The organism is Xanthomonas sp. WHRI 8932A, from assembly GCF_035012785.1.
GTDB lineage: Bacteria > Pseudomonadota > Gammaproteobacteria > Xanthomonadales > Xanthomonadaceae > Xanthomonas.
The window spans coordinates 1-57671 of record NZ_JAYGQQ010000005.1; the positions used below are offsets into that span (position 1 = coordinate 1).

The following is a 57671-nucleotide window of genomic DNA, read 5'->3' on the forward strand; positions in this document are numbered from 1 at the left end:
GCGGGGGAAGGTGCCTGAAGGGCGGATGGGGGCGCTGTGCTCTCACCCCAGCCCTCTCCCGCAAAGCGGGAGAGGAAAACAGTCCCGGCGTGCACGTCAGCATGGCAGGTGGCCGTTACAGATCCAGCGTCAGCGTCAGCCCCAGCGTGCGCGGCGCGGCGATGAAGGCGCTATTGAGTGGCTGAACCCGCCCGAGTCCCTTCCCCCGCCTGCGGGGGAAGGTGCCTGAAGGGCGGATGGGGGCGCTGTGCTCTCACCCCAGCCCTCTCCCGCAAAGCGGGAGAGGAAGACAGTCCCGGCGTGCGCGTCAGCATGGCAGGTGGCCGTTACAGATCCAGCGTCAGCGTCAGCCCCAGCGTGCGCGGCGCGGCGATAAAGGCGCTATCGCTGCCGTCCACGCCTTCCAGATAGCGCTTGTCGGTGAGGTTACTGACATTGAGCGCCAGTTGCAGGCCCTTGAGTTGCGCCGACAGCTGCGACAGCTCCACGCCCAGATTCGCATTGAAGGTGGTCACCCCATTGAGCGCGGCGCGATTGGACGCATCCAGATAGCGCTTGCCCAGATACCGACCGGACACGCCGAAGCGCCATGCTTCCCCACGCCAGTCGGCCGAGACCACCAAGGTGTTGCGCGGCTGGCCGATCACCTGCGCGCCGGGCGTGATATCCAGGGCGGTGTCGCGCGCGGCATCGCCGCTGCCCAGGTAATCGGCCTTGTTGTAGGTGTAGGCGCCATTGAGGCGCCAGCCGTTGTCCCAGCCGTAGCCCAGCGCCGCTTCCACGCCGCGCGCATGCACGCCGCCGAAGTTTTCATACACGCCGTCGGTCTCGCCCAGATAGTCGATGCCGCTGACGAAGTTGGCAGGCACATACACGATGCGATTGTCGAAGCGGATGTCGTACAAGGTCACGCTGCCGGTCAACGGCCAGCGGCTGATGCGCAGGCCAAGCTCGATATTGTCGGCAGTTTCCGGTTGCACGCGGCTGAGTGCGGCCGGGTCGGTTTCGCCCAGCACGCCGGACGGAATCGCGGCAAAATTCTGCGAATACCCGGCGAAGGCTTCCAGCCCCTGCACCGGCGTGGTCCAGGTCAGGCCCGCCGAGAGCAGCGGGTCGGAGTGCGCATCCGACTCCACATGCTGCGCATCGCCGATGCGGCGGTCGCGGGTCTGGTCCAGAAAGAACTGCTTCACACCCACGCGCCAGGCGAAGGCGCCGTAACGCATCACATCTTCGACGTAATACATCTGCTCGTCGGTCTGGTAGTTGTCCTTGAATTGCACCCAGTACGGCTGATGGTCGAAGCTGATGTTGGTGCCGACATTGAGCAGGCGATGCCAGTCGCGGGTGACGCTGCGGTCGTAACGTTCCAGCCACGCGCCGGCACGCACGGTGTTGTCGATCGGGCCCAGGTCGTGGCGCCATTCCACATCGGCCATCGCACCGGCGCGGTGATTGTCGTAATGGCTATGGCGATACGACTGCACCGGTACCGAACCTGCCGGATAGCAGGCCGGATTGGATTCGGCCGGCACCGCCGCACTGCCGGCGCAACCGGCCAGCAGCGTTGCCGCCGCGCCGCCTGGGGTCAGGTAATACAGCTTGCCCAGGTCGCTGCCGGCATACACGGTGTTGCCGCCGCGCGCCTCCGATTCCGGCGCGCCGGCGCCATCGTTGGTGACGTCCACCAGATACGGCGGAATCCAGTCGCCGCGGCCTTGCATGCGATGCGCGTAGCCAGTGAGCGTGGTCTTGAAGCCATTGCCGCCATCGAAGGCGCCGCGCAAATAACCGAAGGTGTTCTTGCGCAGCGCGCGCGAGCCGGAGCGGTAGTTCTGATCCAGATACGGAATGCCGGTGAGCGTGCCGGTCAATAAATCGTGTTCCGGGTCGCGCACGAACTGCTCGGGGGTCACGCTGGTGTATTCGGATTCGTCGGCATCGTCGTAGGACGCGTAGCCGCTGAGCGTCCACTTGTTCAACGCGCTGACGAACTTGCCGGCCAGATGGTCGCGGCTCGTGTGGCCGCTGCCGTCGATCCAGTCGTCGTTGCGCGCCGACGAACCGCTGATCCAGGCACGCGTGTTGCCACCCAGCAGGCCGGTGTCGTAGCGCGCGTAATACTTGCGCGCCTGGTTGTCGCCGATGCCACCGATCACGCGCACACGCTGTTCTTCGAGCGGCTCGCCGGTGAGGTAATTCAGTGTGCCGCCCAGCGCCTCGTTCGAGCGCGACGCGATATCGGCAGTGCCCTGGCTCACTTCCACCGTTTCCAGGTCCGGCATGTCGATAAAACGGTTGGCCTTGGAGCCGCCGCCATACGCCGAGCCACCGTTGGGCACGCCATCGATGGTGGTGCCGATCTGCTGCGTGTCGCGGTTGCTGACAAAGCCACGCATGCTGATCTGCGTGCCCCAATCGGACGAGCCGAATGCATCGGCTTCGGTGACCACCACACCGGGGAGTTCGTTGAGCGCGTCGTTGACGCTGCCCAGCACGAACTGGCGGTCGAGCATTTCCTTGCTCACGGTGGTCTTGGAGTACGTCATTGCCTGCCCGACCACCTGCACCTGATCGAGCGTGGACACCTGCTCGCCGCTGGCAAACACTTCTGAACTCGGCACTGCCGGTGTGGCGCCATCCGGTGCCTGCTGCGCGTAGGCGGGCAGGGCGAATGGAACCAGCAGCAGGGCAAGCGTGGCCGGATGTCGCACGCGCGGGCAGGTGGTCAAATCCATTGCAATCCAACGAGCGGGGGAGGTGGCCGCAGACTGCCGTGCTTGCATTGCGTGATGATGACCGCGCTACAGATGGGCTGCGATCACTGGGTGGATGTGCGCAGCTTCTCTACCCCTAGGCGGAGTGCGATTCAGCGCTATTTGCAGTGCGTAAGCAGCGTGTTCGATTGGTCGGGGCCGGTGTCTTCACCGCGCGCGATCCAACGCTGTTTGGGGAATGCGCAAGCTGCTTGGTCGGTTGGTCGAGGGCGCGATGTCCTCACCGCTTGCGGGACACGCTGTGAATCCATCCATGGACGCTCCGTGGCGGCATCCATGCCGCCACAGGGTCCCGCAAGCGGTGAGGACACCGCGCCAGAACGTGTGCTGCTCGCTTTATTGAAAGCCGCGCACACCGACCCTCTTCACTGGCCCTTGCCCGCCCACCGTCGCGGGACCTTTGGCGGCATGGATGCCGCCAAAGAGCTTACATGGACGTACTTGCAGCGTGTCCTGCGATGGTGGGCTGGCAAGGGCCCTGCAGCAAAGCGCAGATCCACGCGCTGCACTCGACGCATTCAAAGCGTCCAGCCGCACCACAACGGGTGCTCCAGGTCCTGAAGTGGCTGACAAAACATCGCGAGCAACCGGCAGGGCGTGTGGGCATCTCACGCAGACCAGACCTGTGCGAAAGATACATGCCGCTGCGAGCTGTATCCCGCGTATCGCACCAGCGTCGGTAGCTTACGACCGAGACATCGCGTTCTCAGCGCTTCTTGGCGTTTGGCGCTGCTTCGATCTGTTGGGTTTCCGGCATCAATTCCAGTGCCGATGGCGTGGTGCGCAGCATCGGCCGGAACGCGATGGGATGCGTGCGACGACGTGCAAACCGCAGCAAGCGCGACAGCGTGAAACCGGCCAGCGCCAACAACATCACTGCGAAATAGACCGGGAGCGCCGCAGGGCCGAACTTCTGCATCGCCCCGCCCGCCAGCGCCGGGCCGATGGCAGCGCCCACGCCATGCACCAGCAACAGACTGCTGCAGCCCGATAGCAGGTCTTCGCGTGGCAGGTAATCGAGCATGTGCGCCACCGCAAACGGGTACAGCGAAAACGCCAGCCCGCCGTACACGAAAAACAGCATGAACAAGACGGTGGTCTGCGACTGCACCATCGGCACTGCAGCAGCGATGGCGATGGCGGCGGCCAGCACGCTCACCGTGACCAGGCCGATGCGTCGGTCGTGCCCGTCGCTGATGCGCCCGATCGGCCATTGCAGCACGGCACCGCCCACGATTGCGGTGAGCATGAACATCGCCACGCCATCTGCATCCAGTCCGATGCGGTTGGCATACACCGGCAATAAACCCCAGAACGCACCCATCGCCAAGCCCGACAACCCGGCGCCGACGGTGGCGACCGGCGCCAGCGCATACAGCGTTTTCAGGCGCAGGCGTGACACCTGCGGCACCTCCGGCGGAATCAAGCGCGTGGTGACGACCGGCATCACCGCCGCGCAGATCAGGATGGCGGTCAGCGTGAACATGGCCGGTGCTCGCGCGTCGCCGGCGGTCAGCAGAATCTGGCCCAGCGCCAGCGCCGACAGATTGATCGCCATGTATACCGAGAAAACCCGGCTGCGTCGGCGTGCATCCGGCTCGGCGTTGAGCCAGCTTTCGATCACCGTGTATAAGCCCACTAGAGCAGCGCCGGTGACCAGGCGCAACACACCCCAACCCCAGGGGTCGAGCCAGATCGGATGCAACAACACGGCAATGGCCGCCAGCGATGCGTAGAACGCAAATGCGCGGATATGCCCGATGCGTCGAATCAACGGCGGTGCGAAAAACGTGCCGAGAAAAAAGCCGGCGAAGTAACCGGACATGATCAGGCCCAGCGCACGCGCATCGAACCCGGCCTGACCGCCGCGCACGGCAAGCAACGTACCGAGCAGCCCGCTGCCGGTCAGCAGCAGGGCAACGCCCAGCAACAGGGCAGTCAGCCGCAACATGGATGCGGCCCTCGTGGGGGGAAAGGCGCGTCGATCACGCGATCGAGTGTAGCAGCCACGCTGCTGCGACTCGATCGATGTGGCTCGCATAACGCGATCAGGTGGCGATGGCTGAGCAGCTCGCTACCGATGGAATGGGGTTGCGCTATCACCATGTATTGGCGGAGACGCAGGCCGGCTTGCATTTAGAGCAGCGAACAAGACGTAGCGAGCAGTCATCAGGTGCTTGCGAACGGCACGCAGAAACCTGGGTGTACGAGTGCTACATGAGAATTCCGCGGACAGGCCGCGTCCGCCTGACGGTGAGCGAAGGAGTTTTGTTAGCTACTCTGAGTGCCAGGTCCACGCTGGTGAAAGAGCGCCGCCGGAAGTGCAAGATCAAAATGGCGTGGTCAAGCCGCGCTCCATAGATCAGGAGAGCCTTCCAGACCGTAACTGACGAGCAGGCCGAAAGCGTCTTCGTTGACTCAGCGAATCCGCTACTCGTCTCGATGCCGCCGCCAACAGCCAACAGCCAACAGCCAACAGCCAGCCGCCAGCAGCCTCAAGCGTCCAGCCTGCGAGACGCCCCAACGTGCCAAGAGGCCCGACGCACCGCACGTGCATCCGCAATGCGTCGGTCACTGGCCAGCACTCTCCCGCCAGCCCGGCCATGCGCCAGCGCGCGATTCGATCATTGCGCCGACATGCCCGCATCCGTCTAGAATCGGCGCCCTTGCATCGTCTTCAGCGAATTTGTCATGCCCATCTACGCGTTCCAGTGCACCACCTGCGGCCACTCGTTCGACCGCCTGCAGAAGATGGCCGACCCCGATCCGCAGACCTGCCCGTCCTGCGCGGCGGCCACCATCAAGCGCCAGGTCACCGCGCCGTCGTTCCGCTTATCCGGCAGCGGCTGGTACGAGACCGATTTCAAGTCGGCTGGCGAAAAGAAGAAGAACCTTACCGAGAGCAGTAGCGCAGGCGGCGGCGATGCCAAGCCGGCGGCGGCCAGCGACAGCAAGCCCGCAGCCGCACCGGCCGCGCCCGCCGCAAAGCCGGCATCCGGCGCGGCGTGATGGTCGATATGCGCGGCAGCGTCGTCAGCACGATGTCGCGCTTGGCGCCGTGGCTGCTGGCCATCGCGATCAGCGGCTGCGCCAGCGCCGTCCCGCCGCCCAGCACCGCCGTCGTGCCAGTCGACCGCTTTCTTTCCGCGCTTGCGGCGCACTGCGGGCAGGCATTTGCCGGTCGTGTCCTGGTCGACACGCCCGCATCGACAACGCCGAGTCCGTTCGCTGGCAAGGCGCTGGTGATGCATGTGCGCGGTTGCGCCGACCCGCGCCGCGAGCTGCGGGTGCCGTTCCATGTGGGCGACGACCACTCGCGCACCTGGGTGCTGACCCGCACGCAGGCCGGTTTACGCCTCAAACACGACCATCGGCATGCCGATGGCAGCGCGGATGCATTGACCCAGTACGGCGGCGACAGCGGTGGCGCGGGCAGTGCCACGCGTCAGGAATTCCCGGTGGATGCCGAGTCGATTGCCTTGTTCAAGCGATTGGGCGCCACCGCCTCGCTGCACAACGTCTGGGCGATGGAGGTCCAGCCCGGGCGCAGCGTGGTGTATGAGCTGAGTCGCCCGGGCGGGCGGTTGTTTCGGGTGGAGTTCGATCTCACCCGGCCGGTGCCCTTGCCTCCGGCGCCGTGGGGAAGTTGAGAGCCGGCCAAAAGCGGCGGACAAAACGACGGCGCTGACCGCTATGCGGGCGCGGCCGGTGCTCGGCATCCTTATTGCCACGCGCAGACTCTGGCTCCTGTAAGCCGTCCACGCGCACCTGACAACGGCGCGCTACGTTTGGTGGGCCGCTCTAAAAATGGATAGCGACGCTTGATTGCGCGTGACTGAGTCAGCCCGGCCGGCAGCAATAGCGTCCTCGGTCCTGCCACCGCCAATCTGTCGCTCAGATAGTGCGGCCGCTCATCTTGTTGCAAAACCGCAAAGCGCCAACGCAAACAGGCCGGTTCATCACGAACCGGCCTGTTGCGACAAACACAAAGGACGCCAAGCCCGGAAACCTCAGCGCGCGTCGAACCGCGCGCGGCAGCCATCGTTGACCCACACCGCCGAGCGGCGCGGATCGAAGCCCCAGGTGCGACCTTCTTCGCAACGGGTGTTCGACAACTGGCGGGTCAGCACCGGGCGGCCGGCGCGCACGTCCCAGTCGCAGCTGCGCAGGCGGCGGTCGTCGCTGCTGCAGGTCACCGAGTAGTCGCCACGCGGGCGATCGTCACGGCCGCCGTAGCCATCATCGCGATCCCAGCCGCCACCGCCACGGGCCTGCGCAAAGTCGGCGCGGCAGCCGTCATCCACCCAGATCCGGCCGTTTTCCTGGTGCCAGTTACGGCCCTCCACGCAGGGCGTGCCGGAGAGCTGACGCACGATCGTCGCGCGCCGCCAGCCGGTGTTGCAGATCGCCTGGCGCTGGTCGCGGCTTTCGCAACGCACGGTGCCGGCGGCCGCATTGCCGGGGCGGTCGTCGCCGCCATTCCAGCCACCACCGCCCCAGCCACCGCGGGCCTCGACGAAGCGGCCGCGGCAGCCGTTGTCCACCCAGACGCGGCCACGGTCGCTGCCCCAGTTGCGGCCTTCGATGCAGCGGGTGCCGGAGATGTTTTCCACCAGCGCAGCGCGCCCCCGGAACGGGGTGTCGCACTCGCGGCGGCGGTTATCGTTGCTGGAGCAGGTGATGCTGGGGCCATTGAAACCGCGGTCCTGCGCGGCGGCGGGGCGGCTGACCAGGGCGCCGGCGAGGGCGACAAGACTGAAGCCGGAGATCAGCAGGGCGGTGCGCAGCATCGTGACGTCCTTGGTACGGGAGGGGCGTGGCGCCTATTCAGCCGGGCGCTGACTTAAGCGCCGGTGACCGTCGCCGCATTTGCTCCTGCCGCCCGCCGGCCCCAGAATATCCGGCTTTCCGGCGCTGCCTGCGTCGGGTTTTCAGCGGAGCTTTCGATGCGTACCCACTTCTGCGGCCTGGTCGACGAGACCATGATCGGCCAAACCGTCACTCTCGCCGGCTGGACCGACGTGGCCCGCAACCTGGGCGGCGTGTGCTTCATCGACCTGCGCGACCACGAAGGCATCGTGCAGGTGACGGTGGAACCGGAGAACGCCGAGGTGTTCCCGGTGGCCGCCAGCCTGGGCTACGAAGACGTGCTGCAGGTCGAAGGCGTGGTGCGTGCGCGGCATGCGGTCAACGACAAGTTGCGCAGCGGCAAGGTCGAAGTGATCGCCACCCGCATCACCATCCTCAACAAGGCGGCGCCTCTACCGTTCCATGCGCACGAAAATCCGGGCGAAGAAACCCGCCTGAAGTACCGCTATCTGGACCTGCGCCGTCCGGAAATGCAGCGCATGCAGCGCACCCGCATCAAGCTGGTGCAGGCGCTGCGCCGCCATCTGGACGCGCGCGATTTCCTGGATATCGAGACCCCGATCCTGACCAAGGCCACCCCGGAAGGCGCACGCGACTTCCTGGTGCCGGCGCGCATGCATCCGGGCGAGTTCTACGCCTTGCCGCAGAGCCCGCAGCTGTTCAAGCAGATTTTGATGGTGGCCGGCTTCGACCGTTACTACCAGATCGCGCGCTGCTTCCGCGACGAAGCGCTGCGCGCCGATCGCCAGCTGGAATTCACCCAGCTCGATATGGAATTCGCTTTCGTGCGCGAGCGCGATGTACAGGATTTCGTCGAAGACATGATCCGCGCCATCTTCAAGGAAGTGGTGGACGTCGAGTTGGCCGCGCAGTTCCCGCGCATGACCTGGGCCGAGGCGATGCGTCGCTATGGCTCGGACAAGCCGGACCTGCGTATCGCGCTGGAACTGATCGATGTGGCCGAGCTGGTCAAATCCAGCGAATTTCCGGTGTTCACCGCCGCCGCCAACGATGCCGACGGCCGCGTGGCTGCGCTGCGCATTCCCGGTGGCGCAGCGCTGTCGCGCAAGCAGATCGACGACTATGCCGCGCATGCCGCCAAATACGGTGCCAAGGGGCTGGCCTACATCAAGCTGTCGGAGACCGGCGAAGTCAGCTCGCCGATCGCCAAGTTCTTTTCCGAAGAAGCGTTCGCTGCGCTGCTCAAGCACGTGGGTGCAGGCAACGGCGATATCGTGTTCTTCGGTGCCGGCGGCTACAACAAGGTGTCCGACTTCATGGGCGCGCTGCGCCTGAAAGCCGGCAAGGACTTCAAGCTGGTCGCCGATACCTGGGCGCCGCTGTGGGTCACCGATTTCCCAATGTTCGAGTGGGACGACGAAGCACAGCGGTACGTCGCCCTGCATCATCCCTTCACCGCATCGGCGGTGGACGATATCGCCGACCTGCGCGCCAACGCCCGCACTGCGGTGTCGCGCAGTTACGACATGGTGCTCAACGGCAATGAAATCGGCGGCGGCTCGATCCGTATCCACCGCCCGGACATGCAGAGCGCGGTGTTCGAATTGCTCGGCATCGGCGCGGAAGAAGCGCGCGCCAAGTTCGGCTTCCTGCTGGATGCGTTGAACTACGGCGCCCCGCCGCACGGCGGCATCGCCTTCGGTATCGACCGCATCGCCGCGCTGATGGCCGGCACCGAATCGATCCGCGACGTGATCCCGTTCCCCAAGACCACCGGCGCGCAGGATCTGATGACCGACGCCCCATCGCCGATCGCCGCCGAGCAGCTAGCCGAAGTGCACGTGCAGGTGCGCCCCAAGCAGGTCTGACCTGCGCGAGCATATGGCCATGCGGTGTGCGTGGTCATCTGCACAAGGCGCCCAGCGCAGCCAGCGCTGCGTACTTTGGCAGAACCGTCAGCCCCAGGGTCTGAGGCTGTGCATGGGGAACGGCCCCCCAATCGCCGTCGTTCAACCGGCGGCGGTTTGCTTTTAGGTCCGTTCCGAACCGACCGGCGTTGCGCTAGTACATGGCCGCGACTCGCACGTCGTGGTTATCTTTCCGACGCGCTACGGTGCGCAGCCAGCGTCGCGCACTTTGCCAAAACCATCAGCGCCCATGCCGAATCCTGCACACGGGTAATCCCGGCACCGCAGATGCTTGTCCGATTCCCGATTCCCCAAGTTGCAGAACCGCCGCCGCATGCGAGAAGCTGCCACGTCCACCCGGCACGAGAGGCCCGCATGACCCGCATCCGCCGCGCCACGCCGGACGATGCCGAAGCGCTGTCGCTTCTGGCTGCGCAGACGTTTACCGAAACCTTCGGTCATCTGTATCCGGAAGAAGACCTGCGCGGTTTTCTGGAAGAGACCTATGCGGTGGAGCGTGCGCGCATCGTGCTGGCGCATCCGGACTATGCGATCTGGTTGCTGGAGCTGGACAACCTGCTGGTCGGCCACGCCGCCGCCGGCCCATGCGGCTTGCCGCACGACGAGGTGCGCCCCGGCGACCGGGAACTCAAGCGCCTGTATCTATTGAAGGACTACCAGAGCAGCGGCTGGGGCAGCCGGCTGTTCGAAACCGCCTTGGAATGGCTCGAGCGCGACGGCCCACACACCTTGTGGATCGGTGTGTGGTCGGAAAACTTCGGCGCGCAGCGCTTCTACGCCCGCTACGGTTTCGAAAAAATCGGCGAATACGATTTCCCGGTGGGCAAGATCGTCGACCGCGAGTTCATCCTGCGCCGCAAGCCGGTGCTGGCGGCGGACTAAGCGCGACGACCGAAACGACTGCACGCGCATCGGACCAGCGCGGCCGGTGCTGCGGAATCGGCATGGATCGCTCGGGCAGGCCGTTTCCCGTGCGCCATCCGCGCCCGCCTGGCAGCCGCTCGCTACGGTGTATTCGCCGCTCCAGCCAGGCCTGCCTTGCCGTTGCGGCAAGGCAAGGCAAGGCATTCTGTCCTTCTCCGGCGCGACTGCGCTTGCCGCAAGATCGGCGCAGCGAGCCTACGATCGCAATCGCGCAGTCGGTGCTGCAGACCCCATGCGCGTCAGACATTCGCCTGACGCTCACCTTCCCTTCCGGTAACCACGTCCTTGTCCAACGCATCGTCGGCCATCCCCGTCATCCCTCGGCGCAGTCCGCGCAAGCGCGCGGCCGCCACCACCGCCGATGTGCTGCTGGTGCACGGCATCTGGAATACCGCGCACTGGCTGTTGCCGCTCGCGCGCCGGATGCGCGCCGATGGGCTGGCGCCTGCGTTGTTCGGCTATGCCAGCGTGCTCGGCGGGCCGGCCCAGGCGGTGCCACGCTTGATCGAACGCCTGCGCACCAGTCGCGCGCAATTGCTGGTCTGCCACAGCCTGGGTGGGCTGATGGCCCTGCAGGCCTTGTGCGATGCCCCCGACCTACCGGTGCGTCGCGTGGTCTGCCTGGGCTCGCCCCTGTGCGGCAGCGCCGCTGCGCGCGGGCTGGCGCGGCGCGGGGGCGTCTGGGCGATGGGGCGCAGCGCCGCCCTGCTGCAGCAAGGGTTTGCGCGCTGGGACGGGCAGGTCGAGATCGGCCAGGTTGCCGGATGCGTGCCGCGCGGGGTCGGCCGCTGGCTGGCGCCGCTGGCCGAGGGGTCGGACGGCACCGTGGCGCTGGCCGAAACCCGTCTGCCCGGGCTGCGCGACCACTGCGTGGTGCACGCCAGCCACAGCGGGCTGTTGCGCTCGCCCGAGGCCGCCCGGCAGGCGTTGGCCTTCCTGCGCAGCGGCCGCTTTTCGTCTTGAACATCCGCTAGCGGATGTCGCGGCCCCGGTGAGTGCAAGCAATCAGGTAAAATCCGCGCCCTGTCATCCAAGCCAGTCTGGAATCACCCATGGGTAGAGGCCCCTCGATCGAAGGCCGCAAGAACGCCTCCGACGCCAAACGCGGCAAGATGTTCACCAAGATCATCCGCGAGATCAGCGTCGCTGCGCGCGCCGGCGGCGGCGATGTGTCCAACAATCCGCGCCTGCGCACCGCCATGGACAAGGGCCTGTCGGCGAACATGTCCAAGGACGTGATCGAACGCGCCATCAAGAAGTCCACCGGCGAGTTGGAAGGCGTGGAATACGAAGAAGTGCGCTACGAGGGCTACGCGCCCGGCGGCGTGGCGGTGATCGTGGACTGCCTGACCGACAACCGCGTGCGCACCGTGGCCGACGTGCGCCATGCCTTCAGCAAATGCGGCGGCAACATGGGCACCGATGGCTCGGTGGCCTTCATGTTCAAGCGCTTGGGCGTGCTCAGTTTTGCCGCCGGCATCGATGAAGACACCCTCACCGACGCGGCGATCGAAGCCGGCGCCGACGACGTGGTGGTGTACCCGGAAGACGGCGCCATCGACGTGCTGACCGCCCCGGATGCCTTCGCCCAGGTCAAGGACGCCCTGGCCGTGGCCGGCCTGGAACCGGCCCACGCCGAAGTCACCTTCCGCGCCGAAAACGACATCGCTGTCGACGGCGACACCGCGCTGCAGGTCCGCAAGCTGCTCGACTTGCTCGAAGACCTGGATGATGTCCAGGACGTGTATTCGAACGTCGATCAATCGAGTTTCGGCGCGTAGGCGCCGGGAATTGAGAATGGAGAATCGGGAATCGAAACGACTGCATCCTGCGGTGCTCGGCGACGTCGAGCACGCCAGTAGGCCGCTTTACCCATTCCCGATTCCCGACTCCCGATTCCCTGCCCCTCGATGACCCGCATCCTGGGCATCGATCCCGGCTCCCAGCGCACCGGGGTCGGCATCATCGACATCGACGAGGGCGGTCGCAGCCGGCATGTGCATCACGCACCGCTGGTGCTGCTGGGCGAGGGCGACTTTGCGCAGCGGCTCAAGCGCCTGCTGCACGGGTTGGGCGAGTTGATCGAGACCTATCGGCCGGATGAAGTGGCGATCGAAAAGGTCTTCATGGGCAAAAGTGCCGCTTCGGCGCTCAAGCTCGGCCATGCACGTGGCGCGGCAATCTGCGCGGTCGTCATGCGCGATCTGCCGGTGCACGAGTACGCTGCCACTGAAATCAAGCTCGCGTTGGTCGGCAAGGGCAGCGCGGATAAGGTGCAGGTGCAGCACATGGTGGGCATCATGCTCAACCTGAAAGGCAAGCTGCAGGCCGACGCCGCCGATGCACTGGCGGTTGCCATCACCCACGCCCACGTCCGCGCCACCGCGCAGCGTCTGGGCGTCACTACCCAACAGGCCTGGAGCCGGAAGAAATGAGAGCAGGGATTTGGGAGTCGGGATTGGGGATTCGCAAAGGCGGGTCCGCGCGTGCTGTGCCGATGCGGCGGTGCGCGGCCGTGGTTAACGGCAGCGAGGGATCCAGCCAATCCCAAATCCCCAATGCCCAATCCCGGCACCGCAGCGGCGGTGCCGCGTGATCGGCCGTCTGCGCGGGATCCTGGCCTACAAGCAGCCGCCGTGGCTGGTGATCGACGTGGGCGGGGTGGGGTACGAGCTGGAGGCGCCGATGAGCACCTTCTACGATCTGCCCGATGTCGGTCGCGACGTCATCCTGTTCACCCATTACGCGCAAAAGGAAGACAGCGTCGCGCTGTACGGCTTCCTGCGCGAGGGCGAGCGGCGGCTGTTTCGCGACGTGCAAAAAGTCACCGGGATCGGCGCCAAAATTGCGCTGGCGGTGCTCTCCGGGGTCAGCGTGGACGAGTTTGCCCGCTTGGTTACCGGCGGCGACATCACCGCGCTGACGCGCATTCCGGGCATCGGCAAGAAGACCGCCGAGCGCATGGTGGTCGAGCTGCGCGACCGCGCCGCCGACTTCAGCAGCGGCGCGCCGATCACCGGCCAGCTGGGTCCTGATGCGGTGTCCGAAGCCACGGTCGCCTTGCAGCAACTGGGTTACAAGCCGGCCGAGGCTGCACGCATGGCACGCGAGGCCGGGGCAGAAGGCGACGAAGTCGCCACGGTCATTCGCAAGGCACTCCAGGCCGCGCTGCGTTAAGCGAGCTCGGCCTTTCTCATTCTTCACGCCCTTCAGCGATAACCTGCCCACTCAATGTCACAGACCTCCACTCCCGCAGCTGGCCACGGCCACGCGCCTGCCAACAGCCATATGGCCTTGGTCGTCGGCGCCATCGGCGTCGTCTTCGGCGATATCGGCACCAGTCCGCTGTACACCCTCAAGGAGGCGTTTTCGCCGCACTACGGGTTGACCAGCGATCACGACACCGTGCTGGGCGTGCTGTCACTGGCGTTCTGGGCGCTGATGATCACCGTCACGCTCAAGTACGTCACCATCATCATGCGTGCCGACAACGAGGGCGAGGGCGGCATCATGGCGCTGATGGCGCTGACCCAGCGCACCCTCAAACAGGGCTCGCGATCGGCGTACGTGGTCGGCATCCTCGGGATCTTCGGCGCCTCGCTGTTCTTCGGCGACGGCGTGATCACGCCGGCCATCTCGGTGATGGGCGCGGTGGAAGGCCTGGAAATCGCCGCGCCCAGCCTGCATCCCTTCATCGTGCCGATCACCGTGGTGGTGCTGCTGATCGTGTTCATGGTGCAGCGCTTCGGCACCGAAACGGTCGGCAAGGTGTTCGGCCCGATCACTTGTCTGTGGTTTCTGTCGCTGGGCGCGATCGGCATCTGGAACATCGTCGATGCGCCGGAAGTGATGAAAGCCTTCAATCCGTGGTGGGCGATCCGCTTCTTCATGGAGCACGGCTGGCACGGGGTGTTCATCCTCGGCGCGGTGGTGCTGGCGGTGACCGGCGGTGAAGCGCTGTATGCGGACATGGGCCACTTCGGCGCGCGCCCGATCCGGCATGGCTGGTACTTCTTCGTGCTGCCGATGCTGCTGCTCAATTACCTGGGCCAGGGCGCCCTGGTGCTCAATCACCCTGCCGCACTGAAAAACCCGTTCTTCGAAGCGGTGCCCAGCTGGGCGCTGTATCCGATGATCATCCTGGCCACGCTGGCGGCGGTAATCGCCTCGCAGGCGGTGATCACCGGTGCGTATTCGGTGGCCCGCCAGGCCATGCAGCTGGGCTACATCCCGCGCATGCAGATCAAGCACACCTCGCGCACCACCATCGGCCAGATCTACGTGCCCGGCATCAACTGGCTGTTGATGGTGATGGTGATCGCGCTGGTGCTGATCTTCCGCAGCTCCACCAATCTGGCAGTGGCGTACGGCATTTCGGTCTCGATGACGATGCTGATCGACACCTTGCTGCTGGCCCTGGTGGCGCGGTCGTTGTGGCCGCGCTGGCGCAACTGGGTGCTGCCGCTGTGCGTGGTGTTCTTCATCATCGAGCTGGCGTTTGTCATCGCCAACGGCGCCAAGCTGCTGCAGGGTGCGTGGTTCCCGCTGGCGCTGGGCATCGTGGTGTTTACCTTGATGCGCACCTGGCGGCGTGGCCGCGCGCTGCTGCGCGAAGAGATCCGCAAGGACGGCATCCGCATCGACAGCTTCCTGCCGGGCCTGATGCTGGCCCCGCCGGCGCGCGTGCCGGGCATGGCGGTGTTCTTGACCGCCGACCCGATGGTCGTGCCGCATGCGCTGATGCACAACCTCAAGCACAACAAGGTGCTGCACGAACGCAACATCTTCCTCAACGTCGACACCTTGCCGATCCCGTATGCGCCGGTAGACAAGCGCCTGCAGATCGAATCGATCGGCGACGAGTTCTACCGCGTCTACGTGCGCTTCGGCTTCATGGAAACGCCCGACGTGCCGCTGGCGCTGATGCGCTCCTGCGACCAGGGCGGCATCCATTTCGACCCGATGGACACCACCTTCTTCGCCAGCCGCGAAACCATCGTGGCCAGCGCCAACCGCGGCATGCCGATCTGGCGCGACAAGCTGTTTGCGCTGATGCATCGCAACGCCGCCCCGGCCACCGGCTTCTTCCGTATTCCCGGTAACCGCCTGGTCGAGTTGGGCGCGCAAGTGGAGATCTGAGCGTGGCTGGTCTGCAGTGGATGGTCTACGGCCGCTCGCCGAGCCTGGACACCTTCTGGGACGAAGCGCTGAATCTCGGGCGCACACCGGCGAGCGAGGCCGCCATCGCCGCTGCGCAAGCGCGGCTCGAGGTGCATCTGCCGACGTGGCTACGCACGTTGTATGCGCGCTATGACGGCGGCGCGGTGCAGATGGCGCGTGGGCAGTCGCTCGATGAGCCGGACAACTGGCTCACCGCTGAGTGGCTGATTCCGCGTGCACGCCTGCTTGGCAGTGCGGAGCTGTTTTCCTTCGCGCAGGTGCGTGCCCGCGAGGACTACCGCGACGACGCGTTTGCCGATCTGGCCGCCGGTGGCGACGATCGCCGCCTGATCGTCATCGCCGCCGATCATCGCTCACCCAGCCGGGCCTTGTGTCTGGATGATTCCGTGCCCGGCGCCGAGCCCACCCTGGTCTATGTCGATGCCGGCGGGAACCGTCGGTTGATCGTGTTCGAGAACGTGGATGCTCTGCTGTCGCAGCTGGTCGATGTCGTGTACTGGTCGCCTGCATTGCAGGCCAAGCACGATGAGAACGAGCTGGTGCACTGGCAGCCTCAGCCACCGGCATTGCGCACCTTCTGGAAAGGCCCCGGGCATTGGAACGACACCGCAGCGGCCGCAGATGCCGGTGCGCTGGCCGCTGCCGAAGCGCGGCTGGGCGTGCGCTTGCCGGCGTTGTTCAAGCGGCTGTATAGCGTCCAGGACGGCGGCGACACGGGCTGGTGCTGGGTGCCGCGCACGCGCTTTGCTTCCGCGCATTACGTGGATTGGGAATGCGTGCTGGTGGATCGGTATCTATCGCCGCTTGCGCAGATCGGCAGCCTGCTGGACCTGGCCGCGGCCTTCGAAGACCCGGACGACTTCAGTGCGGCGGCGTGCCTGCATGCCGGCCTGGACCAGGTGCTGGTGCTGTCGTGCCACAACATCGATTGCCTGCTGTGCCTGGACTATCGCGCGCGCGGCCCGCAGGGCGAGCCGGAAGTCGTCTATTTCGAGAACTGGGAGGGGCTGGTCCCAACCTGGCGCGCGCCCAGCTTCGATGCGTTCTTCAGCGCGCTGCGGCAGGCCGATCTTGATTTCTAGAGGCTGCGCCGCCCGCGCGCGGCATGCGAAGATGGCGGGATGACCGAACAGCGCATCATCGCCAGCAGCGCCACCCGCGAAGACGATGCCGCCGATGCGAGCATCCGCCCCAAACGCCTGGCCGATTACCTCGGCCAGCAGCCGGTGCGCGAGCAGATGGAGATCTACATCCAGGCCGCCAAGGCGCGCGGCGAGGCGATGGATCATGTGCTGATCTTCGGCCCGCCCGGCCTGGGCAAGACCACGCTCAGCCACGTCATTGCCAATGAGCTGGGCGTCAACCTGCGCTCCACCTCCGGGCCGGTGATCGAAAAGGCCGGCGATCTGGCCGCGCTGCTGACCAACCTGCAGCCGCACGATGTGTTGTTCATCGACGAAATCCATCGGCTGTCGCCCGTGGTGGAAGAAGTGCTGTACCCGGCGATGGAAGATTTCCAGATCGACATCATGATCGGCGACGGCCCGGCCGCACGCTCGATCAAGATCGATCTGCCGCCGTTTACGCTGATCGGCGCCACCACCCGCGCCGGCCTGCTCACCGCGCCGCTGCGCGACCGTTTCGGCATCGTGCAGCGGCTGGAGTTCTATTCGCCGGCAGAGCTCACTCGCATCGTGATCCGCTCGGCCGCGATTCTGGGCATCGACTGCACGCCCGACGGCGCCGCCGAGATCGCGCGTCGCGCACGTGGCACCCCGCGTATCGCCAACCGGCTGCTGCGCCGCGTGCGCGATTTCGCCCAGGTCAAGGCCGCCGGCCATATCGATCTGCCGGTGGCGCAGGCCGCCATGCAGATGCTCAAGGTCGACCCGGAAGGCTTCGACGAGCTCGATCGCCGCATGTTGCGCACCATCGTCGAACATTTCGACGGCGGCCCCGTGGGCGTGGAATCCTTGGCCGCCTCGTTGTCGGAAGAGCGCGGCACGCTGGAAGACGTGATCGAGCCCTACCTGATCCAGCAGGGTTTTCTGATCCGCACCGCGCGCGGCCGCATGGTCACCACCAAGGCCTATCTGCACCTGGGCCTGAAGCCGCCGCGCGACCGCGCACCAGCCATCGGCGAGCCGGGAGACCTGTTCTGATGACGCTCTGCTTGTCGCTTGCTCAGGCCGTCCCGACCAACAATCCGTCCCCATGACCACCGATTCCCGATTCCCGTCTCCCGATTCCCCGCCTGTATTCAGTTGGCCGACACGCGTCTACTGGGAAGATACCGACGCCGGCGGGGTGGTCTACCACGCGCGCTACGTTGCTTTCATGGAACGCGCGCGCACCGAGTGGATGCGCGCGGTCGGTTACGGGCAGGATTTGATGCGCCAGGAGCACGGTCTGGTGTTTGCGGTCCGCTCGATGCAACTGGATTTCCTCAAGCCGGCCCGGCTCGACGATGCGCTGTCTGTGTCGGCGGTATTGCTGAAATGCAAACGGGCCAGCCTGCTGTTTGCGCAGTCGGTCCGTCGCGAAGGCGAGGTGCTGTTGACTGCCGAGGTGCGCATCGCCGCACTCGGCACCAGCGACTTCCGCCCGCGTGGCATGGACGATGCGCTGTATGACGTGTTGAAAGCTTTAGAAACCCCAGAATCAGATTACTGAGGAACCAACGGATGTCGATTGCATTGCTCCTGGCCCTGCAGGACACGGTAGTGGAAGCACTACCGCAGGAAGTCACCGCGGCCGCGGCGCAAACCGCCACGGCGGCGCATAACAGCAGCATCAACTATGTTGATCTGATCCTGCGCGCCAGCATCCCGGTGAAGATCATCGTGCTGTTGCTGTTGATCGGCTCGTTCATCAGTTGGGTGATCATTTTCCGCAAGGCGCGTGCGTTCAAGCAGGCCAACCGCGAGGCGGACGAGTTCGAAAACCGCTTCTGGTCCGGCGCCGATCTTGCCAAGCTCTACGCTTCGGCAACCGACCGCAACCGCACCGTCGGCGGTCTGGAATCGATGTTCGAAAGCGGGTTCCGCGAATTTTCGCGGCTGCGCGATCGCCGTCGCCTGGATGCGCGCGTGCAGCTCGAAGGCGCACAGCGCGCCATGCGGACCGCCTTCACCCGTGAGGTCGATCAGCTGGAGCGCAATCTCGAATTGCTGGCCAACATCGGCTCTACCGCGCCGTACGTCGGCCTGGTCGGCACCGTGTTCGGCATCATGGTGACCATGCACGACATGGTCAGCAGCGGCGAGCAGGCCGGTATCGCGGCCGTGGCGCCGGGTATTTCCGAAGCCTTGTTCGCCACCGCCATCGGCTTGTTCGTGGCGATCCCGGCGGTGTGGGCCTACAACCGCTTCACCACCCGCGTGGAACGGCTGTCGGTGCGCTACGAAACCTTCGCCGACGAGTTCAGCTCCATCCTGCAGCGCCAGGCTGGCGCGGACGAGTAATGCGCCTCTCTCGCAAGCTCTCTGGCCTGCGCGCGCGCGTTGCAGGAACCTGCACCGCGCGGCGGCTGGATACGTCCAGCGCCAATGCGCACGCACTGGTCTGCAGCACCTGGACAGGCGAGCCACTGGCGACAGGTCGCACACGTCTGTGCGAGGGATTAATTAGGAACGTTTCGCGATGATTTCCGGTATTTCCCGCCGTAAGAAGCGCAAGCTCAAATCCGACATCAACGTCGTGCCATACATCGACGTGATGCTGGTGCTGCTGATCATCTTCATGGTGACCGCGCCGCTGTTGACCCTGAGCACCGACGTCAGCCTGCCGAGCTCGCGCGCCAAGGCGCTGGAAAGCAAGCAGGACCCGATCGTGGTGGTGGTTGCCGCCGATGGCCAACTGGCATTGCAGCTGCCCAAGGGCAAGCCGCAGGCCATGGACGTCAATGCGCTGCAGGCGCAGCTGGCCGCCATCGTGGCGCAGGACAAGGACGCACGCGTGGTGGTGGCTGGCGATCGCGCCGCGCCGTATCAAAAGATCATGGACGCCATCGACGTGCTCAAGCAGGCCAAGGTCGAGAAAGTCGGCCTGATCTCCGACTCCGGCGGCACTGCAGGCAGCGATGCACGCTGACGCACTCCCCACCCAGGGCGCGCGCGAGGATGGCTGGCTGCGACCGGTCATGCTGGCCTTGGTCGTGCATATTCTGGTCGCGCTGGTGTTCATCGCCGGCTGGCTGTGGTCGCCCGAACGCTCGGTCGAACCGGCTGCGGGCGACCCCAGCATGGAAGCCTCGCTGGATGTCTCCGCCGCCGAGGCACGCGTCGCGCGTCAGGCGCTGAAGGCCACGCCGGTGGAAGCACCCCCGCCGCCGGCACCGTTGCCCGAGCCCGCGCCGGAAGAAAGTGTGCCGCCGCCGCAGCCGATCCCGGAGCTGCGCCCGCAGGATGCGCCTACGCAGCAGCAGGCACAGGCGCAGGAACGCGTTGCCCAGCCGGACAAGGTCGACCAGGACAAGGTCGATGCGTTGGCCATTTCCGAAGAGAAGGCCAAGCAGGAACAGGAAGCCAAGCGCCGCCAGGAGCAGATCGACCTGACCGAACGTAAGCGTCAGGAAGAGGCCGAGCAGAAACTGCGCCTGGCCAAGCAGCAGGAAGAGGCCGACGCCAAGAAGAAGCAGGCGGCTGCCGAGCAGGCGGCCGACGCCGAGCGCCAGAAGAAGATCGCCGACATCCGCCGCCAGCGCGAGCAGGCCACCAAGGAAGCTACGCTGGCCGAGCAGAAGCTGCGTCAGGTTGCGGCTGCGCGCGCGCAGCAGGCTTCTGCCGCAGCAGCGACCAGTGCGCAGCCAACTGCAGGGCAGGGCGGCACCAGTACCGACCTGTCGGCCAAGTACGCTGCTGCGATCCAGCAGAAGGTGCTTGCCCAGTGGGTGCGCCCGCCATCGGTGCCGCCGGGGCAGAAGTGCACCATCAACATCCGTCAGTTGCCTGGTGGCAGCGTGATGGAAGCCAAGGTCGCGCCGGGTTGCCCGTACGACGAGGCCGGCCAGCGCTCGATCGAGGCTGCCGTGTTGAGCGCACAGCCGCTGCCGTATCGCGGGTTCGAATCGGTGTTCCAGCGCAATCTGACCTTCGTATTCACCGCGCAGGATCAGTAATCGTTGGGTGGATCGCGGTGCGGCAGCTTGCGAGCGCTGCACCGGGGGACGAGGCGTTTGATGACAACCGGGTCAATGCGTTGTCGTCTCATGTCTTGCCGGCGTCGATTGCGGCTTGGTAGCGCCTGACCAGATTCAGGCCTGACGAAGTTGCCTCGCCGCTCGACCGCTCGCTCCATTTTCACGTTGTCTCGTTCATGATTGCGAGTATGTTCACTCGCTGATTGGTATCCCTTGCACACTTTTCCTGCCCGATCCGAGCCGTCCATGAAAAAACCGCTGCGTTGGCTAGCTGCCTTGACCGCCCTGTTGTTGCCGCTGAGCGCACTCGCGCAACAGCAAGGGCTCACCATCGACATCGTGGGCGGTAGCGCCTCGGCGACGCCGATCACTGTCATCCCCATGCCCTACCAAGGCTCCGGCACCGCACCGCAGACCGATGTGTCTGCCGTCGTCGGCGCCGACCTGGATCGTTCCGGCCAGTTCCGCACGTTGCCGGCAGCGCAGATCGTCGAAAAGCCGACCCGCGGCACCGAGGTGCAGTTCCAGACCTGGCGCACCCTCAAGCAGAACTACATCGTCGTCGGCCGCGTGATGGATGCGGGCGAGGGCGCATATCGCGTGGAGTACGAACTGTTCGACGTGGCCAAGGGCGAGCGCATGCTCGGCCTGGCGATGACCGCGCGCGCCAATGCGATGCGTGACGTGTCGCACCAGATGGCCGATGCGATCTACGAAAAAATCACCGGCGTGCGCGGCGCGTTCTGGACCCGTATCGCCTACGTGACCGCCAGCGGCAAGGGTGGCGCCATGCGCTACGCGCTGATGGTGGCCGATTCGGATGGCTACAACCCGCAGACCATCGTGCGCTCGGCCGAGCCGTTGCTGTCGCCGAACTGGAGCCCGGATGGCAAGAAGCTGGCCTACGTGAGCTTCGAGCGTGGCAATTCCTCGATCTACCTGCAGGACATCGCCACCGGCGCACGTGAGCTGGTCTCCAGCTTCCGCGGCATCAATGGCGCACCGTCGTTCTCGCCGGACGGCCGTCGCCTGGCGCTGGCGCTGTCGCGCAGCGGCAATCCGGAGATCTACGTGATGGATCTGGGCAGCAAGCAGCTGACCCAGCTGACTAACCACTTCGGCATCGATACCGAGCCGACCTGGGCGCCGGATGGCAGCAGCATCTATTTCACCTCCGATCGCGGCGGTCGTCCGCAGATCTACCAGGTGGCTGCCAGCGGCGGCAGCGCCAACCGCGTGACCTTCCAGGGCAATTACAACGCGACCGCCAGCGTGTCGTTCGACGGCAAGAAGATTGCCGTGGCGCAGGGCAGTGGCAATAGCTACCGCATCGCCATGATGGATCGCAGCCTGGGTTCGCCCAGCTGGAGCACGCTCTCGCCGGGTTCGCTGGACGAATCGCCGAGCTTTGCGCCCAACGCCAGCATGGTGTTGTACGCCGCACGTGAGGGTGGCCGGGGCGTGCTTTACGCCGTATCCGCCGACGCTCGGGTTCGCCAGCGTCTGGTTCTGGCCGATGGTGATGTGAGAGAACCCGCTTGGGGGCCTTACCGAACCGCGCATTAATGTTAATATTTCGCTGCGTTAAACCACTCATTGGCCCAGAGCCTCCATAGGTATCCCATGAACAAGTCCACCCGCGTCTTGCTTGTCTCCCTGTTGTCCGTTGCCGTGCTGGCTGGTTGCTCGAAGAAGGTGAAGGAAACTCCGCCTCCTGCAACCGATACCACCGCCGGTTCCTCCGTTCCCACCGGCCCGGCCACCTCTGGCCTGTACGGCCCGGGCGACCTGGATACCGATGCTTGCCTGCGCCAGCGCGTTGTCTACTTCGATCTGGATCAGGACTCCCTGAAGCCGGAATTCCAGGCCATCATGGCGTGCCACGCCAAGTACCTGCGCGACCGTCCGTCCTCGCGCATCACCCTGCAGGGCAATGCTGACGAGCGCGGTTCGCGCGAGTACAACATGGGCCTGGGCGAGCGCCGCGGCAACGCAGTGTCGTCGTCGCTGCAGGCTGCCGGTGGTTCGGCCAGCCAGCTGACCGTCGTCAGCTACGGTGAAGAGCGTCCGGTCTGCACCGAAACCAGCGAAAGCTGCTGGTCGCAGAACCGTCGCGTCGAAATCGTGTACACGGCTCAGTAAGAAACGATGCGCTTTCGAGTGACATCTCTGTTCGTCGCGGCGGCCCTTGTGGTCGCCGCGCCGGCATACGCCCAGCGAGCCAGTCTCGCTGATCGTGTGGCGGTGCTTGAGCAGCAGCAGGCCAACAGCCAGGCCAACAACGATCTTCTCAACCAGTTGCAGCAGGCGCGTTCGGACCTGCAGGGCTTGCGAGCGACCGTTGAACAGCTGCAGCACGACAACGAGCAACTCAAGCAACAGTCCAAGGACCAGTATCTGGACCTGGACGGACGTCTGAACCGGTTGGAAGGTGCAGGTGGCGCAACGCCTCCGCTGCCTTCTGCCACCGGCAGCGTCCCCCCAGCCCCGGCTCCGGCCGCGCGGCCTGCAGCGGCGGCTACTTCCGAGAAGCCGCCGTCCGTCCATGGCGACGCAGGCACCCTGGCTGTCAGTAACGATGAGCGCACTGCCTACAACGTTGCGTTCGATGCATTGAAGAACGGCAAATACGACGACGCGTCGCAGCTGTTCCTGAGCTTTCTCGAGCTCTATCCCAATGGTGTCTACACCCCCAATGCGCTGTATTGGCTGGGTGAAAGTTATTACGCCACCCGCAATTTCCAGCTCGCCGAGGCGCAGTTCCGCGATCTCGTCAGCCGCTATCCCACGCATGACAAGGCCGCTGGCGGTCTGTTGAAGCTCGGCCTGTCGCAGTACGGCGAAGGCAAGAACAACGAAGCCCAGCAAACCTTGCAGCAGGTCGTCTCTCAGTACCAGGGCTCGGACGCAGCACGCGTCGCCCAGGAACGCCTGCAGTCCATCCGTCTCGGCCAGCAACTGCGCTGAGCCCGCGCGTCGTCGCCTGTTGGCGCGGCGCATACTTTGCCCATGAACGCCGCCGCCGTCCCCAGCGAGATCGTCCAGTCGCCGTTGCCGCGATTGAAGATCACCGAAATCTTCCTGTCCCTGCAAGGCGAAGCCGAAGCGGCTGGCTGGCCAACCGTGTTTGTGCGCCTGACCGGCTGCCCGTTGCGGTGCAACTACTGCGACACCGCCTACGCCTTCCACGGCGGCCAGTGGCATGACATCGACGCGATCGTGGCCGAGGTCGCCAGTCATGGTGTGCGGCATGTCTGCGTGACCGGCGGTGAGCCGCTGGCGCAAAAGCGCTGCCTGGTACTGCTGCAGAAGCTGTGCGATGCCGGTTTCGATGTGTCGCTGGAAACCTCCGGCGCACTGGATGTTTCCGAGGTCGATGCCCGCGTCTCGCGTGTGGTCGACATCAAGACGCCTGCCTCGGGCGAAGAGCAGCGCAACCGTTGGGACAACCTGGCATTGCTGACCGCACGCGACCAGATCAAGTTCGTGATCTGCAGCCGCGCCGATTACGAATGGTCGCGCGAGATCGTGGTGACGCATGCGCTCGACCGCCGTTGCACGGTGTGGTTTTCGCCCAGCAAGAGCGAAGTCGCGCCGCGCCAGCTCGCCGACTGGATCGTGGCCGACCGCCTGCCGGTCCGCTTCCAGATGCAGCTGCACAAGATTCTCTGGGACGACGAGCCGGGCCGCTAAGAGCGACTAACAGAGCGACTGCGCGCACCGCCATGCGGGCACAGCCGGCGCTCGGCGCGGCATGGACCACGCTTCCATGCCTGCTCTGAGTGCGCCGCCAACCCCCACCTGACGACTGCTCGCTCCGTTTTGTCGGCCGTCCTGAGTACGCCGGTTGCGTTGCAGACGCGTTGGCGCGGGTATGGCGGGAAGGAGGCTGTCTCCACAGCGGCTGCAACATCCGACGTCTCCCGTGCTAGCGCGGCACCAACCAGCATGCGTGCCTTCAGAAGCAATCGCGAGGTGGTGCTTTGAGTCGTATCGGTAGCTGACAGTGGTCCGCACAGACGCCCTGCAATCTGCCTGGAAAACGGCATGCCGAATGGATGCACGCGCATGGTCGTCGTGACGGATAGTGCTGGTCGATCAACGCGATTGCGCTGGAAGTAGGCGAGGCGCGATTGGTCATCGCCAGTGGCGCGCTGTTGACGCACCAGCGCATTCTGACCTCGGCTACCAAGCAGTCTCCAGCGCCTCCGTCATGTCGTCTCGGCGGATGTGTGTGCCGAACAGGCCGCTCACCATCGCGGCCCGGCGCCGACCCTGCTAGCCTTTGCGTCTTCCGTTGTCGATGCCGTCCTGAAATGAGAAAAGCTGTCGTCCTGTTGTCCGGAGGCATGGACTCCGCCGCTGTCATTGCGCTCGCGCAGGAGCAGGGCTTTGCCGTGTACGCGCTGAGCGTGCGCTACGGTCAACGCCATACCTCCGAACTGGATGCGGCCGCACGCGTTGCCGCGGCGCAGGGCGTCGTCGCGCACAAGGTGGTCGACGTGGATCTGCGCAGCATCGGCGGCTCGGCGCTCACCGACGACATCGAGGTGCCGGAGGCCGGCGGCGACGGCATCCCGGTCACCTACGTGCCCGCGCGCAACACCATCATGCTGTCGCTGGCGCTCGGCTGGGCCGAAGTGGTCGGCGCCAACGACCTGTTCTGCGGCGTCAATGCGGTGGACTACTCCGGTTATCCGGACTGCCGCCCCGAATTCGTGCGCGCCTTCGAAGTACTGGCCAACCTAGCCACCAAGGCCGGCGTGGAAGGCGCCGGCTTGCGCGTCCACGCACCGCTGCAGTTCCTCAGCAAGGCCGACATCGTGCGCGAAGGCGTGCGCCTGGGCGTGGACTTCGGCCTCACCGTGTCCTGCTACCGCGCCGACGCCGACGGACGCGCCTGCGGACACTGCGACGCCTGCCGGCTGCGCGCCGCCGGCTTTGCCGACGCCGGCGTTCAGGACCCCACGCATTACGCGATTTCGTCTTGACGCCTGTGTAGGGTAGAATGCGCACCCCGACGCAAAGTCGGGTCAGTGGGCCGTTAGCTCAGTCGGTAGAGCAGAAGACTTTTAATCTTTTGGTCGATGGTTCGAATCCATCACGGCCCACCAACTAAATCAGCAGCTTAGAAGGCGCCGTAGGCGCCTTTTTTGTGTCTCCGGGAAAATTGCCGGGAAAATAACTGAGCGGAGATGCGTTCCTCGGCCGCAATTGTGTCGAAGACCACGGCCGATCAAGGCCGGCCAAGCGGCTTCACCACTAGCACATCGTGGGAATAACGTTGCGTCATTCTCCGCGTTCTGTGGCCGGCAGCTTCCTGCTTGTCGGCAAGCGTGCTCTCGGTATCCGTGATGCCGCGGTGCTTCAGTCCATAACGATTGAGTGGACGATGAGGTGATCGCCTTCGCCGCCTATGCGCCGCCAGCGGCCGCGTAATCCTTTCCCCCTGCAAGACCACGCAATGCTCAAGAAGCTCCATTGTGGCGACTGCGCCCGCCTGCTGTGCAAGGCCGGCGCCTTCGATGAAATCTAGATCAAGTGCCCGCGTTGCGGCACGCTCAATCACCTGAAGGCCGAGAGCCTCACCTCCGATCGCCGCGAGCGAATCCAAGAAGGCTCTCACCATGAAAAACCAGCTGCTCCAGGGCGATTGTCGACTCTCCGCAAAACTTAACTGGCCGTTCATTCTCGCTTGGCTAGCTTCCATCGTTCACCCGCATGGAATGCGTCAATGAGGCCTGTCAGAGCCGCCCCGTTCCTGATCATCGCGACCCTCTGCGGTATGGCGCTCTGTGCCTGTGCGCATCCCCAGGCCCACACTCCGCAGCCTTCCCCGAAGGAACACAGCACCATGACAACACACGAGGCCGACACAGGTAGGAATTCCGCACTCAGTGCCGAGGAGATTGGCAAGCGCCTGTTAAAGCTGATCGAGGGCCTGAAATCCCGGGACGAGATCAGTCTGGATAGGGTTCGGGAAGTGATGGGTATCGAGCTGAAGCTTGAGCCAGGCGCGCTAGGCGCCGGCTTTCCGAGTGGTGATCTAGGGGGCGGTTGGCGCTACGTATTCGATTACTTCCCCGAGTCGCCTTCCAACTCAAAGGGGGTCAAGTTGACGTTCGTCAACACGGGTGATCGCTTCGCTGACATGAGTGCCGTCTGCAGCTTAGATTTCGCCTACTACGATCAATCGCTCAAAAGCATGGGCTTCGTCAGTTCGCCGACACACGGTCCAATTGGTCAGCTGGAAGACCTGCACTATGTGAAAGCGTCGACAAGCGAGGCTGGCGGAGACATCGTTATTTCCATTGTTCCGCAGAACATCGTTGTCGGCTCTGCCACCCGGATGTGCGTCAAATCGATCAGCACTTTGGGCTAATCAAGGAAGAAGCACATGGCAAGCCCTAGCCCCCAGCTCGAAGCGGCATTGGCTCAGTTCGCCGGGCAACAAGGAGTAACGCAAGACCAGGTCGCCCAGCTACGCAACGCGATCAGCGCGGATGCCGTGCTCCTGGCGCAGTTTGACCAGCAGGCACAGGCAGGAAGCCTACGAGGCTTTGCGTTGCAGTCAGCCGGTAGTAGTGCGCCTAACCTGGTGGGGACGTACGACATCCAGAGTGGCGTGGTTACTTTGCCGACGGCGAGCTTGCCCCCCGCTGGAACGACTGCAGGCAGTGACTTGAAAGGCGCGCTGCAGGTCCAGCAGATGTCGGTCGCGTTCGCCCATAGCACCTACCAAGATGCAGCGCGGACCAGTCACCCTGTTACACAGGATATGGTCAGCAATCTGCAGTCCAGCATCAACAACTCGCCCTTCTTGGCAGACGAGATCAAGAAGGCCGCGACCACAATTGACGCGTCAGATACGCACAATCCAAAACGTGCAAACCTTGAGGGCTTCGGGTTCGTTGGTCCGGGCCAAGCTGCCGGCGGAACATACGACGGCAATCAAAAAATAATGAACTTGCCGCCTATCGGCTTGCAAACCAGAACCGCTGCCAATCCTGGCGGGAGCTTCAACGCGGATTCTACGACCTTCGTGTTGGGACATGAGATCCAGCACAGTTTCAATCACGCAGCGAAGAGCCAGGCGACTGCCACGTTCTTGTCGGATATCGAACGCCAGGCGAAAGTGCAGGGCCCGGTCCACGATTACACGAACGAGCTGCGGTCTTACATACAAGCCGGGCGGGAGGACGAGGCAAAGGCGGAAATCGCGGGGTGGAATGCACTGCTGAGCTTGAAGCGCCAGGGAAATCCGACGGCCAACGGCGTGGATTTGATGTTGACCACGACGACCAGCCGAACAGAGGACTTCATCGAGCGAGATCCCACGTCGGCGGTTCCCAAGGCGATTACGCGACCTGGCCTCAGCTTCAATCAGGACGGCTCTCTTTCGCAGACCCCAGGCAACATCGCTGCCATGGGGCAGCACTACTTTGATCGGCCTTCACCGCTGTACGCTCAGCCTGGGCAGCGCGCTGTGGGACTTGGCGAACACGTCGACCAAGCTGGCAATCTGCAGCCCACTGCGGACTACACAAATTATTACGGAACCTGGGCTGTCGAGCAGATCGCCCGAGCCGAGGATCGGGCCAATGTGCAGTACCAAGGTGCGAGGCCACGGGTGACCATCGATATGGCGGGCCTCGGACTGAGAGAGCACCTGATCGAAAACGAGGGCCTGGACCGTGGTCCGAACAAAGCGCCGCTGCCTTACTACGACAGCACCACCACGCCGGCAACGTTGCACCACTTCGACCACACGCAGGACGGAAGCGTGAATCCTGCGCACAACCATACCTACGTGCCAGTCGTTCCGGCTGCTGCCAGTGCGCATTCTTCCCCTTCAGCAGCTAGACCGCTGAGTCCAGACGACGCGGCTCATCCCAATCACGACATGCTCGAGCAGATTCGGAGCGGCGTGCGCAAAATCGACGAGAGTGTGGGCAAGCCCTGGGACGATATGAGCGAGCGGGTTAGTCGAAGCCTGTTGGCCGCCTGCAAGGACAACCGCGACGCGTATCCGGACAAGTCCGACTATTCACTGGCGGGAAATGAGCTGAGCCGAGTTGACCTAGTCGTGATGGGCAAGAACGGCAATCTTTTCGCTGTGGAAGGTCGGCAGGATGATCCCGCTCACAGGCGGGCACATGTGCAGCTTGATCAGGCCATCAATATTCCGGTGGAGCAGTCGGATCAGAAGCTGCTGGCTGCCAATCAGGCGATCGCGCAGCAGAGAGAGTTGACCCAGCAGCAGGAGTTGACACGTGGGATGGGCGATCCTGCACAGACCGGACCGACTAGGTAAGCCTCGTCAAACTGCCGTATTGCCTGCTCTCTTTCGTCGTATCCCGCCTTGAAGATCGCCTTCGCTGGCTGGGAACTTGCTGCTGAGAGCTAGCTCTATCAATGATTTCACGGCGCCCCATTGAAAAGTTGCGTGATCTTTTTTCGACTGGCGATTACGCCCGAAGCAGGCCGACTCTTGAATCAGCACTGCTCGCCTGCGGCGGCGATCAGCCCCTGCAGATCCACTTGCCGGTGACCTTGAAGGTCTTTGCGTTGATCGCACGTGTATTGACCTGGCCGAGTTGCACCGAGGTGGTCTGCGGAAACGTGTCGCGGCATTGCGCGGCGCTGTCCGCCCATTGCTGATTGAACACCTCGGTCCTGCTCGGCCCGGTGTGGGTGAACGATGTCATCTGCTCGGTGCGGGAGACGACATGCAGCGATGTTGCGGCGGCAGTCGTGGCTACGCTGGAGCAGAGGATGATTGCGAACGCCAGCATCGAGGTGTGAAGGGAGTTTTTGCGTGAGAACGAAGACATGGTCTGGCCGATTCGAGTGATGGAAGGGTGGGGGTGTTGGTCACTTTCGGCGGGAGGCTACGGGGTGCATAAGACGCCCCGGTGACCGTGGGTTTGCGAATCGAATGGGTTATTCCGGGGTTCATCGCTCGACGGCGATCGCAGCGCAAGTCGCTGCGCCCGGGCGTCCAGGTGCTGATCCGTCAGACCTTTCAACTACCTGGATGGCAGGGCGAAGGTGGCGTGGATGTCGCGCCAAACCTCTGTGCGTGCAACCTCTGGCGCAGCGGTGCCGGCGCATGCATTGGTCGGGGCCGCTTCGCGGCAGTTGGCGTATCTGTCTGATCCACCGGGCATAAGGCGCGCGGCAGGTATGCATTTTTAGGCGGTCAAGATCCCGGTGCCGGCATGATCGAGCGTTCACGGCAATCGTTCTATTGTGCGATCCAACTTCAGGACCATGACGGGAATGGCCGAGTATCAGGAAGACGCCGCAAAGTCGCGTATTTACGAGGCTTTGCTACAGGCCACGCCGGACCTTTTATACGTGTTCGACACCCAGCATCGCTTCGTCTACGCCAACCATGCGCTATTGACGATGTGGGGCATGCGCTGGGAAGACGCGTGCGGCAAGACGTGCCTGGAGCTCGGCTACGAGCCGTGGCATGCCGCGATGCATGACGAGGAGATCGAGCGCGTCATTGCCACGCGTCAGCCGATTCGGGGCGAGGTGCCGTTTCCGCATACGGTCAAGGGATTGCGGGTCTACGATTACATCTTTACGCCGGTGTTCGGGCCGGATGGCAACGTCGAGGCAATCGCCGGCGCCACGCGCGACATCACCGAGCACAAACAGCACGAGCAGCATCTGCAGTTGTTGATCAACGAGCTCAACCATCGGGTCAAGAATTCATTGGTGATGGTGCAGTCGTTGGCGCGTCAGTCGTTCAGCAATGCCGATAGCCTTGCCGATGCGCAGGAAAAAATCGATGCGCGTCTGCTCGCGCTGTCGCGTGCGCACGACACGCTGACCCGGGAGAACTGGGTCAGTGCAGATATTCTGGAGCTGACCCGCGATGCGGCGGCGCTGCACGCACCGCGCGACAGTCAGCGCTTTACGCTGCTGGGCGATTCCTGCCGTCTCGATCCGCGGCGCGCGTTGGCGCTCTCGATGGCGCTGCATGAGCTGTGCACCAACGCCCTCAAATATGGCGCGCTGTCGTCGGCCGAGGGGGCTGTGCAGATTGCGTGGAAACGCCAAACCCAAGACGGCCAAGAGATGCTTGAGCTGATCTGGCAGGAGTCCGGTGGCCCGGCTGTGCAACCGCCCACGCGCAAGGGCTTTGGGTCGCGCATGTTGGAACGCGGTTTGAAGCACGACCTCAAGGGTGATGTAGAGCTTTCGTTCGAGCCGACGGGCGTGCGTTTTTGCGTTTCCATTCCGCTGCCGATCGAGCTCGCCGAGGTGCGTCCGTGACCATGCGTGTGTTGTTGGTCGAGGACGAATCGCTGGTCGCCATGCTGCTGGAAGATTGTCTGTCCGAGCTGGGGTATGAAATTGCCGCGACGGTAGGCGATGTCGATACCGCGCTGGCGGTGGTACAGCAGGGCAACCTGGATCTGGCCGTGCTCGACGTCAACCTGGGTGGAACGTTGTCCTTTCCGATCGCAGAGGAACTCGATGCGCGCGGAGTGCCTTACATCTTCGTAACCGGATATGCGAAAAGCGGAATTCCGGAGAAGTTCCGCCATCGGCATGGGTTGCAAAAACCCTTTCAGTTTCGCGACCTGAAGGATGCGCTGGCGCAGCTGCGGCCTGAGTAAGCAATCATGATCGACCATCCCGCAGCTGCCTGCGGGATGGTGGCAAGGCGCAGACGCGCGTATTTGCAACGGTCAGCGGCTGTGGTCCAGCAACTGCTGACGCACGGCCACGATGCAGCTTTCCTCGACTGCCAGATGCACGAAGGCGCTGTTGTCTTCCCGCTTGCCCGTGCCCAGATCGAGCGTTGTCACCTGGTTGCTGCCATTGCGCTTGAACGTGTCGATCGCTCTGGTGGCGTTCTTGAACGGCACGCTCGCATCGTTGGATGAGCCGCACAGCAGGGTGCGGGTACGCGGGCGCCAATCGAGCAGGTCGTTGCGTTGCAAGTCTTGCCGCAACGGGTTGAACGGATTGTTTGCGACGTCCTGAAGAAAGGCCGCGGTGAAGTAGTCCTTGATCTTGCCGACCGGCGGCAACGTGGTGACCAGATCGCCCACGCTGTGCGTACCGGGGAAAAACGCTTCCACCTGTGCGGCCCAGGGGTCTTGATACGTTTGCGAGGGCGCCAGATAGACGTTGTGGTAAGTGCGCTGCATGGAGGTGATTGCGTAGCTCAAAAAGACCAAGGCAAAGGTGCTTTCGGCCACGGTGTTACGCCCGGTCAGATCGTCCAATACCGATTCGCTTAGCGCATAAGGTCCGGAGATACCCGAGCTGGCTGCCAGGTTGAATTCCTGCGACAGGTGCGCTTCGATCTCGCGTTGTGTTGCCAGTGCGGCGTGGGCGCCGGCCGAGTTGCCGGAGAGCATCACCTTGCCCGACAGCGGCGTGTTCAAGCGGCGCAGGACGCTGCGCGCGGCGCGCATCGCATCGATCATGGCGCTGGCTTGCGAGGCGCTGTGCATGTAGGGGTGATAGGGGTAATTCGATTTGCCAAGGCCGAGATAATCGGTGGCGACGACGACATAGCCCTGGCTGGCAAGTCTGGTGACCAACGGGTCGTTGCCGCGCGCGTCGCGGATGTCCTTGGCCTGTTCCGTGCTACGCAACGTCTGGGTGCCTTCGCCCCATGCCAGCAGGGGATAGGGACCTTGGCACTGTGGCCCGCCAGGCACCAGTAGCGCGGCCGAGGCGGTGGCCGGTTCGCCTTCGACGCCGATGGTGGCATAGGTGAATTCCGCTACGCGAACGTTGCAGCTGGGCTGCTCATGCGATGGGTCGTCGCGCAGCATGTTCGCAATGGCATCGCGGGTGTAGCTGGTCAGAACGCTGCTCGACAAGACCGTGCCACGGGCCGGATGGATGCCGAAGGGGGACGCCTGCGAAGCGCCGGCGGTGGCCAGCAGGGCGATGCCCAATGCCGTGCCGATGTTGACTCGCAATTCCATGTAAAGACCTCGCTACATAACGCCCTGGGCAAGCGGCAGGGGGATGACGGTCGGGGCCGTCGGAATGAGCCTGGGTGGGAACGTCGCGCGCGCAGCACTGCCAGCCGGCGTCGGGCGGGGTGTGCAGCCATCGGCGGAGAGCGTCGGAGCCTGCAATCCAGCGGCTTCTGCTACACGGCATTCGTCCCAGTCATGCGTTTCAGGTAATACCTATCTGTAATGCAATGACTGTTCAAAGTGATAGGAAATAAATAACCACTTCTCGAAGGTCAACTGATGAAGTAATGATGATGGGTCACATCTGTACCTCAGACGCACCAGAGTGCGAACTTGTGAAGTCATAAGCGAAGCGCGATACGACGCGCCGTTGACGCGCGCTGGGGTGAGGGCGATGCCATGTGTCGCTAGCGGGAGTAGTGGTTGCGTCGACGGTTGCGGCATTGCGAAGTTGTTAGGCAGTGCCTATCGCGCGCGTGCTTGGTCGAGCAGATGCGCCATAGCGAAGGTTCGCTCGCGCTCGCGCATCGGTGTCACGCGCCAGCGCTTGCCGATGGCGTGATGCGTGAATAGCCAAAGCAAAAGAGCGCCAGGCGGCGCTCTTTTGCTGACATGTTGCATGCGGCGGTGCTGGAGATATCGCGGTGAACTTGCCGCCTTGGATCGATCAGGCGTTGGCGACTTTGTGGAGCAGCCTTGCGACCGGAGCAGCCGTACGCATGTTGGCGTCTTGCGCCTGCCGCGCATCGATTCTGAAGATGGCCACCGCATCGGTGAGCTGCGCTGCCTGTTCTTCCATCGAGCGTGCGGCGGCGGTGGCTTCTTCCACCAGCGCTGCATTTTGTTGCGTAGTTTCGTCCATGTGAGTGATGGTCTGATTGACCTGTTCGATGCCGGCCGATTGTTCCTGCGATGCGGCGGAGATCTCGCCCATGATGTCGGTGACGCGTTGCACGCTCGCGACCACTTCGCTCATGGTCTTGCCGGCGCTGTGGACCAGCGCCGAGCCCTCGGCCACGCGCTGCACCGAGTCGTCGATGAGATCCTTGATCTGCTTGGCCGCACCGGAGGAACGTTGTGCGAGCGTCCGCACTTCGGAGGCGACCACGGCAAAGCCACGGCCTTGTTCGCCTGCACGTGCGGCTTCCACCGCTGCGTTCAGCGCGAGGATGTTGGTCTGGAACGCAATGCCATCGATGACGCTGATGATGTCGGCGATCTTCTTGGACGACGCTTCGATACCGCTCATGGTGTCGACGACCTTGCCCACAACCTCGCCACCTTGCGAGGCAACGCGTGCGGCACCGATCGCCAGCTGATTGGCCTGGCGTGCGCCCTCGGCATTCTGTTTGACGGTGGACGTCAGTTCTTCCATCGAGGCTGCGGTCTCTTCGAGATTGGCCGCCTGTTGTTCGGTACGTTGCGACAGATCCTGGTTGCCGGCCGCGATCTCGCTGGCAGCCGCGTTGATCGATACCGCCGACTGCTGGATGTTGCCGACGATCTGCGCCAACTGGCTGGCGGTGGCATTGGCGTCGTCGCGCATTTGCGCAAACACGCCACGGAAGTCGCCGCTCATGCGCGCGGTGAGATCCCCGGCAGCGATCGATTGCAGCAACGACGACAACGACTGCAGATTGCCGTCGGCGGTGGACATCAGATGATTGAGGCTTTCGACCATGATGCGGAAGTCGAATTGAAAACGCTCGACATCGCCGCGCGCGCTGAAGTCGCCGTTGGCGGCCGACTGCGCCAGATGCTTGATCTCGTGATTCATCGCCGAGAGGTTGAGCTTGACCTGCGACATGGTGTCGCTGAACACCGCTTTTTCACCGGGCAACGGCTGCATGTCTTCGGATAGTTCGCCAACGGCATAGCGACCCATGATGCGTGCCAGATCGGTCTGTACGGCAACGTGCGAGGCCACCAGCAGATTGGTGTCATTGGCCATGCGGCCGTAGTCGCCGGGGAATGCCGAAGCATCGATGCGGAAGCTGATCGTGCCGGCGTCGTGATGCCTGGCCATATCGGTCTGTGCAGCGATCAGGTTGCGCACCTGCAGTTGCATCTTGTCCATGGCCTGCAGCAGGCGGCCGGTTTCGTCGGTGGCGGTGGTGTGGACGTCGTTGTGCAGGTTGCCGGCGGCGATGGCTTCGGCGGTGCGTGTGGCCTGGCTCAATGGTGTGGTCAGGCTGCGCGTGATCAACCACGCCAGCAAGGTGCTGATCACCAATGCCGCGATGCCGCCACTTGCCAGGATGACCTTGCCGCGATGCATGGATTGCACGGCCGCGGCATATGCTTCCTTGCTGAGGCGCCGCTCCAACGCGGCGTTGTCGCGAATGGCGGCCTGCTGCTCATTCATCGCAGTGGCGGCCGCACCTTGCAACAAGCCCAGGGCCTCCTGGTTCTGGTCGTGGATGCCGTAGTCGAGAATCTGGTTGTTGAACTTGACCGAGATGTCGCGTTTTTCCTGCACCAGCTTGAGCGCAGCCTTTTCTACGTCGCTGCTGGGCATGGCCGCCAGTGCAGCCTGAGATTCCTTGTAACGCGCGCGATTGTTTTGGACCATCTCCATTGCGCGGCGGTTGGCTGCATCGCCCGACACCATCACGATGTCGCGCAGGCCGATCGCCACGTTGGTATTGGCGTCGAGCATGTCGTTCGAGAGCCGGATGCGCTCCATGTTGTTGTTGACGATGGTGTCCAGCTCATAGCGGGCGTTGGACATGGTGATCAGGCCGGTCGCCACAAGCAGACCCGACAAGAGAATCAAAATGCCGAAAGCCATGCCCAAGCGACGACCGACATTGAAGCGTTGCAAATAATTGTTCATAACCGCATCCAGTTAGCGCAGCTGAAGAGCCCAGTGGATGCGGGGTGCATTCACTCAAGCCTCTTGCCCAGCTAGCGGCTGGAGACGAGCGTGCTAAAGCCTTCCGTTATGTAATAGTTATAGCGGATTCATTGCGCGGAAGAGATTCCCCGACAGCTGTCCATCGGCGCCTGACATCTTGATCGCTTCAGAGGCATGGAGCACAGCTAACGCTGCTTTTGCGTGCACGTTAAATAGATGTTGCCGATGCTGGAAATAGCGCTCGCAATGCGCATGTCGTCGCGGCTTATGTGCAGGAATCCGCATTGATCAATGATCGCGCGCGCCATTTGTTAGTCGCGCTTGTGACGTCTGACTGGATCGATGCGTGTCACCTGCAGAACGTTCGTTCTGCCCGCGTGACGCGCTGGTACGCGCCTCGGATTGCGTCTTGCCTACCACCTGCAACGGACCTTGCGCAGATCCGCTGGAGCGACAGCGAGAGATGCGGTCAACCTGCGTCGATCGACGTTGCGCCAGTGCCCCGCAGTGCAGGGCACTGCGTGCGAGCGTGAAGCACTGTCGGCAGCGCGCACTGCATCTGGTGACGAGGTGAACATCAGCAGCCAAGCACGCGCGCCGCGCTACCAACCCGGCATCAGGCTTCCAGCGCAGCCAGCACGTCGGCGTGCAGCTGTCGTGCATCGGACTCGCTGTTGAACCGCGCGAAGACCTCTTCGCCAGAGATCATGCCGACCCGGACCGAGTGGCAATACGAGCCGAAGCTTTCGCCGGCGTTGAACGGATCGCTGATGACGGAGATATGGGTAACGCGGACCCGGGTGGTGCCGAACTTGATGAACATCTGCGAGCTCCTGTGTGAGCGCTGAGTTTCCCACTTTGTGCTGCTGGGCAGAAGCATGCACGGATGAAGGCGCGTCGGTGAGGTGACCCCAGGTACTGCCACAGCGTCCTTGCGGTTTTTGTGGCGTGGCCCGCCTGTGGAGCGGGTGACTGGAAAGGCGCTCGCCTCACGCATTCGGCGACCCAGCACGTACACTGCCGTGCCCTGATGCTGAGCTTGCCCGATGTCCGATCCCATTCGTCTCGATAAATGCGTTGCCGCGCAGTTCGGCTGCTCGCGTGGCGAGGCGCAGCAGTACATCGAGGGTGGCTGGGTCAGCGTGGACGGGGTCGTTGTCGAAGAGCCGCAGGCCCTGGCAACCGCCGTGCAGGTGACGCTTGCACCGGATGCAGTGCTTGAACCTGCCGAGCCTGCCACCCTGCTTTTGCACAAGCCGGCAGGAATGGCCGCCGACGCTGCGCTGGCGCTGGCCAACCCGGCAAGCCGGAGCGAGCTGGACAACGCCGAGTTGCGCATGCTCAAGCGGCATTTTCTGCGCCTCAGTGCGCCGCTGCCGCTGGAAGACGACGCGAGCGGCTTGCTGGTGTTGAGCCAGGACGGCCGCGTATTGCGCAGGCTGACGGCCGACGCCAGCTCGATCGAACAGGAATTTTTGGTGGAAGTGCGCGGCGAGCTGCGCCCGTATGGCATGGCGCGTCTGGCGCACGGTCTGGTATATCAGCAGCGCAGCCTGCCGCCGTGCAAGGTGAGCTGGCAGAACGAAGAGCGGCTGCGCTTTGCGATCAAGCATGTGCAGCCAGGCCAACTGCGCTACATGTGCGGCGAGGTGGGGCTGGACGTGGTGAGCATCCGCCGGCTGCGCGTGGGCCGCGTGTCGCTGGGCAAGCTGGCCATCGGCCAGTGGCGTTATCTGCCGTCGGGCGAACGTTTCTAAGAGACGTATTGGTCAGTGCGCGTACGGTGTCTGCACGTAGCGCACTTGACTACAGTGGCCGCGTCGACACAGCGATGCGTTTCGGCAAACGCGGATTGCTGTAAGGCAACCCAAGCGTCTTTGCTGCGGCCTTCGCGATGTCGACATCTAACATCATGAGGCATGTACCAAGCACGCGCCGACTCAGGTCGGCCGAGGCCCGACCAGCCACATCGCACGGAGCCATGTGCACCGCGCAAGGACGTCGCAGGCTGACGCTTGGTTCGCTTACTTCTTGTTGCGCCTTTTCTTGGCGCGGGTCACCAGCCAGAACACCACGGCGATGATCCCGATGACCAAGATGGCGAATGCCGGTGTCAGAAACGCGTTGTCGCCCATGAGAATCTCCTGAAAGTCATTGCAGCGAAGCGCTGCACTGACGTTAGCCTAGCGAGCGGTCTGCGTGATCGCGTGAAATGCGCACGCATGCATGCATCGACGCAAGTACGTAGCAAGCACGCATGCATCGACGCACGCTTACTTAGCTCGAAGGCCAGGAGCACTGTCGTGCGGCTAGGAGTGCATTGCTGCAGTGGAGGCGCTTGCTCTGCGGCGTTTGGTGCAACTAGCACGGAGGCCACGTGCGCAGTCAGAGCCATTGCAAGTCAACCAACTTCAGACAGACGTGTCAGCAGCTGCGACCAGCAGCCAGCGACATTTGAACCGTGCGACGCAGGCGCGAGCAGGATGCGTACTGCACCAATGAGATCGGCCAGCAGACGAGATCGACTGGATCAGTCAGCAAACCAGCGATGGTCGCCACGTGTGTCGACTGCAGCAATGATGCCGTTCGCATCGCTGGACGCGCTTCGCGACATCCAGTGGAGTGCACGTCTCCATCAGCAGACGCAACTGTTGGCACACGGAAACGACGCGCGCAGGCAAACAGATGAAAAGCCGACAGAACGCGCTTATCGCGTCGCAACGGTCTGACGAACGCGTTGGCCGATGCAAGACAGCACTGCGCCATGGCAGGTCTGCATCAGGAATGTCCCGGCAGGGGCGTGCTCAACGCCCCGCGAGTTGAGCGGCCCAACAGGCCTCGCGTCCGGTGATTGCAGTTTAAATGAGACGTGCATCACGTAAATCGGGGGCGCGCCTACAGGCTGTCGGGGCGTTCCCGACAGCCATGCTGGTGCGACTGCGCTCGCAGCCGAGCGCAGTTGCCGGAGGTCACTGAAAGGCGGGCGTGCAGCGGAAGCCGGCGCAATCGATCTGCACCGTGCCGCCACTCTGGCAGGTCGCAGTGAAGCGGGTGGGGCCAGCCGCCTGCACCGGGCCGCAGTTCAAACCGCTGCTGATGCTTTGGGCGCGTGCCATGGACGATTCGCTCGACATCGCCGGGCCTGCAGTGGTCGTCGGAGCCGCAGCGACGACGGGAGATGCCGCAACGCGGGCAGGCGCAGCGGAGGGGACATCGCTTGCCAGCGGCGTTGTCACCGCTTCGTTGTGCGTGCGGCCGCTTGCCGCCACCCCACCGCCTTGCGCGGTCTCGCCTTGCAGTGGCTGCCCACGTTCCTCGCGACGGCGGTCGAAGCTCAGCGTCTGCCCGAACACCAGCTGGATCCAGCTCGGGTAGGTGTAGCCGGTGCCCTTGTTGTGGTCGACGATGGCGCCGATCGCGCCGCCGATCAGGATGTTGCCCCAGATGCCCATGTTGGCACGCGAGATGGAGCGGCCCGCCGCATCGCGCTGACCGGGCAGCACGCAGGTGACCTCCAGATCGTGCGCGGACCGGCGCACCTGTGCGGTCTGGCCGGACTTCAGGGAGACGCGCCCTTTGTCGTTGCCGATGGCGCAGTCGGCGCCGGTGACGGTTTGGCCGTCGGCGGTCTTGGTATCGACGCGTATCGGCTGGGTCGCGTCGTTCATCACCGTTGCGCAACCACTCAACGCAGCCATGGCAATGGCTGCGGTTACTAGCTGTTTCATGTTGTCCCCTGGCGTAAAGCACAGCGGCACCAGGCGGGCATTGCACCGCGGCCTTGGCACAGCTATGTCGTGATCAATCCCCGTTGCCGCCGCATCGCGCGACGGCTGGCATTTCATACCGGGATTGTGGGCCGCCGTCCAGCTGCGGCCGTCGGCGTTACACGCCTGGGGTGGCGAGCACGCGGCGTTTCGCCATCACGCTGCGGATCGCGGTGAGCAGTTGTTCGGGGGTGTAGGGCTTTTCCAGGAAGGCCACGCCGTCAGGCAGGATCTCTTCCACGTACTCCACCGCCAGACCGGAGGTCAGCAACACGGGCAGGTTGTATGGCGCATACGCAGTCTTCAACGCAAGATCCACGCCGGTCAGGCCACCGGGGAAATGGATATCGGAAAACAACACATCGACGCGCGGGTCGCTGTCGATCAGGGTCAGGGCTTCTTCGACCGATCCGGCGCTGCGGCAGGTAAAGCCGTAACTTTCCAGGACAAGGCAGCTGAGTTGTCGGGTGCCGTCGCCGTCTTCAACGACGAATACAACTGGCCGTTCCTTGTTCTGTGACATGAGCACGTCTCGTAAGGCAGGCCACATTTTCAGCGATGCGGCAGTGAACCCCCCGTCAACGCAGACGGAGCCGTATGGTTACCAGCCGAACGGGCCCGGGCCATAACCGCCGGGTGCGTAGCGTGGGCCGAACACCGGGCCTTCGCCGCGGCCGACGCTGATGCTGACGCCGATCTGATGCGCCTTGCCGTCGTCGTCGTAATAAGTCTTGCAGGAGTTCAGATTGACCGCCTGCCAGTTGCTGTTGCCGCCGCGGTTGGAATAGCCCATGCCGGTCTCGACCGCACCATGCAGCTTGCCCTGGCATTGCTCGGCGCGTTCGGCCGCGATCGATGCGGCGCTGGGGCGTGCCAGCGCCGGGCGGGGGCCGCTCTTGTCGCCGTAAAACGTGCCGGGCGGGTCGGTGCTGTACTCCGGGTCGGAGCGGTATTGCAGCGGTGCCTGGGGGACGCTCAGGTCCAGCGAGCGGGCGGTGGCCGGTTCGGCGCTGACATCGCCGGTCTGGGCGAGCGCGCCACCGGCGGCAAATAGAGTGGCCAGGAGAAGCAGGCTGCGTTTCATCGGTTGGACTCTATAGGAATGACTGGCAGCGCGTGCCAGCTCGCCTTGTGAAACTAGCAACGGCTGATTGAATGCGCGCTGTCGATTCGGCCGATTGTTGTGTCGAGACAGGCATGGCGCTGACACACGCTGTTGCATCAGCCTTGCTCGCGCACGATCTCGATCAGCTGCGCACCATAGCGGGCCAGTTTGCCGCCACCGATGCCGCCGACCCGCGATAACGCATCGATGCTGGTGGGCCGTTGCTCGGCGATATTGCGCAGCGTGCTGTCGTGGAAGATCACGAAGGCCGGCACGTTCTGTTCCTTGGCCAGTTCCGCGCGCAAACCGCGCAACGCGTTGAACAACACCAGATCCTGTGGCTGCACCGGCAGGCCGGTGCGCTGCGCGCCGCGATCCCGTCCGGCGGCCGGGTTCTCGCGGCGCATCATCACCTGGCGCTCGCCCTTGAGCACCTGGCGGCTGGCGTCGGTCAGGCGCAGGCCGCCGTGGCCTTCGCTGTAGACTTCCAGCAGGCTGGCGGCGACCAGCTGGCGGAACACGCCGCGCCAGGTGCGTTCGTCCAGGTCGCGGCCGATGCCGTAGGTGCTCAGTTGATCGTGGCCAAGCTGTTTGATGCGCTCGTTCTCGCTGCCGCGCAGGATGTCGAGCAGGTGACCGACACCGAAGCGCTGGCCGCTGCGGTACACGCAGCTCAGCGCTTTCTGCGAGGCCACGGTGGCATCCCACGCCGCCGCCGGGGTCAGGCAGTTGTCGCAGTTGCCGCAGGGTTTGGGATAGGTCTCGCCGAAACCGGCCAGCAGTACCTGGCGGCGGCACTGCATGGATTCGCAGTAGCCAAGCAGGTGATCGAGCTTGGCGCGTTCCAGGCGCTTGCGCTCCTCGGCTGCTTCGCCCTGTTCGATCATCTGCTTGAGCAGCACCACATCGCCCAGGCCGTAGCAGAGCCAGGCTTCGGCCGGGTCGCCATCGCGGCCGGCGCGGCCGGTTTCCTGGTAGTAGCCCTCCAGCGATTTGGGCAGGTCCACATGCGCCACGAAGCGCACGTCCGGCTTGTCGATCCCCATGCCAAAGGCAATCGTGGCGGTCATGATGATGCCGTCCTCGCGCAGGAAACGGCGCTGATTCTGCGCACGCACTTCGGCGGGCAGGCCGGCGTGATAGGGCAGCGCGTTGAAGCCTTGCGCGCACAGCTGCTGGGCGGTTTCTTCGACCTTGCGCCGCGACATTGCATAGACGATGCCGGCCGAGCCGCGATGGCGGGTGAGGAACTCCTGCAGCTGTTTGCGCGCGTTGTCCTTCTGCACCACGGTGTAGCGGATGTTGGGGCGGTCGAAGGAGCTGACGAAGTGGCGTGCGTCCACCAGATCCAGACGCTCGGCGATCTCGCGCTGGGTGGGCGGGTCGGCGGTGGCGGTCAAGGCCATGCGCGGGATGTGCGGCCAGCGCTCGTGCAGCACGGTGAGCTGGCGGTATTCGGGGCGGAAGTCGTGGCCCCACTGCGACACGCAATGCGCTTCGTCGATGGCGAACAGCGCGATGCGGCTGCGTTCCAGCAACGACAGGAAGCGCTGGGTCAACAGGCGCTCCGGTGCGACGTAGAGCAGATCCAGATCGCCTGACAGCAGGGCGCGTTCGACCCGTTGCGCGTTTTCCGCATCCAGCGTGGAGTTGAGGAATTCGGCGCGCACACCCAGCTGACGCAGGGCGTCGACCTGGTCCTGCATCAGCGCGATCAATGGCGACACCACAATGCCGATGCCGTCGCGCAACAGCGCTGGCACCTGGTAGCACAGCGACTTGCCGCCGCCGGTGGGCATCAGTACCAGGGCGTCGTTGCCGGCAGCGACGTGTTCGACAATGGCTTGTTGCGGGCCGCGGAAGTCGTCGTAACCGAAGACGCGGCTGAGCAGTTCGTGGGCGGGGGAAGACATCCAGCTAGGATACCGTGCGGGTCAAGCCCTGGTCGGTGTCATGCCGGCAGTGTTGTCCGATAGCGGGTCGGGGATTGCCGTGATGCGGCGGTGGTGGATCAGCGGTGTGTGACGTCTTGTGAGGTGGAGCTGGATGAAGCTTCGCACCGTACCCTCACCCCAACCCCTCTCCCGGAGGGAGAGGGGCTCAACAACTGACAGCACACGGAGCCCCCTGAGTCAGGGGGCGCGCCGAAGGCGCGGGGTGTGGCAGGCAGTGAGCAGGCGCCCAAGGTTTCGGCGCAGCGAAACCTTGGGCAAACCCGCATGGGCCAAGCCCAAGGGGTTACTGCAGCAGCGAGCGCAGCATCCAGGCGTACTTTTCGTGGGTCTGCAGACGCTGGGTCAGCAGGTCCACGGTCGGGTCGTCGCCGGCGTCGTCGGCGGTGCCCAGTACCTTGCGCGCGGTGCGGCAGAGCGCTTCGTTGCCGCTGACCAGCTGGCGCACCATCTCCCGCCAGTCGGCGCTGTCGCTCAGGCCCGGCTCTTCCGGAATCGAGGTCAATGCGACGAACTCGCTGTAGGAACCCGGTGCGTTATAGCCCAGGGCGCGGATGCGCTCGGCCACTTCGTCCAGCGCGGCCCACTGCTCGGTGTACTGGGTTTCGAACATGGTGTGCAGCGAGTTGAACATCGACCCGGTGACGTTCCAATGGAAGTTGTGGGTCTTCAGATACAACGTGAAGGCGTCAGCCATGTAGCGGGCCAGACCGTCGGAGATCTTCTTGCGATCGCCGTCCTTGATCCCGATATCGATATGCGGCGCCGATGCGGCAGCGACCGGCAGGGCATCGTTGATGACGACGGGCTTGTTGGCGTTCTTTTTCTTGGACATGGGATGGCCCTTCTGAGGAAGTGGATGTCTGATGGAACAGATATGGCGTCACAATAGACAGGCTAAAGGATCAAACGTCATTCAATCTTTCACATTTTTTCATCAATGAGCGCTATCGACACCGACCTTGCCACGCTGCTGCGTGAGCGCCGCCACGCCGTGGATGGCGCAATGAGCCGAGACCGGGGCCGCCTGCTTGGTCTATGGTCGCGCTGGCAGGGCAAACCCGGCAACCCGCAGCTGCGCGACGCGTTCGAGCAGGCGCTGGCGGCGTCGCTGACGCAGCGGCAGGCGCGTGCCGAGCAGCAGCCGGCAATCACGCTCGACACGCAACTGCCGATCGCACGCGAAGCCGAGCACATCATCGAGTTGATTCGCGACCACCAGGTGGTGGTCATCGCTGGCGAAACCGGCTCCGGCAAGACCACCCAGCTGCCCAAGCTGTGTCTGGCCGCCGGGCGCGGTGCCGCAGGCATGATCGGTTGCACTCAGCCGCGCCGGATTGCCGCGCGTGCAGTGGCCGCGCGCGTGGCTGACGAGCTGAAGACGCCGTTGGGCACCGTGGTGGGCTTCCAGGTGCGCTTCACCGACCGGGTGAGCGAGCAGTCGCGCATCAAGTTCATGACCGACGGCATCCTGCTGGCGGAGATCGCCAGCGACCGCTGGTTGTCGGCCTACGACACCATCATCGTGGACGAGGCGCACGAGCGTAGCCTCAACATCGACTTCCTGCTCGGCTACCTCAAGCAGCTGCTAAAAAAACGCCCTGATCTCAAGTTGATCGTGACTTCGGCCACCATCGATACCGAGCGCTTTGCGCAGCATTTCGACAATGCGCCGGTGATCAATGTGGAAGGGCGGACCTTTCCGGTCGAAGTGCGCTATCGCCCGCTCGAAGGCGAAAGCGGCGGCGGCGATGCGCAGGATGCCGGCCGCGACGGCGAGCGCAGCGTCAACGATGCGATCGTGGCGGCAATTGACGAGATCACCCGCATCGACCCGCGCGGCGATGTGTTGATGTTCCTGCCGGGCGAGCGCGAGATCCGCGATGCGCATCATTCGCTGGAACGGCGCAAATACCGCGAGACCGAAGTGGTGCCGCTGTATGCGCGGCTGTCGGCGGCCGACCAGGACCGCGTGTTCAATCCTGGCCCGCGCCGGCGTCTGGTGCTGGCCACCAACGTGGCCGAAACCTCGTTGACGGTGCCGCGCATCCGCTATGTGGTGGACCCGGGCTTTGCGCGCGTCAAGCGCTACAGCCCGCGGCAGAAGCTGGACCGCCTGCATATCGAGCCGATCTCGCAGGCCAGCGCCAATCAGCGCATGGGCCGTTGCGGGCGGATCGCCGAAGGCATTTGCTACCGGCTGTATGCCGAAGCGGACTTTGCCGCGCGGCCGGCATTTACCGATCCGGAAATCCGGCGCGCGTCGTTGTCGGGCGTGATCCTGCGCATGCTGCAACTGGGGCTGGGGCGGATCGAAGACTTTCCGTTTCTGGAAGCGCCCGACGAGCGCGCGGTGGCCGATGGGTGGCAGCAGCTGCTGGAGCTGGGGGCGATCGACGCCGAGCGCCGTCTGACCGCCATCGGTCGGCAGATGGCGCGCCTGCCGGTGGACGTCAAGCTGGCGCGCATGCTGGTGGCCGCGCAGCAGCACGGCTGCCTGCGCGAGATGATCATCATCGCCGCGTTTTTGGGCATCCAGGACCCGCGCGAACGCCCGCCGGAAGCGCGCGAGGCGGCCGACAATGCGCATGCATTGTTTGCCGATGCGCGCTCGGAATTCGTCGGCATCCTGCGCCTGTGGGACGCGTACCGGCAGGTGCACGAAGACCTCACCCAGTCCAAGTTGCGCGATTGGTGCAACCGGCATTTTCTGGGCTTTTTGCGCATGCGCGAGTGGCGCGAGCTGCATCGGCAGTTGCGCCTGTTGTGCGAAGAACTCGGCTGGAGCGAAGAGCCGGCCAACGTGATGCTGGCGCCGTTGCTGGCGGGCGCCAGCGCGCCAGCGCGCGAGGATGGACATAACGCCAACCGGCCGACGCGTGGGCAGCTGCATCGCGCCGCGCGTCTTGCGCGCGAAGGCAAACCCGATCCGACTGCGCCACCGACGCAATCCGCTGCGGCGGCGTCGAACAAACAGGCTGAGGCCGCTGAAGGCTCGGCGCGTGCGAGCGAGCGCGAACGCGCTGCCGCGTACCAATCGTTGCACCGCGCGCTGCTGGCGGGCCTGCCCACGCAGATCGGCCATCGCACCGAAAAGGGCGACTTTCTGGCGGCGCGGCAACGCCGGTTCGTGCCGTTCCCGGGTTCGGCACTGGCGCGCAAGCCACCGCCGTGGATTCTTGCGGCGACCTTGCTGGACACGCAAAAAGTGTGGGGCATGACCAACGCCGCGATCGAGCCGGATTGGGCCATCGCCGAGTTGCCGCACCTGCTGGCACGCAAGCATTTCGACCCGCATTGGTCGCGCGCCCAAGGGCAGGTGGTGGCCTCGGAGCAGATCAGTCTGTTCGGGCTGGTGCTGGCGCCGAAGAAGCCGGTACATTTCGGCAAGATCGACCCGGCTGCCGCGCACGATCTGTTCGTGCGGCAAGCCCTGGTGACCGGCGAAATCAATACGCGCGCGGCGTTTGTGGCCGACAACCTCAAGGTGCTGGAACAGGCGCGCGAGGAAGAGGCCAAGCTGCGCCGTGCCGGTATCGTGGCCGACGAAGGCTGGCAGGCGCGCTGGTATCTGGACCGCATTCCGGCCGAGCTGCATTCGGCCAGCGGCCTGGATGCATGGTGGAAAACCTTGCCGCCAGACAAGCGCCGCGGCCTGCACTGGACCTTGAACGATCTGCTGCCTGGCGAAGGCAGCGAAGCCGATCGTTTCCCGAAGTATTTCCCGCTCGGCGATGCGCGGCTGCCGTTGCAGTACCGCTTCGAGCCGGGTGCGATCGATGACGGCGTCACCCTGGACGTGCCGCTGCACCTGCTCAATGCGCTGGACCCGGCGCGCCTGTCGTGGCTGGCGCCTGGCTTTGTCGCCGACAAGGCATCGGCGCTGATCCGCAGCCTGCCCAAGGTGCAGCGGCGCAATTTTGTGCCGGCGCCGGATTTCGGGCGTGCGTTCTACGAGGCCTACAGCCTGCCGTCGGCCGACGATATCCGTGGCGAGCTGGCGCGCTTTCTGTCCAAAGCCACCGGGGTGCAGGTCGCGGCGCTGGATTTCGATGAAGAATCGCTGGACACGCATCTACTGATGAACCTGCGTCTGCGCGACGACGACGGCAAGGTACTGGCCGAATCGCGCGATCTGGACGGGCTGCGTGCGCGCTTCGGCGAACGCGCCGGGCAGGCGTTTGCTGCGCGTGCCGGGCGCGCGTTGGCTGCGGAAGGATTGCGCGATTTCCCCGCCACGCCGATTCCCGAACAGGTCGCCGGCGAGGCTGGCGTGCCGGCGTACCCGGCCTTGGTGGATCAGGGTGAGGATGCTGCCTTGCGCATCTTTGCCGACCGCAACGACGCCGCCCAGGCGCATCCGCGCGGCGTGCGTCGCCTGCTGGAAATCGCGCTGGCCGACAAGATCAAACACGCGCGCAAACAGTTGCCGGTCTCGCCCAAAACCGGTCTGCTGTACGCAGCGATCGAATCACAAGAGCGACTGCGTGGCGATCTGGTCGATGCCGCGCTCAATGCGGTGCTGGCCGACGGGCTGGGCGCGATCCGCGACCCGGGTGCGTTTGCGCAACGCCGCGACGATGCGATCAAGCGCCTGTTCGGCGAAGCGATGGAACGGCTCAAATTGGCCGAGAGCATCCTGGGCGCCGTGGCCGAGCTCAAACCGTTGCTGGAAGCGCCACTGATGGGCTGGGCACGCGGCAATCTGGACGATATGGAGCAGCAGTTGCGCGCGCTGGTGCATGCCGGCTTCCTGCGTGACACACCGGCAGAGGCGCTGGCCAATTATCCGCGCTATCTCAAGGCGATGATCCTGCGGACCGAGCGTGCCAAGCGCGACCCGGCGCGCGATCAGTCGCGCATGCTCGAGCTCAAGCCGTTTGTGGATGCGTTGGGCGATGCGGCTGCGCGTGGATTGCAGCAACGTGCCGACTGGCAGGCGCTGCGCTGGGATCTGGAAGAACTGCGGGTGTCGGTGTTCGCGCAGGAGCTCGGCGCCAGATCCGGCGTGTCGGCGAAGAAATTGTCGCAGCGGGTGGCGGCGTTGCGCTGATGAGTTGTCGGCGGATTGCGTACGGCTGCTTGCAGCCCGCTGTAGCGGGATCCGTTCGCGCTTACCTGGCGACGGGTGATGGGCCATGCGCTTGGCCGCCGCAATGGCATGTCGGTCGCTTGCCGTGCCATGCGTGACGTCTAGATCATGTCGCGTGGACGAGCGATGTGTGGCGTACACCGACGCCTCGCCAAACAGTACTAGTCGATGCAGGTTTCCAACGCACCCCGCGCGTGCGGCCACATGGCAGTGGCCGCACCCACGAAGACGCCAGCGTCAGAACGTCGCAGCCTCAGAACTTCACGTGCAAGCTCGCCATATAGCGCCGCCCACTTTTGTAGCGGCCAGCCAGATGATCCTTGTCGCCGAGATACTGCAGGTACTCTTCATCCAGCAGGTTTTGCCCATCGATCTGCAGCGACCAGTTCGGGCTGAGTGCATAGCCGATGCTGGCGCCGAGTTCGGCGTAGTCGTCCACGCTGGCCGGTGCCGCACCGGCCACATAGCCGCCGGCGAGATAGCTGTCGCGCCAGTTGTAGGTCAGTCGCGCGTTGAGCGGGCCTTTCTCAAAGTACGGGCTGAAGGCCACGCTGTTGCGTGACTGGTACGGCAGCGCATCGCCGGTGTTGTTTTCGCCGTTGGCGTAGGTGTAGTTGGCGGTCAGGCCAAAGCCGCTGTCGCCGAAGGGTTGCTGGAACGAGAGGTTGAAGCCCTTGACCTTGCCCTCGCCGGCATTGCGCGGCCGCTGCACGCTGTAGTCGCAGTAGCCGTCGGCGGTGCAGCCGTTGCTGCCGAGTAATTGCGCCCAGCTCTGCGGTGCGGTATCGCGCAGCGCGTTGTATTGACGTTCCACGCTGGCACTGGTGTCGATGTAGTTGTCGATCTTTTTGTAGAACACCGACCACGCCACCACCGATTGCTGCGCGAAGTAATACTCTGCCGAGAGATTGAAATTCCACGATTCGTACGGTGACAACTCGGCGTTGCCGCCGCTGCCGGTCAGCGTGGTGTCGTTGAGGAAGGTGTTGTTGACCATCTGGTTGTAGGGCGCCCAGGCGATCACCTTGGCCGCCGCGAAGCGGAACACCCAGTCCGCGCTGGTGTCGTAGGACACGGTCAGCGACGGCAGCAGAAAGTCCTCTTTGCGGGTACGCGTCTGCCACAGGCTGTCGGCGTTGGTCAGCGACGGTGTGCCGCTGTAGACAAAGCCGCTGCCCTCGGTCTTGGAGTCCACATAGCGCACGCCCAGATTGCCGCGCAGACTGCCGCCGGAGAAATTCAACTGCGCGTAGGCGGCGTTATTGGTCTGCTCCAGCGCCCAGCTGTTGTTGAGATAACTTGCCGGATCCGGCGCGTTGTAATCGACCGGGCTGTTGCGGATCCAGTTCAGTACATTGTTGCGCCCGGCCTGCACGTGCTGGCCGTGGTCGGGATAAAAATCCTGCAGGTCGGTCAGACCGATCGTGCCAACATCGGCCAATGTGCCAGGGGTCACTCCGCCGTAGACGTTGAGCTCGAAACGTTCCTCATGTTTGCCATGACGCACGCCCAGCAGTAACTGGTTGAACACGCCATCGAACTGCACATCCAGATCCAGTTGGCCGTAGGTGTCCTTGCTCTCGGTGGAGAAGATGCCGTTGTTGCCGAACCAGCCGCCGGCCGAGCCCCAATTGGCCGGGTCGCGTGCGCGCGCAGGGGCGTCGAACTGGATGCCACGGCGCGTGTCCCAACGGAAGCCGCCGTTGTAGAACGGCTCGATGAAGTATTGCGACAGATTCTTGTTTTCGGATTTGCTCTGTCCCACCTGTCCCTTCACACCCCAGCCATCGCCGCGGAACGCGCCGCGCAGATCCAGGCCTTTGGTGGTGACTTCCGATTCGCGCACGTTGTTGTCGTAGATCACCGTGCCGCCAAGCGGATCGGCATTGGCGCTGGAATGGCCGCTGGTCACCACGCCGTTGCGCACATCGCCGAGCTGGTCCACCGCGGCCACCGTGCCGGCATTCCAGGTCAAAAAGCTGTACATCGACTGGTTGTAGTTGTCGAACTTCTCGTTGATGTACACGCCGCTCAGATTGAATTCCAACGCGTCGCTGGGTTTGAGTTGCAGGTTGACCACTGCGCTGTCGCGCTCGCGGTCCTGCTGAAACCACGCAGCGTTGATCGAGTTGGGTACGTCTGCATCGGCCGGTACCGTGCCTGCGGCGTTGGCGAAGGTGCTGGCAGGCGCATAGCCGAATACTTCCATGCCACGGCGGTCCACGCGTTCTTCGTAGTGCTGCGCGGACACGGCAATGCCGAAGGTTTCTGCGGGATTTTTCCAGCTATAGAGCAGGGCCGCATTGGGGTTGCCCTTGCTGGCCTGATCGCTATAGCTGTAGCCGATGGAGCCGGCGATCTCGTTGGCTTTCAGATCCAGCGGTTGGCGCGTGTGCATCAGTACCGTGCCGCCCAGGCTGCCTTCGGTCAGCCGCGCTTCGGAGGACTTGAGGATCTCCACGCGGCCCAGGATCTGCGGCGCCAGCAAGGTGTAGTCGAATCCGCGGCTGGGCTGTTCGCCGTACAACCAGATCGCCTGCGCCACCGGGTGGCCATCCAGGAACGACAGATTCAAGCTGGGGTCGGTGCCGTCGATGCTGACGCGCTCGCCCTGGCCGAAGCGTCGGTCCAGGGTGACGCCGGGAATCTGCGATAGCGCTTCGGCCACATTGGTGCTGGGAAACTTGCCGATGTCCTCGGCAGTGATCGCTTCGGAAATGCCGGTGTTGTTACGTTTGGTATCCAGCGATTTTTCCAGGCTGGCACGGATGCCGACCACCTGGACGGCGTCCAGCTCGGTGGCTTGCTGGCCAGGGCTGTCCTGGGCTTGCGCGGTGACCGCCAACGACAACGCAATCGCAGTGCACAGCAGGGTGGTGCTGTATTTCATGATGTCTCTCCTCATCACGCACAGGGATGGATGGCGGGCCGTGGCTCGCCGGATGCGGGGGCTGAAAGTAGCTAACAAAACTACTGTGCAGCCGCCAGGCGGGCGCGGCCGGTGCTCGGAATCGGCATGTACCCCCCTCGTACACTCCGGTTCTGAGCGCGCCGTCCACACCCGCCTGACGACTGCTCGCTACGTTTTGTTAGCCACTTTTAGTAACCGCACGTTCGGGAAAACGCGCGGTGGAACGCTTACGACACGTCAGCGTGGTGTTGCAGATACCAATTGGCCGCACCGAGCACGCCCAGCTGCCCGTGCTCGACCAGCTTGACCGGGATGCGTTCGAGCACCGCGCGCATGTTGCCCTTGTCGAGAAAGCGCGCGCCGAACGTGCTGGACGCCAGAAAATGTCCGATCGTCGGCAGGATGCCGCCGGCCAGATAGATGCCGCCGGCAGCGCCGTAGGCCAACGCCATGTCGCCGACGGCGTGGCCAAGCAGGGCGCAGAACACGTGCAGGGTTTCGCGCGCCAGTGCGTCGTCTTCATGCAATGCCGCATGCGTGATTGCCGCAGGCTGCTGATGACGTTGCGGCGAACCGTGCAGCGCACACACCGCGGCATACAGCCGCAACAGTCCAGGGCCGGACAGCACGTGCTCGAGCGGCAGATAGTGTTGGTCGCGCAGCAGGATGCGCAGCAACTGCTGTTCGTGCGCGTGCGTGCTGGCCAACGCGACCTGGCCTGCTTCGGTCGCCAGCACGATGGGGCGCGGCTTGGCATCGATCCACACCGCCGCGCCTAACCCGGTACCGGGGCCGACCACCAGCATTGGCCCGGCGCTGCGTGCATGCCGCGGCGTGGGGCCGCTCAGTTGCAGCACCGCACGCGCTTCCATCTGCGGCGCCGCATAGGCGACCGCTTCGAAGTCGTTGACCAGATGCACGTTGCGCAGTTCCAACGCGGCGCGCAGGCGGCTGGGCGAGATACTCCATGGCAGGTTATTGCTGATGAAGCTGCCGTCGTCCAGCGCAACGCCCGCGCTGGCGATCACGACCGTCTCGACACGGCTCACCTGCGGCAGGAAGTCGGCCAGGATGGCGTCCAGGCTGGCGTAGTCGCCGCAGCGATAGGTGCGGTAGTGGGCAAGCGCAATCGCTGCGCCCTCTGGCTGCAGCACGTGGCCAAGACGCACATGCGTGCCGCCGACATCGGCCGCGATAAAGCCGGTGGCCGCAGGAGCAGCAGGCGTGGCAGAAGCGTGAGCAGAACGCGAAGTCGCAGCCACATGCAGTCCTTAGTCCGTCTGATCAGCCGATGCCATCAGCGCGTAGCGGCTTGTTTAGAAGTTGGTGACAACGATGTCAATGGTCCAGTCGGGTTGGATCGATCTTGTTGGCAGGCTCAAGTGCAAAAACCGCCCTATGGACCGGTTCTATGCGGACTTCATTGCGCAAAGTGGACAAGACGATGCAGTCGGTACATTTGCAGTTGGCGCGGTGCCGGTGTGCAAGCGTGCTCAGCTCGTGCGCATGCACACGGTGCCAGTGACGTGCGAGTCCACCGACCATCTGTCTTTATTAGGGAGCGCTACGCGACATCGCGAACTATTGTCTGGTGAAGCCGAAGCCATTGGCATGCCCAGCGTCACGCAGCATCACTGCCGTTTGCGGATCAAGGTTGGCGATGCAAGATGCCGAACGGCGCGCCGCGCGATGTGTTGCCCGCGCTCACTGCAACAGCAATTACCGTTCAACCCGCAGCAGCGCGACTCGCAAGTCCGGGCAACGTGCTGCACGCGGCATTGTCGGTGGGCGGTGCTGTAGAGGGATATTGCTGCTTGCCAAGCACATAGGTCTGGCTGGTAGCGACGAATCCATCCGCATAGGTGGCTTCGACGAAATAGGCGCTCCAACCGGCATCCGGAGTCTGCACTGGCACCGAGACGCTGTTGCCGCGTGCAAGCGCAATCGGGGTGGCGTGGTAGCGGATGCCGCAGGCATAGCGGAAGTCGCGCGCCTGCGGATTGGTGGCCGCCCACAGCCGCACTTGCGTCGGTCGTTCCGACGAGCGGAAGCGAATGTGCGGTGCGTCGCCTGCGCGCAACGTGTCGCTCACATTGGGGAGCGAGCGCTGCTGCTGCAGCCGTGCAATAAACGGCACCAAGCTATCGACGATCGATGCGCGGATGCCGTTGTGCGCGCTGTTGGGCACCATGCGCAAGGCCTTGCTGCCAGGCAGCGCGTCATAGAAGAACTGCGTGTTGTCTGGCAGGAAAAAATCATCGCCGCTGGCGTTGACGATGTACTTGGGCAGCCTCAATCGCTTGCGGTAGGGCGTGTGCAGATAATTCAGCGGGTCCTGCAGTTGCACCAGTTGCGCGAACGCCGGGGTCTGCAATTGCGCGGTAATTCCCTGTTTGGCATATGCGTTAAATGCAATCGGCCAGTTGCCGCCGTACGCCCGATACATGTGGTCCAGCACGGCCGGCATGTTGAGGATGTCGATCACGAACGGCACCACAGCGTCCACGCGTGGGTCGGCGATCGTGGCGTGCCAGCTGGCCCAGCCGCGCTTGGACGCACCAGCAAGAATGAAGCGATGGATCTGCAGCGGTGCCAACTCGCGCTCGGCCAGACTCATGGTGCGCGCAATTGCCGCGGCCATCGGTATATGCAGCGGCATGGTCTTGCGCTGCTGCGGCGATTGCAGAAACAGCGACCAGCTGTAGGCGACGCTGTCGTCCTCGCGGCGCGGGGCGGAATCGCCCTGATACTGCAGCGCCTGATTGGGGATGTCGCTCAGCGCGATGACCACGGTGCGGCTGCGTTGCGCCAGCGCCGCCAGCACTTCCGGCGGCAATTCGCTGGCCGGCTGCGCCGCACTGCCGGCGACCGGGTGACGCGTGCCATTGGTGGAGATCAATAACGCGCGCGTCGGCAGCGCATCGGCGGGTACATACATCGCCACGTCATGCTGCCAGGTGGCCGGGGTGACGAGCCCTTCAGGCGACCATGTCTGCGAGGTCAGCAGATACTCGCGCCGCTCGACACCGGCGATGCGGCTTGTGGCCCCTCGCGTGTAGACCAGCGGCTGCTGTTCTACTGCATCGCGATAGCAGATCAGAGCTTGATCAAACCCGACCTCGGGCGCGGTGGCGCAGCGTTCGGTTGCAGTGGACGCCAGTGCTGGCCCTGCGATCAAGGCCAGCAATGCAATCCCGCAGCGTGTCATCAGGCGCATCGGCATTCTCCGTCAGCGGCGCTGGGGGGCAGCGCGATCAAGGGCCCGGCCCGCGCCAGATGCGCAGATCAAGCCTGTTGTCGGTGGCCAGTCTGGCACGTAGGACGCATCCATCCTTTGCAGTGCCCACACCAGATGCCGGCGAAAACGAAGTCAAGCTTGTCGGCGAACAGAGGCCGCTGCATTGACTCGTTAACTTTCCGCAGAAGCGCGCTTGCTTGCGATCGGACAGTGCCGGCCAGTCTTCATCGCACATCCGCGCGCGCCGGCAAGGGGCTGCGTTTCTCTGCTTCTGCAGCAGCTTTGCGCCATCCGCACTGCTTATACGCTTGTACGGGCTAACACTTGCAAGGGCTAAAAAGCGCAGCGAGCGGTCGTCAGCGATGCATTGACGGCGTACTCAGCACCGAAGCGTACGACTGGCCCATGCCGCACTGAGCACTGAGCACCGAGCACCGGCTACGCCCGCCTGACGGCGAGCGCAGTCGTTTTGTTGGCCGCGCTTACTTGATCCGCCGCACCTTGGCCGGGGTGTTGTACCCCTCGATCTGCAGGTACCACACGCCGACCAGGCCGGGCTTGATCTTGACCTTGGGAGCCTCCTTGCGCACGCCGGAGAGGCTGGCCACATCGGTCTGTTCCCATTCCTGACCATTGGCCAGCGTATAGACGCGGCCTTTGGAGAAGCCCTTGAACTCGCCGACGATGTTGCTCTCGATCGGCTCCTTGCTGCCGAAGTCGAAGAAACCACGGTTCTTGACGATGATTTCCTGGCGGCCGGCTTCCTTGGCCTGTTCGACCACGACGGCGGCTTCCTTGGCGACCTTGCCCTGCAGCCAGTCGTTGAGCGCAGCCAGTTCGCTGGCATCGAGCTTGTCCAGGCCAGCAGCCTTGAACTGTTCGGCGCTCATCTGCGACTGCAGATCGCCGTGGACTGCGCGCTGCGCCAGGGCCGGGGTGGCGGTCAATGCAAGAGACAGGCAGACCAGCAGGGGAATGCGGCGCACGAGCGACATGGAAGCCATCCGACAGGGAAGAGGTGGCTAGTGTAGACGCTGTGCCGTGCTAGCCGACGCCGGTCAGTCCACGCGGTCGGCAGTGGCCGATGACGCCTGCGCGGGGCGGGCGGGGCGGCGATAGATGAATTCCGGCGGCGACGCAGCCGCCTCGGTGTCGGCAATCGCGCGCACCCGCGCATGGTCGGGCGAGCGTTCGCAGACCGGGTCCAGCGTGGCGGCATCGCCGCTGAGCGCCAGCGCCTGGCAGCGGCAACCGCCCCAATCGATCTCGCGTTTGGGACACTCCTGGCAGACCTCGGGCATCCAGGCGGTGCCGCGAAACCGCACGAACGCCTCGCCGTTGTTCCAGATATCGGCCAGCGAGCGCTCGCGCAGGTTGTCGAAGCGCATGCCGTCGATGGTTTCGGCCGCGTGGCAGGGCAGCACGTCGCCGCGCGGAGAGATATTGACGAAGCGCTGGCCCCAGCCCCCCATGCAGGGCTTTGGCAGGCGCGCGTAGTAGTCGGGGGTGACGAAGTCGATCGCCAGACGGTCGCCGAGCTCGCGCCGCGCGGTTTCCACCGCGGAAATGGTGTCCATCAGCTGCTCGCGGCTGGGCATCAGCGCAGCACGATTGCGCAGGCCCCAGCCGTAGTACTGGGTGTGCGCCACTTCGATGCGCTCGGCCTGCCATTCCAGCGCCAGCGCAATCATGCCGGGCACGCGGTCCGCGTTGTGCCGGTGCAGCACTGCGTTGAGCGTGAGCGGCAGGCCGCGTGCGCGCACGGCCGCGGCAAAATCGCGCTTTTTCGACAGGCTATTGCGATACCCGGCAATGCGGTCGGCGCCGGCCGGGTCGACGTCTTGCACGCTCAGCTGCACATGCTCCAGTCCGGCGGCTTGCAGTTGGTCCAGCATCGGTTCGCCGCCGGCCACGCCGGAAGTGATCAGGTTGCTGTACAGCCCGAGCTCACGCGCATGCGCCACCAGCTCGGGCAGATCCTTGCGCAACATCGGTTCGCCGCCGGAAAAATGCGCCTGCAGCACCCCCATGTCGGCGGCCTGCTGCAGCAGCGAACGCCAGCCGGCGGTATCCATTTCTTCGCGTAGTGCCGCCAGTGCAATCGGGTTGGAGCAATACGGGCACGCCAGCGGGCAGCGGTGGGTCAGCTCCAGTAATACCGATAGCGGTGGCGGTGCAGTGTTCATAGCCGCAACAGACGTTTCTGGTGCAGGGTGTTGGTGAGTTCGATCACATCCACTTCGATCTCGGCGGCGTCGGCATCGAACTCTGCGGCCAATTCCTGCGCAATTTGCGCCAGCGAACGCGCGCCATCGAAGCGCTGCGCCACCACCTGGGCGATCTCGTCGAGTTCGACCACGCGTTCGGGCGCAAGCAGCACCCACTGGTCGCGTGTGCGGTCGTGCTGCAGACGCACGCCTGCGCGCAGTGCCGGCTGACTCTCGCGTGTAATGTCGCTCACGCAGCGGCCCGGCGGGCGTCGCGGTCGGGCACGAACGCGTCCGGCCACACGATGCCCGGCGTGACATAGGCCACGTGCAAGGCATCCAGCTGCGCCCATAACACCGAACATTTGAAATGCAGCGCGGCCTTGACCAGCTGCTGTTTTTCGACCGTATCGGCGTGCTGCTTGACGTAATCGAGCGCGAAATCCGAGTCGCGCGGCGCCTCGGTCAGGCGATGCTCGAAGTACGCCAGCGCCTCGGACGAGACGAAGTCGTAGTGCTTGAGCATGCCGGCCACGCGCTGGCCGATGATGTTGGGAGCGAACAGTTCGGTGAGCGAGGAAGCAATCGCCTCAAGCAGGCTTTTTTCGCGGACGAAGTGCAGATACGCCTGCACCGCAAACCGCGTGCCGGGCAGCAAGGCGCGCCCGGATTCGACCAGGCCGCGATCCAGGCCCAGCGCGTCGGTCAGATGCAGCCAACGTGCGATGCCGCCATCGGTGGCGCTATTGCCGTCGTGGTCGAGGATGCGCTGGCGCCAGATTCGCCGCAGCGCCGGGTCTTCCATGCGCGCCAGGATCGCCGCATCTTTCAGCGGAATGCAGCGCTGGTATTCGAAGCGATTCAGCGCCCAGGCCTGCACCTGGCCGCGATCGAGCTTGCCGTGGTGCAGCAGTGCATGAAACGGGTGCTGGTCGTGATACAGGCGTGCGCCGATCGCGCGCAGGTCCGCTTCCAGTTGGTCGGGGGTGAGCAGGGCGGTCACAGCGTGATCTCCAGGCCGTCGTGGGCAACGTCCCAGCCGCTGGCACGCGCACTGGCGTACTCCGGCGAGTGGATGTCGAGCACGGGATTGGTGGTGTTGAGATGGATGAAAAGCTTGCGTGCCACATCCAGCGAGGCAAAGGCAGCGATGGTGCCGTCGGCGCCATCGATACTCATGTGGCCCATGCGCTGGCCGGTCTTCTGGCTGATGCCAAGTTGCACCATCTCGTCGTCGCGCCACAGTGTGCCGTCGAAAAAGACCAATTCGGCTCCTTGCAGGCGCGCGCGCAGTGCATCGGTCATCGCCGCGCAGCCGGGGATGTAGTGCACGCGGTGCTGGCCATCGTCGATGGTGAGCCCGAGGGTTTCTTCGTTGGAGCCGGCCAGATCGCCGCCGCTGCGCGATTCCATGAACAGCGGCACCTTGCCTGGCACCGAGAAGGGCGTCAGTTGCAGGCCGAGCAGCGACACCGGCGTGTCCAGCGCAAATGGCTGGCGCGTCACGTAGTTTGGATTCACCGCGTCGAAGATGGGGTTTTGTGCCAGTAGGTCCAGCACGCGACTGCTGGCATGCAGCGAGAAGGCCTGGCTTTCTCGCATCGACAACAATCCGGCGATATGGTCGATCTCGCCACTGGTCAGCAGCACCGCTTCGATCGGCGAATGGCGCAGGCTGTGCTGCGGCCATAACGCGGGTGTGGCGAGAATCTGCTGACGGAAATCGGGGGACGCATTGATCAGAACCCAACGCTCGCCGTCGGCACTGACCGCGATGCTGGCTTGGGTACGACGTTGGG

46 protein-coding genes, 1 tRNA gene, 5 other RNA genes and 2 pseudogenes (1 of these 54 running past the window's edge) are annotated in these 57671 nt (G+C 64.2%); 31 read left to right on the plus strand and 23 right to left on the minus strand.

Translation table 11 applies throughout. The annotated features are described in order from the left end of the window. Positions 1-326: 326 nt before the first annotated feature. From VC212_RS09105 to VC212_RS09115, 3 genes are all read right to left on the minus strand, one after another. Positions 327-2738, minus strand: a complete 2412-nt coding sequence (locus VC212_RS09105; protein ID WP_323515491.1) for a TonB-dependent receptor — start codon at positions 2736-2738, stop codon at positions 327-329. Positions 2739-3483: 745 nt separating this feature from the next. Then, entirely contained in the window at positions 3484-4728 is a 1245-nt protein-coding gene (locus VC212_RS09110) for an MFS transporter (protein WP_055849059.1), read from the minus strand. Positions 4729-4920: 192 nt separating this feature from the next. Further along, positions 4921-4996, minus strand: a non-coding RNA gene (locus tag VC212_RS09115) — sX9 sRNA. A 472-nt stretch (positions 4997-5468) separates the two neighbouring features. Here VC212_RS09115 and VC212_RS09120 point away from each other — a divergent pair. The 3 genes from VC212_RS09120 (at position 5469) to VC212_RS09130 (ending at position 6575) form a co-directional block, all read left to right on the plus strand. Next, the gene (locus tag VC212_RS09120) at positions 5469-5786 is read left to right on the plus strand and encodes a zinc ribbon domain-containing protein (protein WP_055849062.1); all 318 of its coding nucleotides are present in this window, start codon (positions 5469-5471) and stop codon (positions 5784-5786) included. Positions 5787-5794: 8 nt separating this feature from the next. Then, on the plus strand, positions 5795-6427 hold the full coding sequence (locus tag VC212_RS09125; protein WP_323515496.1) for a hypothetical protein: 633 nt from the start codon (positions 5795-5797) through the stop codon (positions 6425-6427). Positions 6428-6500: 73 nt separating this feature from the next. Then, a non-coding RNA gene (locus VC212_RS09130) (sX9 sRNA) lies at positions 6501-6575 on the plus strand. 212 nt (positions 6576-6787) lie between these two features. Here VC212_RS09130 and VC212_RS09135 read toward each other — a convergent pair. Continuing rightward, positions 6788-7567 carry a DUF3011 domain-containing protein gene (locus tag VC212_RS09135; protein ID WP_055849066.1) on the minus strand — a complete coding sequence of 260 codons (780 nt, stop codon included), beginning with the start codon at positions 7565-7567 and terminating at the stop codon, positions 6788-6790. 156 nt (positions 7568-7723) lie between these two features. On the opposite strand from VC212_RS09135, the gene aspS reads away from it, so the two are divergent. The 20 genes from aspS (at position 7724) to VC212_RS09235 (ending at position 25894) form a co-directional block, all read left to right on the plus strand. Further along, positions 7724-9475 (plus strand): aspartate--tRNA ligase, encoded by a 1752-nt coding sequence (gene aspS, locus VC212_RS09140; RefSeq protein WP_323515490.1) that lies wholly within the window; start codon positions 7724-7726, stop codon positions 9473-9475. A gap of 414 nt (positions 9476-9889) precedes the next feature. Then, on the plus strand, positions 9890-10417 hold the full coding sequence (locus tag VC212_RS09145) for a GNAT family N-acetyltransferase (RefSeq protein ID WP_055849071.1): 528 nt from the start codon (positions 9890-9892) through the stop codon (positions 10415-10417). Positions 10418-10744: 327 nt separating this feature from the next. After that, positions 10745-11422, plus strand: a complete 678-nt coding sequence (locus tag VC212_RS09150; protein WP_323515489.1) for an alpha/beta hydrolase — start codon at positions 10745-10747, stop codon at positions 11420-11422. Between the two features lie 89 nt (positions 11423-11511). Then, positions 11512-12240: a YebC/PmpR family DNA-binding transcriptional regulator gene (locus VC212_RS09155; protein WP_311240208.1), complete on the plus strand. Its 729-nt coding sequence runs from the start codon at positions 11512-11514 to the stop codon at positions 12238-12240. Positions 12241-12369: 129 nt separating this feature from the next. Next, positions 12370-12894, plus strand: coding sequence for a crossover junction endodeoxyribonuclease RuvC (gene ruvC, locus VC212_RS09160; protein ID WP_323515488.1), 525 nt, complete (start codon positions 12370-12372; stop codon positions 12892-12894). 157 nt (positions 12895-13051) lie between these two features. Next, a complete protein-coding gene (ruvA, locus tag VC212_RS09165) occupies positions 13052-13636 on the plus strand; it encodes a Holliday junction branch migration protein RuvA (RefSeq protein WP_055849084.1) in 585 nt (194 codons plus the stop codon). A 54-nt stretch (positions 13637-13690) separates the two neighbouring features. Further along, the gene (locus VC212_RS09170; protein WP_055849087.1) at positions 13691-15598 is read left to right on the plus strand and encodes a potassium transporter Kup; all 1908 of its coding nucleotides are present in this window, start codon (positions 13691-13693) and stop codon (positions 15596-15598) included. 2 nt (positions 15599-15600) lie between these two features. Next, positions 15601-16722, plus strand: coding sequence for an SMI1/KNR4 family protein (locus VC212_RS09175; protein ID WP_323515487.1), 1122 nt, complete (start codon positions 15601-15603; stop codon positions 16720-16722). A gap of 39 nt (positions 16723-16761) precedes the next feature. After that, positions 16762-17802, plus strand: a complete 1041-nt coding sequence (ruvB, locus tag VC212_RS09180) for a Holliday junction branch migration DNA helicase RuvB (RefSeq protein ID WP_055849093.1) — start codon at positions 16762-16764, stop codon at positions 17800-17802. 52 nt (positions 17803-17854) lie between these two features. Continuing rightward, entirely contained in the window at positions 17855-18313 is a 459-nt protein-coding gene (ybgC, locus tag VC212_RS09185; RefSeq protein WP_115513622.1) for a tol-pal system-associated acyl-CoA thioesterase, read from the plus strand. An 11-nt stretch (positions 18314-18324) separates the two neighbouring features. Continuing rightward, entirely contained in the window at positions 18325-19104 is a 780-nt protein-coding gene (gene tolQ / locus VC212_RS09190) for a protein TolQ (RefSeq protein WP_005996093.1), read from the plus strand. Between the two features lie 178 nt (positions 19105-19282). Beyond that, positions 19283-19732: a protein TolR gene (tolR, locus tag VC212_RS09195; protein WP_005996094.1), complete on the plus strand. Its 450-nt coding sequence runs from the start codon at positions 19283-19285 to the stop codon at positions 19730-19732. Further along, entirely contained in the window at positions 19722-20759 is a 1038-nt protein-coding gene (gene tolA, locus VC212_RS09200) for a cell envelope integrity protein TolA (RefSeq protein ID WP_323515486.1), read from the plus strand. The genes tolR and tolA overlap by 11 nt, the downstream gene beginning before the upstream one ends. Before the next feature lie 267 nt (positions 20760-21026). Beyond that, positions 21027-22346, plus strand: coding sequence for a Tol-Pal system beta propeller repeat protein TolB (tolB, locus tag VC212_RS09205; protein WP_115513619.1), 1320 nt, complete (start codon positions 21027-21029; stop codon positions 22344-22346). 57 nt (positions 22347-22403) lie between these two features. Beyond that, the gene (gene pal / locus VC212_RS09210; protein WP_039423449.1) at positions 22404-22922 is read left to right on the plus strand and encodes a peptidoglycan-associated lipoprotein Pal; all 519 of its coding nucleotides are present in this window, start codon (positions 22404-22406) and stop codon (positions 22920-22922) included. A gap of 6 nt (positions 22923-22928) precedes the next feature. Beyond that, on the plus strand, positions 22929-23747 hold the full coding sequence (gene ybgF / locus VC212_RS09215) for a tol-pal system protein YbgF (protein WP_055849101.1): 819 nt from the start codon (positions 22929-22931) through the stop codon (positions 23745-23747). A 42-nt stretch (positions 23748-23789) separates the two neighbouring features. Then, positions 23790-24473 (plus strand): 7-carboxy-7-deazaguanine synthase QueE, encoded by a 684-nt coding sequence (gene queE / locus VC212_RS09220; protein ID WP_323515484.1) that lies wholly within the window; start codon positions 23790-23792, stop codon positions 24471-24473. Positions 24474-24534: 61 nt separating this feature from the next. Continuing rightward, a non-coding RNA gene (locus tag VC212_RS09225) (sX9 sRNA) lies at positions 24535-24611 on the plus strand. A 485-nt stretch (positions 24612-25096) separates the two neighbouring features. Further along, a complete protein-coding gene (gene queC / locus VC212_RS09230; protein ID WP_323515482.1) occupies positions 25097-25771 on the plus strand; it encodes a 7-cyano-7-deazaguanine synthase QueC in 675 nt (224 codons plus the stop codon). Positions 25772-25818: 47 nt separating this feature from the next. Beyond that, positions 25819-25894 (plus strand) — tRNA-Lys (locus tag VC212_RS09235). A gap of 122 nt (positions 25895-26016) precedes the next feature. On the opposite strand, the pseudogene VC212_RS09240 reads toward VC212_RS09235, so the two are convergent. Further along, a pseudogene (locus tag VC212_RS09240) lies at positions 26017-26163 on the minus strand (integrase); the annotation flags it as partial. An 81-nt stretch (positions 26164-26244) separates the two neighbouring features. Between VC212_RS09240 and VC212_RS09245 the strand changes: the two are divergent. The 3 genes and pseudogenes from VC212_RS09245 (at position 26245) to VC212_RS09255 (ending at position 29094) form a co-directional block, all read left to right on the plus strand. Beyond that, a pseudogene (locus VC212_RS09245) lies at positions 26245-26457 on the plus strand (Com family DNA-binding transcriptional regulator). 57 nt (positions 26458-26514) lie between these two features. After that, positions 26515-27162 (plus strand): hypothetical protein, encoded by a 648-nt coding sequence (locus VC212_RS09250; protein ID WP_323515481.1) that lies wholly within the window; start codon positions 26515-26517, stop codon positions 27160-27162. A gap of 15 nt (positions 27163-27177) precedes the next feature. Then, the gene (locus VC212_RS09255; RefSeq protein ID WP_323515479.1) at positions 27178-29094 is read left to right on the plus strand and encodes an XVIPCD domain-containing protein; all 1917 of its coding nucleotides are present in this window, start codon (positions 27178-27180) and stop codon (positions 29092-29094) included. Positions 29095-29302: 208 nt separating this feature from the next. On the opposite strand, the gene VC212_RS09260 is transcribed toward VC212_RS09255, so the two are convergent. Next, on the minus strand, positions 29303-29488 hold the full coding sequence (locus VC212_RS09260; RefSeq protein WP_055850342.1) for a hypothetical protein: 186 nt from the start codon (positions 29486-29488) through the stop codon (positions 29303-29305). Between the two features lie 574 nt (positions 29489-30062). Here VC212_RS09260 and VC212_RS09265 point away from each other — a divergent pair. Together VC212_RS09265 and VC212_RS09270 are read left to right on the plus strand one after the other, a co-directional pair. After that, a complete protein-coding gene (locus VC212_RS09265) occupies positions 30063-31070 on the plus strand; it encodes an HWE histidine kinase domain-containing protein (protein ID WP_323515478.1) in 1008 nt (335 codons plus the stop codon). Continuing rightward, positions 31067-31417 carry a response regulator gene (locus tag VC212_RS09270; RefSeq protein WP_115513616.1) on the plus strand — a complete coding sequence of 117 codons (351 nt, stop codon included), beginning with the start codon at positions 31067-31069 and terminating at the stop codon, positions 31415-31417. The genes VC212_RS09265 and VC212_RS09270 overlap by 4 nt, the downstream gene beginning before the upstream one ends. Before the next feature lie 72 nt (positions 31418-31489). Here the strand turns inward: VC212_RS09270 and VC212_RS09275 are convergent, their stop codons facing one another. From VC212_RS09275 to VC212_RS09285, 3 genes are all read right to left on the minus strand, one after another. Beyond that, on the minus strand, positions 31490-32746 hold the full coding sequence (locus VC212_RS09275) for a lipase family protein (RefSeq protein WP_323515477.1): 1257 nt from the start codon (positions 32744-32746) through the stop codon (positions 31490-31492). Positions 32747-33410: 664 nt separating this feature from the next. Beyond that, positions 33411-35579 carry a methyl-accepting chemotaxis protein gene (locus VC212_RS09280; RefSeq protein WP_323515476.1) on the minus strand — a complete coding sequence of 723 codons (2169 nt, stop codon included), beginning with the start codon at positions 35577-35579 and terminating at the stop codon, positions 33411-33413. 637 nt (positions 35580-36216) lie between these two features. After that, positions 36217-36423, minus strand: coding sequence for a hypothetical protein (locus VC212_RS09285; RefSeq protein ID WP_055849131.1), 207 nt, complete (start codon positions 36421-36423; stop codon positions 36217-36219). 223 nt (positions 36424-36646) lie between these two features. On the opposite strand from VC212_RS09285, the gene VC212_RS09290 reads away from it, so the two are divergent. Next, positions 36647-37357 carry an rRNA pseudouridine synthase gene (locus tag VC212_RS09290; RefSeq protein ID WP_323515474.1) on the plus strand — a complete coding sequence of 237 codons (711 nt, stop codon included), beginning with the start codon at positions 36647-36649 and terminating at the stop codon, positions 37355-37357. Between the two features lie 1212 nt (positions 37358-38569). Here the strand turns inward: VC212_RS09290 and VC212_RS09295 are convergent. The 5 genes from VC212_RS09295 to VC212_RS09315 form a co-directional block, all read right to left on the minus strand. Further along, the gene (locus tag VC212_RS09295) at positions 38570-39328 is read right to left on the minus strand and encodes a hypothetical protein (protein ID WP_323515473.1); all 759 of its coding nucleotides are present in this window, start codon (positions 39326-39328) and stop codon (positions 38570-38572) included. Between the two features lie 157 nt (positions 39329-39485). Beyond that, a complete protein-coding gene (locus tag VC212_RS09300) occupies positions 39486-39890 on the minus strand; it encodes a response regulator (RefSeq protein WP_055849136.1) in 405 nt (134 codons plus the stop codon). 78 nt (positions 39891-39968) lie between these two features. Further along, positions 39969-40451 carry a hypothetical protein gene (locus VC212_RS09305; RefSeq protein ID WP_055849139.1) on the minus strand — a complete coding sequence of 161 codons (483 nt, stop codon included), beginning with the start codon at positions 40449-40451 and terminating at the stop codon, positions 39969-39971. Positions 40452-40588: 137 nt separating this feature from the next. Next, a complete protein-coding gene (gene recQ / locus VC212_RS09310) occupies positions 40589-42385 on the minus strand; it encodes a DNA helicase RecQ (protein WP_323515472.1) in 1797 nt (598 codons plus the stop codon). Between the two features lie 325 nt (positions 42386-42710). Continuing rightward, positions 42711-43259: a Dps family protein gene (locus VC212_RS09315; RefSeq protein WP_055849144.1), complete on the minus strand. Its 549-nt coding sequence runs from the start codon at positions 43257-43259 to the stop codon at positions 42711-42713. A 105-nt stretch (positions 43260-43364) separates the two neighbouring features. Between VC212_RS09315 and hrpA the strand changes: the two genes are divergently transcribed. Beyond that, positions 43365-47477, plus strand: a complete 4113-nt coding sequence (gene hrpA / locus VC212_RS09320) for an ATP-dependent RNA helicase HrpA (RefSeq protein WP_323515470.1) — start codon at positions 43365-43367, stop codon at positions 47475-47477. Positions 47478-47769: 292 nt separating this feature from the next. Here hrpA and VC212_RS09325 read toward each other — a convergent pair whose 3' ends face one another. After that, positions 47770-50406 carry a TonB-dependent receptor gene (locus VC212_RS09325; protein ID WP_323515468.1) on the minus strand — a complete coding sequence of 879 codons (2637 nt, stop codon included), beginning with the start codon at positions 50404-50406 and terminating at the stop codon, positions 47770-47772. Positions 50407-50532: 126 nt separating this feature from the next. Between VC212_RS09325 and VC212_RS09330 the strand changes: the two genes are divergently transcribed. Continuing rightward, positions 50533-50611, plus strand: a non-coding RNA gene (locus VC212_RS09330) — sX9 sRNA. Between the two features lie 43 nt (positions 50612-50654). Here the strand turns inward: VC212_RS09330 and VC212_RS09335 are convergent. The 8 genes from VC212_RS09335 to pqqB all read right to left on the minus strand — a co-directional run. Beyond that, positions 50655-51689 carry a glucokinase family protein gene (locus VC212_RS09335; protein WP_323515467.1) on the minus strand — a complete coding sequence of 345 codons (1035 nt, stop codon included), beginning with the start codon at positions 51687-51689 and terminating at the stop codon, positions 50655-50657. Positions 51690-52153: 464 nt separating this feature from the next. Next, positions 52154-53644: a PhoPQ-activated protein PqaA family protein gene (locus VC212_RS09340; RefSeq protein ID WP_323515466.1), complete on the minus strand. Its 1491-nt coding sequence runs from the start codon at positions 53642-53644 to the stop codon at positions 52154-52156. Between the two features lie 352 nt (positions 53645-53996). After that, positions 53997-54072: non-coding RNA, sX9 sRNA (locus VC212_RS09345), on the minus strand. Between the two features lie 75 nt (positions 54073-54147). Continuing rightward, entirely contained in the window at positions 54148-54660 is a 513-nt protein-coding gene (locus VC212_RS09350; RefSeq protein WP_055849156.1) for a hypothetical protein, read from the minus strand. Positions 54661-54723: 63 nt separating this feature from the next. After that, complete coding sequence (gene pqqE / locus VC212_RS09355; protein WP_323515464.1) at positions 54724-55851, minus strand: pyrroloquinoline quinone biosynthesis protein PqqE; 1128 nt, start codon at positions 55849-55851, stop codon at positions 54724-54726. Next, entirely contained in the window at positions 55848-56126 is a 279-nt protein-coding gene (gene pqqD, locus VC212_RS09360) for a pyrroloquinoline quinone biosynthesis peptide chaperone PqqD (RefSeq protein WP_055849163.1), read from the minus strand. Before pqqD ends, pqqE begins: the two co-directional genes overlap by 4 nt. Next, positions 56123-56875, minus strand: coding sequence for a pyrroloquinoline-quinone synthase PqqC (gene pqqC / locus VC212_RS09365; protein WP_311240125.1), 753 nt, complete (start codon positions 56873-56875; stop codon positions 56123-56125). The genes pqqD and pqqC overlap by 4 nt, the downstream gene beginning before the upstream one ends. Beyond that, positions 56872-57671 carry the 3' portion of a pyrroloquinoline quinone biosynthesis protein PqqB gene (pqqB, locus tag VC212_RS09370; RefSeq protein WP_323515462.1) on the minus strand. It continues 100 nt past the right edge of the window, so the window shows 800 of its 900 coding nt (coding positions 101-900); the start codon falls outside the window, past its right edge; its stop codon occupies positions 56872-56874. The genes pqqC and pqqB overlap by 4 nt, the downstream gene beginning before the upstream one ends.

Bases quoted from the DNA above. Each gene is read 5' to 3' on its own strand.
- VC212_RS09260 (WP_055850342.1), bottom strand. From the start codon at position 29,488: ATGACATCGTTCACCCACACCGGGCCGAGCAGGACCGAGGTGTTCAAT.
- ruvC (WP_323515488.1), top strand. From the start codon at position 12,370: ATGACCCGCATCCTGGGCATCGATCCCGGCTCCCAGCGCACCGGGGTC.
- recQ (WP_323515472.1), bottom strand. From the start codon at position 42,385: ATGTCTTCCCCCGCCCACGAACTGCTCAGCCGCGTCTTCGGTTACGAC.
- aspS (WP_323515490.1), top strand. From the start codon at position 7,724: ATGCGTACCCACTTCTGCGGCCTGGTCGACGAGACCATGATCGGCCAA.
- VC212_RS09120 (WP_055849062.1), top strand. From the start codon at position 5,469: ATGCCCATCTACGCGTTCCAGTGCACCACCTGCGGCCACTCGTTCGAC.
- VC212_RS09285 (WP_055849131.1), bottom strand. From the start codon at position 36,423: ATGTTCATCAAGTTCGGCACCACCCGGGTCCGCGTTACCCATATCTCC.
- tolQ (WP_005996093.1), top strand. From the start codon at position 18,325: ATGTCGATTGCATTGCTCCTGGCCCTGCAGGACACGGTAGTGGAAGCA.
- VC212_RS09315 (WP_055849144.1), bottom strand. From the start codon at position 43,259: ATGTCCAAGAAAAAGAACGCCAACAAGCCCGTCGTCATCAACGATGCC.
- VC212_RS09155 (WP_311240208.1), top strand. From the start codon at position 11,512: ATGGGTAGAGGCCCCTCGATCGAAGGCCGCAAGAACGCCTCCGACGCC.
- pqqE (WP_323515464.1), bottom strand. From the start codon at position 55,851: ATGAACACTGCACCGCCACCGCTATCGGTATTACTGGAGCTGACCCAC.
- VC212_RS09350 (WP_055849156.1), bottom strand. From the start codon at position 54,660: ATGTCGCTCGTGCGCCGCATTCCCCTGCTGGTCTGCCTGTCTCTTGCA.
- VC212_RS09305 (WP_055849139.1), bottom strand. From the start codon at position 40,451: ATGAAACGCAGCCTGCTTCTCCTGGCCACTCTATTTGCCGCCGGTGGC.
- VC212_RS09300 (WP_055849136.1), bottom strand. From the start codon at position 39,890: ATGTCACAGAACAAGGAACGGCCAGTTGTATTCGTCGTTGAAGACGGC.
- VC212_RS09250 (WP_323515481.1), top strand. From the start codon at position 26,515: ATGAGGCCTGTCAGAGCCGCCCCGTTCCTGATCATCGCGACCCTCTGC.
- tolR (WP_005996094.1), top strand. From the start codon at position 19,283: ATGATTTCCGGTATTTCCCGCCGTAAGAAGCGCAAGCTCAAATCCGAC.
- VC212_RS09170 (WP_055849087.1), top strand. From the start codon at position 13,691: ATGTCACAGACCTCCACTCCCGCAGCTGGCCACGGCCACGCGCCTGCC.
- queE (WP_323515484.1), top strand. From the start codon at position 23,790: ATGAACGCCGCCGCCGTCCCCAGCGAGATCGTCCAGTCGCCGTTGCCG.
- VC212_RS09295 (WP_323515473.1), bottom strand. From the start codon at position 39,328: ATGAAACAGCTAGTAACCGCAGCCATTGCCATGGCTGCGTTGAGTGGT.
- tolB (WP_115513619.1), top strand. From the start codon at position 21,027: ATGAAAAAACCGCTGCGTTGGCTAGCTGCCTTGACCGCCCTGTTGTTG.
- VC212_RS09290 (WP_323515474.1), top strand. From the start codon at position 36,647: ATGTCCGATCCCATTCGTCTCGATAAATGCGTTGCCGCGCAGTTCGGC.
- VC212_RS09145 (WP_055849071.1), top strand. From the start codon at position 9,890: ATGACCCGCATCCGCCGCGCCACGCCGGACGATGCCGAAGCGCTGTCG.
- VC212_RS09125 (WP_323515496.1), top strand. From the start codon at position 5,795: ATGCGCGGCAGCGTCGTCAGCACGATGTCGCGCTTGGCGCCGTGGCTG.
- VC212_RS09135 (WP_055849066.1), bottom strand. From the start codon at position 7,567: ATGCTGCGCACCGCCCTGCTGATCTCCGGCTTCAGTCTTGTCGCCCTC.
- queC (WP_323515482.1), top strand. From the start codon at position 25,097: ATGAGAAAAGCTGTCGTCCTGTTGTCCGGAGGCATGGACTCCGCCGCT.
- VC212_RS09255 (WP_323515479.1), top strand. From the start codon at position 27,178: ATGGCAAGCCCTAGCCCCCAGCTCGAAGCGGCATTGGCTCAGTTCGCC.
- VC212_RS09325 (WP_323515468.1), bottom strand. From the start codon at position 50,406: ATGAAATACAGCACCACCCTGCTGTGCACTGCGATTGCGTTGTCGTTG.
- VC212_RS09105 (WP_323515491.1), bottom strand. From the start codon at position 2,738: ATGGATTTGACCACCTGCCCGCGCGTGCGACATCCGGCCACGCTTGCC.
- tolA (WP_323515486.1), top strand. From the start codon at position 19,722: ATGCACGCTGACGCACTCCCCACCCAGGGCGCGCGCGAGGATGGCTGG.
- VC212_RS09110 (WP_055849059.1), bottom strand. From the start codon at position 4,728: ATGTTGCGGCTGACTGCCCTGTTGCTGGGCGTTGCCCTGCTGCTGACC.
- VC212_RS09280 (WP_323515476.1), bottom strand. From the start codon at position 35,579: ATGAACAATTATTTGCAACGCTTCAATGTCGGTCGTCGCTTGGGCATG.
- ybgC (WP_115513622.1), top strand. From the start codon at position 17,855: ATGACCACCGATTCCCGATTCCCGTCTCCCGATTCCCCGCCTGTATTC.
- VC212_RS09275 (WP_323515477.1), bottom strand. From the start codon at position 32,746: ATGGAATTGCGAGTCAACATCGGCACGGCATTGGGCATCGCCCTGCTG.
- VC212_RS09265 (WP_323515478.1), top strand. From the start codon at position 30,063: ATGGCCGAGTATCAGGAAGACGCCGCAAAGTCGCGTATTTACGAGGCT.
- ybgF (WP_055849101.1), top strand. From the start codon at position 22,929: ATGCGCTTTCGAGTGACATCTCTGTTCGTCGCGGCGGCCCTTGTGGTC.
- VC212_RS09340 (WP_323515466.1), bottom strand. From the start codon at position 53,644: ATGCGCCTGATGACACGCTGCGGGATTGCATTGCTGGCCTTGATCGCA.
- hrpA (WP_323515470.1), top strand. From the start codon at position 43,365: ATGAGCGCTATCGACACCGACCTTGCCACGCTGCTGCGTGAGCGCCGC.
- ruvB (WP_055849093.1), top strand. From the start codon at position 16,762: ATGACCGAACAGCGCATCATCGCCAGCAGCGCCACCCGCGAAGACGAT.
- pal (WP_039423449.1), top strand. From the start codon at position 22,404: ATGAACAAGTCCACCCGCGTCTTGCTTGTCTCCCTGTTGTCCGTTGCC.